We start from the raw sequence: 55,718 nt of genomic DNA, 5'->3' as shown, positions 1-55,718 counted from the left end.
ATCGCCGAGCATGCAATCCCTGCGATGCAGCCCAGTCTGGTGCCGCTGGAAAGCGCGCGCGAGGCTTTCGCCTGGACTCCGGTATGAGGCCCGCCATGAGACTCGACCCCGACAAACTGATGCGGCGCCACTTCGAACCGGTGGAGCAGACCTACACCGCCAAGGACTCCATCCTGTACGCGCTGGGACTGGGCTTGGGCCGCGACCCGCTGGATGCGCGCGAACTACCCTTCGTCTACGAAGAGCGGCAATTGGCGGTGCCGACCCAGGCCGCGGTGCTAGGCTACCCCGGCTTCTGGATGAAGGAACCCAACACCGGCATAGACTGGCGCCGAGTACTGCACGCCAGCCAGTCGGTGCAGCTGCATCGTCCGCTGGCGCCAGCCGGCACCGTCATCGGACGTACGCGGATCAAGGACATCCTCGACAAGGGGCCGGACGTCGGTGCGCTTTTCTTCGTGGAACGCACGCTGGAAACGCGCGACGGCGCCCTGCTTGCCACCGTGGAACAGGCAGTGATGGCGCGCGGCAACGGCGGCTTCGGCGGCGCCAGCGGCCCATCACCGGCGCCCGCCAAGCTGCCGGAAAGCACGCCCGAACACGTCTGCGACCTGCCCACGCTGACATCCCAGGCCCTGCTCTACCGCCTGTCCGGCGACCTGAATCCGCTGCATGCGGACCCCGAGGTCGCGCGCGCGGGCGGTTTCGAGCGGCCCATCCTGCATGGCCTCTGCTCCTACGGCATCGCCTGCCACGGGCTGCTGCGCATGCTGTGCGACTACGAGCCGGCCAGACTCAAGCGCATCGACGTGCGCTTCAGCGCGCCGGTCTATCCCGGCGAGACCATCCGCGTCGAGGCCTGGGGCGCCAGCGGCGAAGTCCGCTTCCGCGCTACGGCGCTGGAACGCCAGAAAGTGGTGCTGAACAACGGTCTGGCCATCATCGACGCGGCGCACGGAGCAGGCGCATGAGAGGCATACTTTCCTTCGGCGCCTACATTCCGCGCCTGCGCCTGCAGCGCGAGGCGATCGTGCGCAGCCATTCCTGGTACGACACCTCGCTGGCGGCACATCGCGCCGGCGAGCGTTCCATGTGCGGCTACGACGAGGATGCCATCACCATGGCAGTGGAAGCCGCGCGCGACTGCCTGCAGGGGTTCGATAGCCCCGCCGTGAACGACCTGCTGCTGGCCTCGACCTCGTTGCCCTACGCCAGCCGGTTGAACGCCAGCATCGTGGCGCAGGCCTTGAATCTGGCCGAGGACATCGGCGCCATCGACGTCGCGTCCTCGCAGCGCGGTGCAACCTCCGCCTTGATGCAGGCGCTGCGCGGGGGCGCTGGACGCAGCGCGCTGGTCGTGGCGAGCGACCGCCGCAAGGCCAAAGTGGCCAGCGCGCAGGAGCTGCTGTACGGCGATGCCGCGGGCGCGGTGCTGGTGGGCGATGGCGAGGCCATCGCCGAACCCCTGGCGCTGGAAAGCCGCAGCATCGACATGGCCGACCACTATCGCGGCGTCGGCGCGGCCACCGACACCTATTGGGAAGAGCGCTGGATACGCGAGGAAGGACACAGCGCGCAGATTCCGCAGGCCATCTCGGCGGCGCTGCGCCAGGCCCGGCTGGACCCTGGCCAGGTGGATACCCTGTGCGTGGCGCTGCCGCAAAAGGGCGCGGCGCAGCGGATCGCCAAGCTCGCCGGCATCCCGCCCGACCGCGCGCATGACACGCTGGCGGCCACGGTGGGCAACGCTGGCTGCGCCCATCCGCTGCTGATGCTGGCACATGCTCTGGGTGCGGCCGCCCCGGGGCAAGTGCTGGTGTTGGTCGCATTCGGCCAGGGAGTGGACGTGCTGGTCTTGCGCACCACCCCGGCCCTGGCCGCCCTGCCTGGCCGGCTGGGCGCGCAAGGCTGGCTGGCGCGCGGCAAGGCCGAGGACAACTACATGAAGTTCCTGGTTTTCAACGACCAGCTTGCGCTGGAACGCGGCATGCGCGCCGACAACGACAAGCTTACGCCGCTCTCCGTCGAATACCGCAACCGCAAGGCGGTGCACGGCTTCGTCGGCGGGCGTTGCCGCGCTTGCGGCACGGCCCAGTGGCCGCGCGCCGACATCTGCGTCAATCCCGCCTGCGGCGCCAGCGGCACGCAAGAGGACCTGCCGTTCGCCGACACCCCGGCCAGGATCATGAGCTACACGGCGGACCGCCTGGCCTATACCCCCGATCCGCCTGCCTGCTACGGCATGGTTCAGTTCGAAGGCGGAGGCCGCCTGATGATGGACTACGCCGACATGGACGAAGACGAGCTCGCTGTCGGCGTTGCGCTGCGCATGAGCTTTCGGATCAAGGCGTACGACGCCGCGCGCGGCTACACCCGCTATTTCTGGAAGGCGACCGTCGCCAACCCTAAGGAGAACAGGCATGGCAACGGGAATTCGTGACAAGGTGGTGATCCTGGGGATGGGCTGCTCGCACTTTGGCGAGCGCTGGGATCGCAGCGCTGAGAACCTCGCGGTGGAGGCCTTCGGCGAATGCCTGCTGGATGCCGGGATCGGCAAGGAACAGATCCAGGCGGCATGGCTGGGCACCGGCATCGAAACGCAGCACCTGGGCAGCGGCGGCGTACCGCTGGGCGTTGCCCTGAGATTGCCCAACATCCCCGTCTCGCGAGTGGAGAATTTCTGCGCGTCCGGGTCGGAAGCGCTGCGCGGCGCCGCCTATGCGGTGGCCTCCGGCGCCTGCGACTTTGCGCTCGCCTTCGGTGTGGAGAAGCTTAAGGACACCGGCTACGGCGGCCTGCCCCAACGTCCGCGCGGTCCGCTCAACGACATCGTGTGGCCCAACATCAGCGCGCCCGGCTCGTTCGCGCAGTTGGCCAGCGCCTACCGCGCCAAGCATGGCGTCGATGCGCGCGACCTGAAGCGCGCCATCGCCCATATCTCGGTGAAAAGCCACGCCAACGCCGGCCGCAATCCCAAGGCCCATCTCCGCAATCCGATCAGCATGGAGGACGCGATCAACGCGCCGATGATCGCCGAGCCGCTGGGCCTGTACGACTGCTGCGGCGTTTCGGACGGCGCTGCTTGCGCGATATTGACCACGCCTGACATCGCGCGCGCCCTGGGCAAGCGCGACCTGGTGGCAATCAAGGCGCTCCAGCTGGCGGTATCCAGCGGCAGCGAAGCCGGGCACGACAGCTGGGACGGCAGCTACTTCCAGACCACCCGGGTCGCGTCGGCCCGCGCCTATGAAGAGGCCGGCATAGGACGGCCGCGCCAGCAGATCGACCTGCTGGAAGTGCACGACTGCTTTTCCATCACTGAACTGGTGACGATGGAGGACATGCACATCTCGGCTGAAGGGCGCGGCGCCCATGACGTGCTGGACGGATTCTATGACGCGGACGGCACGATTCCCTGCCAGATCGACGGCGGCCTCAAGTGCTTTGGCCATCCCATCGGCGCGACCGGACTGCGCATGGCCTACGAGATGTATCTGCAGATGCTGGGCCGCGCCGGCGCCCGCCAGCGCGCCGACGATCCCGCCCTGGGTGTGATCCACAACCTGGGCGGCTTTCCCTGGCAGAACGTGTGCAGCGTCTCCGTGCTGGGCAAGTACGGCGCCTGACCGGCGCACATCGGACAAGAAAGGAGAAACAACGTGTTGATGGACGAATACCAATCCCCCTGGCGCACGCCAGAGATCGAACAGTTCCAGCAAACTGCCCGCCGCTACTGGAGCGCCGAACTGCTACCGCGCCTGCCGGCCTGGGAGGCGCAGGGCTACGTCGATCGCGAGGTCTGGAATCAGCTCGGCGCGATGGGCTTCCTGCTGGCTGATCTTCCTTCGGAGCATGGCGGTGGCGACGGCGATTACGCCCATCTGGCGGCGCTGATCGAAGTCAGCGCGGAATGCGGCTTCGGCCCTGGTTTCGGCCCGCACTACATCGTCGGCCACTACCTGCACCACTACGGCAACGAGGAGCAGAAGCGGCGCTGGCTGCCGGGCATGGCCAGCGGCGACATCGTCGCGTCCATCGGCATGACCGAACCCGGCGCCGGCTCCGACCTGCAAGGCATCAAGACCCGCGCGCGGCGCGATGGCGACAGCTATGTGGTCAATGGCTCCAAGACCTTCAACACCAACGGCCATCATGCGGACCTGGTGATGCTGGCCGTAAAGACCGACGCCACCCTGGGCGCCAAGGGCGTGTCGCTGCTGATGGTGGAAACCGGCGGGCTGGCGGGGTTTCGCCGCGGTGAGCCGTTGGACAAGATCGGACTCAAGGCGCAGGATACCGTGGAACTCTTCTTCGATGAGGCCAGGGTTCCCGCCGCCAACCTGCTGGGCGCCGGGGAAGGCCAGGGATTCGCCCAGATGATGGCGCAGCTGCCCTATGAGCGCCTGCTGATCGGCATACGCGCCGTCGCCAGCATCGAACGGGCCTTGCGCCTGACGCTGGAACACGTGCATCAGCGCCAGGCCTTCGGCCAGCCCCTGTTCAAGCTGCAAAACACCCGTTTCGAGTTCGCCGAGATGAAGACGGAGGCCGCGCTGGCGCGGGTATTCATCGATCAGTGCATCGCCTGGCAGCAACAAGGGAGACTGGACGCCGCTACCGCCGCCATGGCGAAATGGTGGGGCACGCAGAAGGAGTGCGAGACGGTCGACCGCTGCCTGCAGCTCTTCGGCGGCTATGGATTCATGCGTGAATACCCCATCGCGCGCATGTACGTGGATTCTCGCGGCCAGAAAATCTATGGCGGGGCCAATGAGGTGATGAAGGAGATCATCGCCCGCCAACTGGCGCCGCGATGATGACAGGACGCGACGCCAAGACAGGCCCCCTGGCCGGGCTGAAGGTGCTGGACATCGCCACCGTCCTCGCTGGCCCCTTCGCCGCCACGCTGCTCGCCGACTACGGCGCCGACGTGCTCAAGCTGGAACTGCCGCGCAAGGGCGACGGCATGCGCGCCTTTCCGCCGTTCAAGGATGGCAGAAGCATATGGTGGAAGACCGCCCAGCGCGGCAAGCGCTTTGCCACGCTGGACTTGCGCACGCCGGAAGGCGCCGACATTTTCAAGCAGCTTGTGCCGCAGTTCGATGTGCTGATCGAGAACTTCCGGCCCGGCACGCTCGACCGCTGGGGCCTGACCAAGGAAGTGCTGTGGTCGCTGAAGCCCAACCTGGTGATCCTGCGCGTCACGGGCTTCGGCCAGTCCGGCCCTTACTCGGAGCGGCCCGGTTTCGCACGGATCTTCGAGGCCATGGGCGGGCTGACCACCGTCACCGGGCATGCCGAGGACGAGCCCATGCACGCCGGCGTGCCGCTCGGCGACTCGATAGGTGGACTGTTCGGCGCCATCGGCATCCTCACGGCTCTATGGCCCCGCGCCCGCGACCCTGCCCGGCCCGGCGAAGAGATCGACCTTGCGCTGACGGAGTGCATCACCCGGCTGCTGGACTTCATGCCCGGGGTCTACCAGCAGCTTGGTACCGTGCCCGCCCGGAACGGCAACCGCAGCCCCTACTCCGCACCTTCCGCGGTTTACCGGACGCGAGACAACCATTGGGTATCCATGGCCGGCTCGATCGACTCCATGTTCGCCAACAACTGCCAGGCCATCGGCCGGCCGGACCTGGCGCTGGATCCCCGCTACGCCAACAACGCCAGCCGGGTCCTGCATGAACAGGAGTTGAACCGCGTCTTCATCGATTGGTGCGCCGGACACGATCTGGACCAGGTGCTCGCGGCCTTCGAACAGGCCAACGGCACGCTGGCGCCGATCTACACCATCGAACAGGTGGTCAAGGATCCCCACGTGGTGGCGCGGCGTTCCATCGTTGACGTCCCGGACCGCGACTTCGGCATGCTGCAGATGCCCAACGTCGTGCCGCGCTTCGCCCGCGATCCGACGGAGCCCAGCCATGCTGGCGCCGAACTGGGGCAAGACAATGAAACGGTCTATGGCGAGCTGCTGGGATTGCCGCCAGACAGCATCGCCCGGCTGCGCGCGGCCGGCGTGATCTGAGCGCTCGATATGCACAAGGGAGACCAGCAATGCACCATGCCATCCGCTTGATCGCGTTCATGGCCGTCGCGATCGCGGCGCTCAACCCCGAGCCCGCCTGCGCCGCCGACCCCTACCCAGACCAGCCGGTGCGGTTGATCGTGCCCTACCCCGCGGGCGGCGCCGTCGATGGCGCCGCCCGCATCCTGGCCGAGCGCTTGAGCGTCCTGTGGAATCAGGCCGTGATCGTCGAGAACCGCCCCGGCGCCTCCGGCCGCATCGGCCTGGCGGCGGCGGCCAAGAGTCCGCCCAGCAACACCCTGGTCGCGGCGACCAATTCGACCCTCAACGAACAGCTAAGCCGCGGCCAGGATGGCGCTGCGCCGGCGGCAGCGGACCTGGTGCCCGTGTCCACCCTTTTCACCACACCGGTCGCGCTACTGGTCAACCGGCAAGCGGTTCCGGCGGATAGCCTCGCACAGTATGTCGAGCTGGCTCGCACCAAGCCCGGTGCCGTGAGCTTCGGCTCCAGCGGCGAAGGCACGAGCACGCATTTCTTCGGCGAACTGCTCAAGCGCGAAATGGACATCGACATCACCCACATACCCTTTGCGGGAGAAGGCCCCAATCTGAGCGGCCTGCTAGGGGGACACGTAGGCAGCGCCTTCCTGAGCGCATCCGGCGCCACCAAGGCGGCCCAGACGGGCAAGACCCGCGTGCTGGCCGTCACCACGCCGGCGGGCTCGCCCCTGCTGCCCGGCGTGCCCAGCTTCGACCAGTTGGGCATCGCCGGCCTGAACCGGGATACCTGGGTTGGGCTCTACGCGCCGCCCGGCACCCCTCAGGCCGTGGCCGACCGCATCACGACAGATGTGGCAACCGTGCTTTCAACGAGCGACGTGCGCGAGCGCTATGCGCAACTGGGACTGATCGCTGAAGGCGGCACGTCAAGGGATCTCGCCGCAAGGATGGACGACGATCGCCAATATTGGACGCGGGTCGTGCAACAGACGGGGATCACCCTGAGATAGGCTAGCCAGCCGCCCCTTCTTGCATCAGCCGCTTGCGCCAGGGGTGCGGGCCGAGAATGGCCAGGAGCGGCCCGCCGGCCCCTGAGCTGCCGGACACGCCGAGCTAGGCCGCCGTCTTGCCCTCCTCCTGCAGCTGCCGCCACAGGATCTTGCCCGTGCTGGACTTAGGCAAAACCTCCACGAACTCCACGATGCGCGGCGCCTTGTAGGCAGCCATGCGCGTCCGCGCCCAGGCGATCACCTCTTCTTCGCGCACGCTGCCGCGCGCCTCGTCGCGCAACACCAGCAGAGCCTTCACCGTTTCGCCGCGGCAGGCATCCGGCACTCCGATCACGCAGGCCTCGTGGACTGCCGGATGCTCGTACAGCGCGTTCTCGACCTCCGCCGGCCAGACCTTGTAGCCGGATGCGTTGATCATGCGCTTCAGGCGATCGGTCACGTAGAAATAGCCGTCTTCGTCCACGCGGCCCAAATCGCCAGTGCGGAAATAGCGCTGCCCGTCCAGCATGAAAAAGGCTTCCTCATCGGCCTGCGGATTGTTCCAGTACCCCAGCATGACCTGCGCGCCGCGCGTGACGAGTTCGCCGGTGTCGCCCTGGGGCAGTTCAACCAGCGTGGCCGGATCCACGATCCGCGTGTCCACGCCGAAGGTGGGGACGCCTATGCATTGGCGCTTGTTGCGGTCCAGCGGATTGCAGTGCAGGAACGAGGCGGTTTCCGTCAGCCCATAGGCCTCGTTGTAGGTGATGCCGTAGCGGCTGGCCAACATGGCAGCGACCGCCTCGGGCATGGGGGCTCCGCCGCCGCATAGCTGCGCCAGGCTGGACAGGTCCAGCTTTTCGATGCCGGGTTGCGCGAAGAAATCCACGACCATCGCGGGCGGCGCGGCCCAGACGCTGACGCGATGACGCGCCATCAGCCTCCCGGCCACTTCGCGGTCCCAGCGCGGCAGTACCACCACCGTGGCGCCCAGCAGGATTGGCGTATTCATGCAGCTCTGCATGCCCAACAGATGGAACATCGGCGCCACGCCCATGATGACCGCTTCGGAGGTGAGGCCGCGCCATAGCTGCGAACCGGCCAGGGATGCATTCATGGTGCCGTGGGTATGGCGGCAGCCCTTGGGCCGCCCGGTGGTGCCCGAGGTATAAGGCAGCAGGCAGAGGTCCTTCGACCCGGCCCGGTGCGGCAACGGCTGTACGTTGACCGCCAGCGCGCCGTACCAGGGCACGCCGCCGCGCACATCGGGTGCGCGCCTGGGCGCGGCGACCCATTCGGGCGCATCAGGAGCCGGTCCCTGCAAATAATCCGAATAGGTGTGGACGATGACACGCTCCAGGCGTCCGTCAGCGGCGAAGCCGTCCAGCCGCGCGCACAGTTCCTGGGCCGCGAAGGCCACGCGGGCACCGCTGTCCGCCAGGTAATGCGCCAATTCGTCCGGCGTGCTCATGGCATTGACCGGCACCACCACCGCCTCGGCGCGCAGGATCGCGTAGTACGCGATGACAAACTGCGGACAGTTCTGGCTCAGCAACAGGACGCGGTCGCCTGCCTTCACGCCCGCGCTGTGCTGCAGGTAGCCGGCCATGGCGTCGACCTCGCGCTTGAGCCGCGCGTAGTCCAGCACGGTGTCGTAGAACACGATGGCGGCCTTGCCCGGATAGCGCGTGGCGGACGCCTCCAGGTTGAAGTACAGGCTGGACTGCGGCGGGCTGATCTCCTTCGGCAGCCCCTTGGGCCAGTACCGATAATGCGCTTGGTGCATCTTGTCTCCTCATCGTTGTTCTGACTGTCCGCCATGCGCCTCAGGCGGTCATGGCGCGCGCGATGATTTCCTTCATGATCTCGTTGGAGCCGCCGTAGATCTTGCCGACCCGCGCATCCGCGTACAGCCTGGCTATCGGGTATTCAAGCATGTAGCCGTAGCCGCCGTGCAATTGCAGGCATTCGTCGATCACCTGGCAGTTCATCTGCGTGGTCCACCACTTGGCCATGGCCGCCGTGGACAGGTCCAGCGTGCCCGCCAGCTGGCGCTCGATGCAATCGTCGACGAAACGCGCCGCAATGGTGGCGACTGTCTCGCACTCGGCCAGCTTGAAGCGCGTGTTCTGGAGTTCGATGAGCGCCTGGCCGAAGACCTGCCGGGTGCTCGCGTAGGCCAGGGTTTCCTCGATGGCGCGACGCATGGTGGCCACGGCGCCCACCGCGATCAGCAGCCGTTCGCGCGGCAGCTGCTGCATGAGCTGGGCGAAGCCACGGCCCTCGACGCCACCCAGCAGGCAGTCCTCGCCCACGCGCGCGCCATCGAAGAACAGCTCCGCCGTGTCCAGGCTTTTCTGACCCAGCTTCTCCAGCAACCGCCCGCGCCTGAAGCCCGGCAGGTCCTGCGTTTCCACCATGATCAGCGACACGCCCCTGGCCCCCGCCTGGGGATCGGTCTTGGCGACCACGCAGACCAGGTCCGCGTGCAAGCCGTTGGTGATGAAGGTCTTGGAGCCATTGAGGACATACTGCTCGCCCTGCTTGACGGCGGTGGTGCGCACGCTCTTCAGGTCGGACCCGGCTCCCGGCTCACTCATGGCGATGGCGCCCACCAGTTCGCCCGTGGCCATGCGTGGCAGCCACCGCCGCTTCTGCTCTTCCGTGCCGTAGTTCAGTATGTAATGCGCCAGGATGGCGCTGTGCACGTTGTTGCTGAAGCCGTGCACCATGGCGCGCGCCTGCTCCGCCGCCACGATGGCCTCGTGCGCGAAGTTGCCTCCGCCCCCGCCATAGGCCTCGGGCATGCTCACGCACAGCAGGCCCAACCGGCCCGCCTTGTTCCAGACCTCGCGGTCCGCGTGCTGCTGCTTGCGCCAGCGCTCTTCGTCGGGCACGAACTCCTTTTCGAAGAGGCGGCGCGTCGAATCCTGGAACAGCGTCAGGTCCGCATCCATCCAGCCTTGCCGTGGCGTGTCCATAGCGCTCCCCCCTTTTCAAGGACGGCCGCCGCCGACGACCAGGACCTGGCCGCTGACGTAGTTGGACTCGGGCAGGCAGAAAAGGTACACCGCACCTGCGGCTTCCGCCGGCGTGCCGGCGCGGCCGATGGGGATCAGGCTTTCGGCGTTCTTCAGCACTTGCGGATTGACGCCCACCTTGATCTGCCGGCCTTCGATATCCAGCGTGGCATCACCGTCGGCCGGCGCTTCGGTCAGGCGCGTCTTGATCAGCCCGAAGGCCACGCTATTGACGTTTACCTTGTAGCGGCCCCATTCCTTGGCCAACGCGCGCGTCAGCCCGTTGATGCCGGCCTTGGCGGCCGAGTAGTTGGCCTGGCCGGCATTGCCCATGACTCCGGAAGTCGACGAGATGTTCACGACCTTGCGGAACACTTCCCTGCCCTGTTCCGCTTCGGCCTTGGCCGCGACCCGGATGAAGCTGGAGGCCGCCCGCAGGATGCGGAACGGCGCGGAAAGGTGCACCGCCAGGATCGCGTCCCATTGTTCGTCTGTCATCTTCTGGATCACGTTGTCCCAGGTGTAGCCGGCATTGTTGACGATGATGTCCAGGCCGCCATAGGTGTCCACGGCGGTGCCGACGAAACGTTCGGCAAATCCCGCTTCGATCACGCTGCCCGCGCAGGCCTGCGCCTGGCCGCCCGCCTTGCGGATCAGCGCCACGGTTTCTTCCGCAGGCCCCGCGTCCAGATCGTTCACCACCACGTTGGCGCCTTCGCGCGCCAGCTTCAGCGCAATCTCCTGCCCGATGCCGCGTCCCGCGCCCGAAACCAGCGCGACCTTGCCTTCCAATGTACCCATCGTTCTCTCCTTTCCTGGGCTACTGAATTGCCAGCACTGCCACGCCGCTCAGGCGCAGTTCGCCGGTCTGGCTGCGCGCATGCAGCTCCACCCGCAAGCGGGTTTCTCCCTGCGCTTCAAAGCGTTCCACCACGCTGCCGGAACAGCGGACCTCGTCACCCACGTGCGTGATCGCCACGAAGCGCACGGCGTACTCGCGCAACGCCGATTGCGGCGCCCAGTTCGTCAGCAGCCGGGCCAGATAGGCAGCCGACAACATGCCGTGGGCGAAGACGTCGTCCATGCCGGCGGCTCGCGCGAAATCCAGGTCCACGTGTATCGGGTTGTGGTCGCCCGAGGCGCCGCAATACAGCGCCAGCCCCAATCGGCTGATCGGCCCCGCGGTAAAACCGGGCAGCTCGTCGCCGGCCCTGGCGTCATGATTCATGGCCGCAGTCATTCCTGTCTCCTAGGCGTTGCGCACGACGGTCGTCGCGCGCAGTTCGGCGACCAGGCGCCCCGCGGCGTCGGTCACCCGGGTTTCGCGCACGACGAACTCCAGTGCGCCGCCCTTCTTGGCGTAGATGTCGGCGATGCGCGGTTCAAAGCGCAATTCGTCGCCGGCATGCGCCATGGCGTGGTAGACGAATCCCTGTTCGCCGTGCAGCACCCGCGCTATGTCTATGCCCAGCAATTCACGCATGGCTGCGGGCCGGGGGCTGTCCATTTCCAGGCAGAAGAAGAAGGTCGGCGGCACCGGCAGTCCCCGGTAGCCGGCCGCTCGCGCGGCGGCTTCGTCGGTGTAGACCGGGTCGTCCTGGCCGGTGGCCTTCGCAAAGAAGCGCAGGCGGCCTGCCTCCACGGTCGCGTTGAACGCCGGCAAGGCGGCGCCGATATGGCTGGTATCGAGCATTGCGTTCTCCTCAGGCCGCCTGGTACAGCGTCACCACGCAGGCGCCGCCCAATCCCAGGTTGTGCTGCAGCGCCAGCCTGGCGCCTTCGACCTGGCGCAAGTCCGCCTGGCCTCGCAGTTGCCACACCAGCTCGGTGCACTGCGCCAAGCCGGTTGCGCCCAGCGGATGGCCCTTGGACAGCAAGCCGCCGGATGGATTGGTCACGACCTTGCCGCCGTAGGTGTTGTCGCCTTCCAGGATGAACTTCTCGGCGCTGCCCTCGGGCGTCAGGCGCAGGCCTTCGTAGGTGATCAGCTCGTTGGCGGTGAAGCAGTCGTGCAGCTCGACCACGTCCACGTCGTCAGGGCCGATACCGGCGGCCTCATAGACTTGGTCGGCTGCGGCCCGCGTCATGTCAAAGCCCACCACTTTGCGCATGTCGCCGGCGCCGAAGGTGGACGGCGTGTCCGTCGTCATGGCCTGCGCGGCAATGCTGACGGCGGGCGCCAGGCCGTGGCCGCGCGCGAACTCGTCCGAACACAGGATGGCGGCCGCCGCGCCGCAGGTCGGCGGGCAGCATTGCAGGCGCGTCAGCGGATCGAAGATCATGGGCGCGGACAGCACCTCGTCCAGCGTGACCGGCTGGCGGAACACGGCGTAAGGATTGCGCGCGGCATGCTGGCGCGCCTTGACCGCGATGCGGGCGAAGACGTCGGCGCCGATGCCGTGCTCCTTCATGTAGTCGCGGCCCGCGCCGCCGAAGAACTGGGCGGCGCGCGGCTTGGCCGTGTCATAGCCCTGCATTTCGCTCATCGCCAGGACGAAGTCCTGCAGTGGCGACGGGCGGTCCTCGTACACGCCTTTCAGCGCGCCAGGCACCATCTGTTCGAAGCCCACCGCCAGGGCGCACTCCACCGCCCCGCTTTCCACCGCCTGCCGCGCCAGGAACAGGGCCGACGAACCGCTTGCGCAATTGTTGTTGACGTTGAACACCGGAATGCCGCTCAGCCCCACGCCGTAGACCACCGCCTGGCCAGCGGTCGAATCGCCGTAGACATAGCCGGCGTAGGCCTGCTGGACCGCGTCGTATTGCAGCCCCGCGTCCCGCAGGGCCTGGCGCACGGCGCTCGCGCCCATCACGGTATATGCCTCGCTGGCGCCGGGCTTGCTGAAAGGAATCATGCCGACCCCTGCCACCCATACTTTCCGATTCATGTCTGACTCTCCTGATGAGCGGGCGCGGCGACGGCCGCGCGCCTGGATTCATGGTCTTGTCTCAGCACGGACTTCAGCACCTTGCCGGCGGCCGACATGGGCAATTCGCTGAGGAACTCGTAGGTCTTGGGACATTTGTAGGCGGCAAGCTGCAGGCGGCAATGCCTGTCCAGGGCGTCGGCGTCGGCGGCCATGCCTGGGTGCGGCACGATTACCGCGTGCACAGCCTCGCCCCAGCGCGCGTGCGCCACGCCGATGACCGCGCAGCGCGCCACCAGCGCGTGGCGGGCCAGCACGCCTTCCACTTCAGCGCCGTAAACGTTTTCGCCGCCACTGACGATCATGTCCTTGAGGCGGTCGACGATGTACAGGTATCCATCCTCGTCCTGGCGGGCTGCGTCGCCCGTCAGCAACCAGTCCCCGTCGAACGTGCGACGCGTTTCTTCAGGCCGGTTCCAGTAACCCTGCATCACCATGGGCCCGCGCACCGACAGCTCGCCAACGGCGCCGGGCGCCGCCTCGCTGCCATCGGGCGCGAGAATGCGCGTCTCCACGCCTACCGCAGGCCGTCCCGCCGATTCGGTGCGCGCGCCGCCCTGGCGCACGTCTGCATTGATAGCGACGGTGGCGGCGGTTTCGGTCATGCCGTAGGCATGCACGAACTCTGCTTGCGGAAAGGCCGCCAGCGCCCGGTCAAGCAACGCCCGGGAAATCGGCGAGGCGCCCCAGATCACGCGCCGCACGCCGTCCAGCCGGTACTGCCCGAATCCGGGTTCGTCCAGCAGCATCTGGATCATGCTGGGCACCAGCAGCACTTCGGTTACGCCGTCGTCCTGCAGGGCCTGCAACACCGCGCGGGGCTGGAAGCCGCGCTGGACCGCCACCGATGCGCCCGCGACAAACTGTCCGATCAATCGACCCAATCCGGCAACATGGAATAGCGGCGCGACCAGCAGGGTGCGGCTGTCGGGCGGCGTGGGGACCGTAGCCATCCTGGCCACCGCAGCGCTCCAGAGGTTCGCGTGCGTCAGCACGGCGCCCTTGGGCGCGCCGGTCGTGCCGCCGGTAAAGAGGATCGCGGCCAGCGCGTCGCCGCCCGCACGGACATCGTCCAGCGGCGCGGCCGCGGCGGCGTGCGCTTCCAGCACGTCGGCGGACAGCGGCTGCGTGCTGGCAGGAACGTCCACATCGGCCATGCGCGGGGCCATGGTCTCGTCCACCAACAGCAGGCGCGGACTGCAGTCGGCCAGTGCCTGCGCAAGCTCTGGGCAGCTCCAGCGCGTGTTCAAAGGCAGCACGGCCGCCCCCAGCCACCAGCACGCCAGGATCCACGACACATAGTCCGCGCCGTTGGCGCCCCAGAACGCTACGCGATCGCCCGGCAGCACGCCATGGCCGCGCAGCACGGCGGCCTTGCGCGCGGTCCAATCGATCAGCGCCGCGTAGGTCCAGCGCCGTGCGTCTTCGCACAGCGCGATCTTGCCGGGGTGCAGCCGGCCTGCACGATGCAGGCCTTGTGTCAGATACATGGTGCTCGTCTCCTGCGGCGCCGTGCTCCTTGCGCGGAACAGCGTGCGTTCGTCCTCGAGCCCCTAGCTTCCTCCTTGGGGCCGGATCGCGGCAATGGCCGCAGGCGTCAAACCGATAGGCGAAAAGTGTCAGCGGCTTGCCGGCCTTCGGGGCCGCAGACCAGGCGGTTGCGGCGGTATTCTCCCGGCGACACGCCGGTCCATTTCTTGAAGGCGCGGTGGAAGGTGCTGGGTTCGGAAAAGCCCAGACGCTCGGCGATGTCCATCAGGGATAGATCGTGGCGGCCCAGGTATTCGACTGCGGCATCGCGCCGCAAGTCATCCTTCAGGGCCTGGAAGCCCTGCCCCTCTTCACGCAAGTGCCGCCGCAGCGTCTGCGGCGTCATCGCCAGTTGCGCGCTGACCTGGATCAGCGACGGCAACTCCCTGGACAGATCGTTGCGCAACAGGCGGCGGATGCGATCGGTCAGGGTGGTGCGGTCCTGGTACTTCACCAACAGGTCGAACGGCGCATTGGCCAGAAACGGCTTGAGCGTCTGTTCGTTCTGCACCACCGGCAAGGCCAGCCAGCGCGACTCCAGCCACAGGCCCGTCACCGGCTGGCCATAGCGCACCGGCGCGTAGAACAGCCTGTGCGCATCGGCGCTGCGTGCGCCGCTGCTGTAGTCCACGCCCAGGATGGGAATGCGCCGCGCCGCCAGCCAGTTGGCCACGCCCAGCGTGAAGAATAGAAAGGAGCGTTCGCCATACCAGCGCGCACAGCTGCTGGGCGCGCGCGAGTCGAGCACGATGCGCGCCCGCTCGCCACTCACGCACAAGCGGGCGGTGAAATCCCGCAGCACGCCGTGGTAGTAGCGGAACGCCACGCGCAGCGCCTGCCCCACCGTGTCTTCCCGCAGCGCGAGCCGGCAGGCATGGTCGAACGCCCCCATGGGAACCGGATGCTGGCCCATGCCCAGGAAGTCGTCCCGGGTGGCTCGGCGCAGCGTCCGCATGATCTGTGCGAGCTGCGCCTGCGATACCCGCGCCATCGGCGCCTGCAGCAGGGACGGCGGCACGCCGGCGCGTGTCAGGACCCGGTCCACGTCCACGCCTCGGCTGCGCGCGCCTTGCAGGATCTGGGCGATATGTCCCACGGCGATGGTGTGATGGGTCATGAGGATATCCAGCGGCCGGCGTACGCCGATGGATCGATGGTAGCCAAAGCCTGCGCGCACAGGAATGGCCGGCGTGAGCATTCTCGCCAAGCGCAATCAGCGAATCCGCCATTGGTCAGCCGGAAAGCCGCGCCTAGACTGGCCCGAACCCCGAATGGGCATGCCACTTCGTATTTACGGGAGTCCCTCTTTGGATACACCGAACACCGCCCCGCTCGCGGGCGTCAGGATCCTGGATCTGTCGCGGCTGCTGCCCGGCCCGTTGGGCGCGCAATACCTGGCCGACCTGGGTGCCGACGTCATCAAGATCGAGGATACGCAGGCGGGCGATTATGCGCCGCCGCCCCTGCGCGCCATCTGCAACCGCAACAAGCGCGGGTTGCGGCTGGATCTCAAGCATCCCGAGGGACAGGCGGCGCTGGCCGCGCTGGCGCGCGGCGCGGACGTGGTGATCGAGAGTTTCCGTCCAGGCGTGGCCGCGCGGCTGCAGGCCGACTACGCCACCCTGACGCGCCACAATCCCCGGCTGGTCTACTGCAGCATCACGGGCTACGGACAGGACGGTCCGCAGCGCGACGCCGCCGGCCACGACCTGAACTATGCGGCCTGCGCCGGGGTCGCCGACCAGATGGGCTGCGGGCCCGATCTGCCGGCGCTGTCGAACCTGCCCGTGGCCGACATACTTGGAGGTTCGCTTACGGCGGTAATGGGCATCCTGGCCGCGCTGTACGACGCCCAGCGCAGCGGGCGCGGACGGTACATCGATATCGCCATTGCCGACGGCCTGCTGGCCGGCGCCGTCGTGCCGCTGGCCACGCTCAATGCCCGCGGCGACACGCGGCCGGCGGGCGCGGATACCCTGTCCGGCGGGCTGGCCTGCTATGGCCAGTACCGCGCTGCGGACGGGCGCTATCTGGCAGTCGCCGCGCTGGAGCTGAAATTCTGGCAAACGCTGTGCCGGCGGCTGGATCGCCCCGATCTGGCGCCGCTGCACCGCGACGGCGACGCGACGCAGCAGGAGCGCGTGCGCCGCGAATTGCAGCAGATCTTCGGATCCCGGCCGCTGGCGCATTGGCTGGAACTGTTTGAAGGCGCCGACTGCTGCGTGTCGCCCGTGCTCAAGCTGGCGGAGGGCCTGACGCATCCGCAGTTCGTCGCCCGCGGCATGCCGCTGCAGACCGAGCATCCGGTCTATGGCCGTAACACCCATGTGGCCAGCCCGGTGAAGATGTCGGGCTTCCAGTTCGCCATACATCGCCAGGCTCCGCTGCCGGGCGAACACACCGATCAGATCCTGCGCGAGGCCGGCTACAGCGAGCCGGACGTCGCCAGCCTGATCGGGCGCGGCATTGCGCTGTAGGCACATACGGCCAGCCCCGCCCGCCACCCAAGCGACCATAACCAGGACGGAGACAATCATGAAAGATCCACATCGCAGCCTTCCCTCGCCCCTGCGCCGCAGCCTGCTCAAGCTGGGTGCGGCCTTGCCCGCCACGCTGGCCTTGCCGCGTCAGGCCAGCGCCTCGGGCTTTCCGGCCCGCCCCGTCACGCTCATCGTGCCGTTTCCGGCGGGCGGCGCGACGGACACCCAGATGCGCGCGCTGGCGATCGCTGCCTCGCGCGAACTGGGCCAGACGGTCGTGATTGCCAACCGGCCGGGCGCAGGCGGCACGCTGGGCCCGGCGGCCATGGCGCAGACCGCCGCACCCGACGGCTATACCGTGTCGGTGGTGGTAGGCACGCTGTTCCGCTACCCCTTTCTGCAGCAGGTCAACTACGACCCGCTCAGGGACTTCACCTACGTCGCCTGCATGACCGCCTACTCGTACGCCATCGTGGTGCGCGAGGACGCGCCCTGGCGCACGCTGGACGAGATGATCGCCGACGCGCGCGCCCATCCCGACAAGATCAGCTACGGCGGCACCGGCACCGGCGGCTCGGGGCGCATCGCGATCGAGCGCCTGTCGCGGCTGACGAACACGCGCTTCAATTTCATCCCCTACAAGGGCGCGGCCGAAGAGACCACCGCGCTGCTGGGCGGCCATATCCAGATGATCTCGGATGCGGGCTGGGGGCCGATGATAGACACCGGCAAGGCGCGCTTGCTCGCGGTGTTGGGTGAAACCCGCGCCAAGCGCGTGCCCGACGTGCCCACGCTGACGGAACTGGGCTATCCCATCGTCGCGGCCAATCCAGTCGGCATCGCCGGACCGAAGGGCATGGATCCCGAGGTCACGCGCATTTTGCAGCAGGCATTCCACCGCGCGTCCCGCGATCCGGAATACAACCGCGCGCTGGAAACCGCCGACCAGCCGCACATGCTGATGGACAGCGCCGCCTACACCGACTTCGCGGTCCGGCAGGTCGCGGAAGAAAAGAGATTCGTGGCCGAACTGGGCCTGAAGACGTAGCCGCGACCTCAGCCCGCAGGGTTCAGCATGCAGTCGCGCAGGCGCAGCACCGATGCGCAGGACGTGTCGCGATGTGTCACCAGCGACAGGGACAGCGCATCGTGCGCGTCGGCGTCGTTAAGCGGCACGAAGGCCACGTGCGGGGTGGAATACGCGCGCGTCACGCCCGGCACCAGCGCCAGGCCCATGCCGCTGGCGACCAGACTGATCAGCGTCTGCACCTGTATCGCCTCCTGGCTGATGCGCGGCGAGAATCCCGCCTTCAGGCATAGCGCCTGCGCCACGCCGTGCAAACCCGGCACCTTCAGGGGCGAATACAGCACGAAGTTCTCGGCGCGGGCACGCTCCAGGCTGACCGGCCCGCCCGCGGCCAACGGATGCCCTGCCGGCACGGCCAGGATGAGATCGTCGCGCTCCACCACCCAGGAATCCAGCGCTGCGTCTTCCGCCAGCGGACCGCGCACCAGGCCCGCATCGATATCGTTGGCGCGCAGCATTGCGACCAGGCCGACCGTGCTGTCCTCGCGCAGGTCCAGCTGCACGTCCGGATACTGCGCCCGGAAGGCCGGCAGGCAGCGCGGCAGCAGCATGTAGGTGGCAGAACCCACAAACCCCAGCCGCAGCGTGCCCCACTCGCCCAACGCAACGCGGCGGGCCGCCTGGCGCGCCTGGTCGGCGTGGAACAGCGCACGGCGCGCGTCCGCCATCAATGCCTGTCCCGCCGGCGTCGGCGTCACGCCCTTGGGGCCGCGCACCAGCAGCGGCGCGCCCACCGCGTGTTCCAGTTTCTGGATCGAGACCGACAGCGCCGGTTGCGCAATGTGCAGCGTGTCCGCGGCCCGCCGATAGCTGCCCAACTCCGCGATGGTGACGAACTGCCGGAGCTGCCGCAAATCGATAGCCATAACAAATTCCATATCGCCCAATACCTACGCCATATTAGACGCGTATGCCGACGGCCGATAGGATTTCCGCCATGACAGCCACTCCCCTATCCCAAGCCAGCGCATTGGGCGGCGTGCGCATCCTGGACCTGACGTCCGTGGTGTTCGGCCCCTATGCCTCGCAGATACTCGCCGACTACGGCGCCGACGTGATCAAGGTGGAATCGCCTGCGGGCGATTCGACGCGGCATACCGGCCCCGCCCAGGAACCCGGGCTGGCCGCCATCTTCCTGGGCCTGAACCGCAACAAGCGCAGCATCGTGCTGGACCTGAAGCAGGCCGCGGCGCGCCAGGCGCTGTTGACGATGGCGGACCAGGCCGACGTGCTGATGCACAGCATGCGCCCCGCCAAGATGGCCGCGCTGGGACTGGATCCGGACACGCTATGCGCGCGCAACCCGCGCCTGGTCTACGCCGGCCTGTACGGCTTCGGCGCGGGCGGCGCCTACGACGGCCAGCCCGCCTATGACGACATCATCCAGGGGCTGTCGGGCCTGGCCGACCTGGTGGACCGCCAGACCGGCGCACCGCGCTACCTGCCCACCGTGGCCGCCGACAAGACTTGCGGACTGATCGCGGCGCACGCCATCCTGGCCGCGCTGTTCCAGCGCGAGCGCACCGGCGCGGGCCAGCAGCTGGAAGTGCCCATGTTCGAAAGCATGGCGTCCTACGCGCTGGTCGAGCACTACTACGGCAGGCACCTGGTCGACGAGCCCGGCGAGGCCGGTTATCCGCGCGTGCTCACGCCCTGGCGCAAGCCCTGCAAGACCGCCGACGGCCATGTCTGCCTGATGCCCTACACCGACGCCCATTGGCACGACTTCTTCATCGCCGCGGACCGCCCCGATCTGGCGCAGGACGCGCGCTTTACCGACATCGCGTCGCGCACGCGGCACATCGAAACGCTATACGAACTGCAGGCCGGCATCGTGGCCGGGCGCGATACCGCCTACTGGCTGGCGCTGTGCGCGCGCCTGGAAATCCCCGCCGCGCCCATCAACCGCCTGCAGGACCTGGAGGCCGACCCGCACCTGCAAAGCGTGGACTTCTTCGCGCCGCTCGACAGCGCCTCCGGCAGCCGCTACCGCTTTCCCCGCAACCCGGTGCGTCTGCAGCATTCCCATGTGCCGCCCGCGATGCCGCCGCGCCTGGGCGAACACACGCTGGACGTGCTGCGCCAGGCCGGCCTGGACGAAGCCCAGATCGCGGGGCTTCTGGAATCCGGCGCAGCCCGCGACGCGCATCCCTCAACCCCGAACAACCGCAAGGACTCCGCATGACCGCAGACCGCAACGCCGCCGACATCAAGCAGCTTGGCCAGGGCTATTACTGGCAGGACCTGGCCGTGGGCCAGCGCTTTCAGACCTTCCGCCGCACGGTGACCGAGACCGACATCGTCAACTTCATCAGCGTGACCGGCATGCTGGAGACGATCTTCATCGACGCCACGTATGCCCACGGCGCGATCCAGGGACGCCCCGCCCCCGGCGGCCTGACCTACGGCCTGATCGAGGGGCTGATCATGCAGGGCATGGTGCAAGGCACCGGGCTGGCGCTATTGGAAGTCCACAAGAAAATGCTGGCGCCCGTGGTCGCGGGCGACACCATCTGGGCGGAGATCGAAGTCACGAGCATACGTCCCACCTCGCAGCACAACCGGGCGGTGGTCGCCTCGGTCATCGAAGTACGCAACCAGCACGGCAAGCCGGTAATGGCCTACACGGCCACGCGCATGCTGGCCGGCAGGCCCTGAACCATCATCAGGCGATCAAGCGCCCCCCGTAGAGGGCGCTGGCGCCGGGACGCGATCCGCGTCACAAGAACAGCACAAGGAGACAAGCAATGAAGAAAGCACTGCTGGCAGGCAGCCTCGCCATTCTCGCGCTGGGCGCCGCCGCCAGCGCCCACGCAGCCTGGCCCGAACGCCCCATCACCATGGTGGTGCCCTTCCCGCCTGGCGGGCCGACCGACCTGGTCGCCCGGGTGCTGGCCAAGCAGCTGACTGACCAGCTGGGCCAGACCGTCGTGGTCGAGAACAAGGGCGGCGCCAACGGCAACATCGGCATGCAGTACGCGGCTGCCGCCAAGCCCGATGGCTACACCGTGCTGTACAACACCTCCTCCATCGCGCTCAGCCCCAATCTGTACCGGTCGCTGGCCTTCGATCCGGTCAAGGACTTCGCGCCGGTGTCGTCCACGGCGGTGATCCCGCTGGTGCTGCTGGTGCATCCGTCCGTGCCGGCGCCGGACACCCGGACCTTCGTGCAGTATGCGCGCGAGCATCCCGGCAAGCTGTCGTATGGGTCGGCCGGCGCCGGCAACGTCACGCACCTGGGCGCCTTGTTGCTGTTGCGCTCGCTCGAAATCGACGCGGTGCACGTCCCCTATCGCGGCAGCGCCCCGGCCATGACGGATCTGGTCGGCGGGCAGGTGCAGCTCATGACCAATACGCTGAACGATTCGCTGGGCTTCATCCGCGAAGGCAAGCTGCGCGCGCTGGCCGTGACCAGCGGCGCGCGCAGCGAGCAATTGCCCGACGTGCCGACGGTGGCGGAAACGGTGGCGCCCGGATTCGAGATGGGCGCCTGGCAAGGCGTGGTGGTGCCGGCGGGCACGCCCGCGCCGGTCATCGACAAGCTGAACGCTGAAATCCGGCGCGCGCTGCAATCGCCTGAAATGACCAGGCAGCTCAAGGCGCAAGGCGCGCAGGCGCTGGGATCCACGCCGCAGGAATATGCCGCCTACATCAAGAGCGAAATCGCGCGGTGGGGAGAGGTGGTGAAGGCCGCCAACGTGAAGCTGGACTGACGGTTGCTGAAGGCAGATGCAAAAACGCCCGCGAATCGCGGGCGCTTCTGTCTGAGCTGCCAGGCGGACGGCAAAGCTCAGCGGCCGTTGGCCTTGGCCGTGATGCCGTTGGCCGCGCCCATGTCGGTATTTGGCACGTCGCGCAGCAGCACGCGCACGTCCTGGCCCGAGATGCCGATGCTGGCGCACACCGCCTGGTTCAGCGCCGCGATCAGCGCGGCCTTCTTGGCTTCGTCGCGGCCGGAGATCAGCGCGACGTCGACGCGCGCCATGGCCTTGCCGATTTCGCCGCCCACGATCACATGCGCCGCCGGCACTTCCTGAAGCACGATGCGCACGCTGGGCAGCGGCGCCGCGATGCTCTCGACAACGGCGTTGGATGCGGCCTGCAGCAACGCGGCCTTCTGGGCGGCCGTGTGGCCTTCCATGATCTGGACATTCAAAATAGGCATGACTGATTCCGATGTTCCGAAAAAGGAGAAACCGGCCCAGGCGGCCGGCAAACCATCATATCCGGATCAGGACCGCGCTGACGGCCGCGCGGCCTCGATCCGGATTAGGGTTTCTCCCTGTCAGGCCGCCTGGTCGCGGCGCTCGGGTTCGGACTGCTCCTGCGCGTCGACGGCAGCGGCGGCTTCCGCCGCAGGCGCGGTTTCGGCCAGGGCCGGCGTCACCAGCTCCACCACCTTTTTGCGCGACAGCATGCCGATGAACTCATCGTCTTCGCCGGTCACCGCGACCGGCTGGTCGCTGTGCACCAGCTGGGCCAGCACCTCGCCCAGGCCAGCGGTGGCGGGCACGGAAGCCAGATCCTCGACGTAGCGGGAAATGTCGCGCGCGCCTTCCTCGATGGCGCGCGTGGCGGCCTCGGCGGTCAGCACGCCGGCCAGCCGCTTGCCGTCCAGCACCGGCGCGTACTCGTAGCTCAGGGCGCGCATGCGGTCCATGGCATGGGCGGGACGCGAACGCATGGTCAGGGTCAGGCGCGCCGGATTCACGGCGTGCGTGGCGTTGAGCACCTTGGTGCGGTTCACGTCCTGCAGGAAGGACTGCACGTAGTCATTGGCCGGATTCAGCAGAATGTCTTCCGGCGTGCCTTCCTGCACCAGTTCGCCGTCCTTGAGGATGGCGATGCGGTTGCCCAGGCGCAGGGCTTCGTCCAGGTCATGGGTGATGAAGACGATGGTCTTGTTCAGCTTGGCCTGCAACTGCAACAACTGGTCCTGCATCTCGCGCCGGATCAGCGGATCCAGCGCCGAGAAGGCTTCGTCCATCAACAGGATTTCGGCGTCGGTGGCCAACGCCCGGGCCAGGCCGACACGCTGCTGCATGCCGCCCGACAATTGGTGCGGGTACTGGTTCTCGAAGCCCGACAGGCCCACCTGGTCCAGCCACTCGCGGGCGCGCTTTTCGCGTTCGGCGCGGCCGACGCCCTGCACGGTCAGGCCGTAGGCGGCGTTGTCCAGCACGGTGCGGTGCGGGAACAGGCCAAAGCGCTGGAACACCATGCTCATCTTCTTTTGACGGAAGACTTCCAGGTCGCGCTTGTTCAGGCTGACCACGTCCACGCCGTCGACCAGGATGTGGCCGGCGCTGGGTTCGATCAGGCGGTTGAAGTGGCGGATCAGCGTGGACTTGCCGGAACCCGACAGGCCCATGATGACGTAGATGCTGCCTTCTTCGATCGACAGGCTGATGTCGCGCAGGCCCAGCGTGTGGCCGCTTTCGGCCAGCAGCTGTTCCTTGCTCATGCCGCCCTGGGCGGCTTCCAGCCATTTCTTCGGGTGCGGCCCGAAGACCTTGTAGATGTTCTTGACCTCGATCTTGCTCATCGCTGGCCTCCCATGCGCATGCGCTGTCCATACGATTGCGTGATCCGGTCGAACAGCACGGCCAGCACCACGATACCCAAGCCCGCCAGCAGGCCGCGGCCCACTTCCAGGCGGTTGATGCCCAGCAGCACTTCATAGCCCAGGCCGCGCGCGCCGATCATCGAGGCGATCACCACCATCGACAGCGCCATCATCGTGGTCTGGTTGATGCCGGCCATGATGTTGGGCAAGGCCAGCGGCAACTGCACGCCGAACAGCTGCTGGCGCGGATTGGCGCCGAAGGCGCGCGAGGCTTCCAGCACTTCGCGATCGACCAGGCGGATGCCCAGGTCGGTCAGGCGGATCAGCGGCGGCACGGCATAGATCACGGTGGCGATGATGGCCGGGATCTTGCCCAGGCCGAACAGCATGACCACGGGAATCAGGTACACGAAGCTGGGCATGGTCTGCATCACGTCCAGCACTGGCAGCATGATGGAGCGCAGCCAATTGACCCGCGCCATCAGCACGCCCAGCGGGATGCCGATGATCACCGACAGGCCGGCCGCCATGATCATGAGCGCCAGCGTCTGCATGCCGGCGTCCCACAGGCCCAGCACGCCGATCACGCACAGCAGCGCGCCCATCGCCAGGCTCAGGCCGATGCGGCGGCTGACGCCCCAGGCGATCGCGATCGTCACCGCGACCACCGCCCACCAGGGCGAATTGCGCAGCAGCTGCTCCAGCCACACCAGGGCATGCAGCACGGGCTGGGACAGAGTCTCCAGCGTGTCGGCATAGTTGGTGACCAAGTGATCGACAAAGCCGTCGATCGCCCCCCGGACCTGCCGGGCGGGAATAATTTCAGGAAACATTCGTTCTACTCCATTCTGGCGCACTCACCGCCCGGACCGCGACCGCATGCCCAGGAATCGGGCAATGCGGCGCAAGCTTGCGGCTTCCAGCTAGAAAACGGCCGGCCATCCCGGCAGCGCCAGCGCATCTCGGTCCGGGCGCGAGCGCCCGGCCGGCGGCCATCCTGGCCAAGAAATCCGGCCCCGTGAAGGGCCGGAGCGCACCGCGACGGCGCGCAGCCAGGAACATGGCGGGTTACAGCGCGCTTTGGACGCGCCCGGCGACGTCGGCGGGGACCCACTTGGTCCAGACGTCGGGTTTGTTCTTCAGGAACCACTTGGCCACGGCGTTGGCTTCGTCGCCGGACTCTTCCATGTGGGCCAGGGTTTCGTTGATCACCGGCAGCGGCACCGAGACCTTGGACAGGAATTCGGTGAGCTTGGGCGCTTCCTCGGAGAACTTGGTGTTCACCGCCGTGAAGACGGGATTGTCGGGATAGGCGCTGGGTTCGGGCTTGGCGCACTTGGGCGACGTCAGGCACTTGTGCTTTTCGGCGTCGTAGGGCGGCATGTCCAGCTTGACCAGGTCCATGGAACCCACCAGCGGCGTGGGCGACCAGTAGTAGAAGACCACGTTCTGCTTGCGCTTGTAGGCCGACATCAGGGCCGCCTTCTGCGCCGCGCCCGTGCCGGGCGAATACAGGGTGTAGCTGTCGTCCAGTTTCAGGGCGTGGAACAGGTTGTTGCTGGTGATCTCGCAGCCCCAGCCTGCCGGGCAGCCGTAGAAACGGCCCTTGCCGGGCTCTTCCGGATCCTTGAACTTGTCCTTGAACTTCGGCAGGTCGGCGGCGGACTTCAATTCGGGCAGGCGCTCCGCCGTGTAACGCGGGATGTACCAGCCCTCGGCGCCCATGTAGAGATCGCCGATGCGCTTGACCTTGCCGGTCTTCTCGGCGCGGTCCCAGGGGTCGGCGACGCTGTTCAGCCAGATCTCGGTATTGATATCCAGGTCGCCGCGCTCCAGCGCAGCCAGGGCGGGCAGGGTTTCGGTCGGCAAGGTCTCGGTCTTGCAACCGTAGCCCTTTTCCATGATGAAACGTTCGACGTCGACCAGGACCAGATTGGATTCCCAGTTCATCGCGCCGAAATTGACCGGGCGCTTGATTTCGCACTGGACGGCGTCGGCGGCTTGGGCCGCACCGGCAAAGGCGAAGAACACAGCCGCGGCGGCCAGGGTCTTGACAGGGGTAAAACGCATTGGCTTTTGCCTCCATAGGTTCAGGGACACACGCCAGGCTTGGGCCCGGAGGTGCCATGGAGCTAAGGGGGTTGTGCGGAAGACGGGCAGAACCGCCAATACAAACCGACACTAGCAACAAGACGGTCCGCGAGGGTGCGGCATCTTGCAAGACAGGAGCTTCAAAAACGCAGTTTTTGAAAACCCACAGAAAGTGAACAAACTGAACGAAGAAGCCAGCATCTTAAACGAAATTGATGCTCAGCCCAACCCCACCCTGGAATGAATCAGATACATTTCCGGAAAAAACGGTCCGGGATTACCCGCAATCGCAAGGAGTGAAACAGCAGCTTTCCCTAGGGGATTTTGATTCAGACGCAAAGATACATTCAGTAAATAATAAATTCATATCCATACGCTTTAGCGGTTTCGAATCGGCCGGAAATCGCGCTTCCGGCCAGTGGGCGGACGCGTTTCGGCCCACTTCCCGGTGTCAAACCCATTGAAACCGGCCATCCTGCGGACACCCGCTGACCGCTACTCGTTCTTGGCGTACATGTAGTCCCGGCGCCAGGGGTAGGCGAGGTCCGGCGGATTGTCCAGCTCATCGGCGCGTCCTGTCGCCGGATGCTGGCCCAGAATCTGGTGCAGCGCGATCCAGCCGTGCTCGAACGCCATGGCGCAGCCGGCCAGGTACAGCCGGTAGGCGCGCAGCGAACGCTCGCCCTGCTCGCCGCCCAGGATGCGCGCCGCTTCAGGCAGGCGCGCCTCCAGCGCATCGCTCCAGGCCCACAGGGTGCGCGCGTAATGCGGCCGCAGGTTTTCCACGTCCACCTCTTCCAGCCCGCCGTTGGTCAGGGTTTCCATCACCACGCTGACGTGGGTCAATTCGCCGCCCGGGAAGATGTACTTCTCGATGAATTCGCCCATGCCGTTGCCCAGCTCGGCGTTGTAGACGCCGGCCGCGGTAATGCCATGGTTCATGATCAGTCCGCCCGGCTTGAGCAGGCGGCGCAGCTTGGCGAAGTAGCCCTCGAGCTGGGCGCGGCCCACGTGCTCGAACATGCCGACCGACGCGATCTTGTCGTAGGGCGCGGATTCGTCCAGTTTGCGGTAGTCCAGCAGTTCCATGCGGACCCGGCCTGCGAGCCCCTTCTCCTGGATCAGCTTGCTGACATGGGCATGCTGGTTGCGCGACAGCGTGATGCCGGTGGCGTCCACGCCGTAATTCTCGGCAGCCCACAGCAGCAGGCCGCCCCACCCCGCCCCCACATCCAGGAACCGCTCGCCTGCGCACAGGCGCAGCTTGCGGCAGATGTGGTCCAGCTTGGCCTCCTGGGCCTGGGCCAGCGTCATGCCCGGTTCACGGTAGTAGGCGCAGGAATAGACCCGTCGCGGATCCAGCCAGAGCGCGTAGAAATCATCGGACAGGTCGTAGTGGAATTCGATCTGCTTGGCGTCGCGTTCGACCGAATGGCGCCAGACCGACACCACCTTGCGCACCAGCTCGGTCAGCCAGCCGCCGCGCGCCGCGTCCACCGGCGAGCCCGGCAGCAGCGCCGACGCCGCGGCCATCACATCGCGCATATTGCCTTCGATGTCGATGCGGCCTTCCACGTAATCCTGCCCCAGCACGCCCACTGCGCCTTCGGCCAGGTGCGCCAGCGCAGTCTTGTCGTGCGTGACGAAACGAACGCGGGGTTCGGGCGGCCCCAGCACGGCGCCGTCGGGCAGAACCAGCTGGACCGGGACCGGCAGGGCCTGGAGTTTGCGTTCCACAACAGACAACAAAGGATTCACGACTTCTCCTCTGGAATACGTACGGACCGCAATGACTTTATCGGAAAAAACTTGCAATTTGCTTGTAAGGTTGCCCGTGATACAGTCGTTTACTTGGCCCAAACCGTGCAACAAACCGCATCCGGGCCCTGTCACTGCGCTACCCCGCAATCCACATGCCCCCATCACAGTCTTTTCGCAGCGGCCTGCCTGGCTGGCTGATACTCATGGGCGCGCTGACCGCAATCGGTCCGTTCGCCATCGATATGTACCTGCCCGCGTTCCCCACGATCGCGGCGAACCTGGGCGTGTCGCGCGGCGACGTCGAACGCACTTTGGCCGCCTACCTGATCGGCCTGGCGATGGCGCAGGTGTTCTATGGCCCGATGGCCGACCGCTACGGGCGCAAGCCGCCGCTGCTGGTGGGGCTGACGCTGTTCATGATCGCTTCGCTGGGCTGTGCGCTGTCGGGGTCGGTGGAAGCGCTGACCGGCTGGCGCGTGGTGCAGGCCATGGGCGGGGCCGCCGGCATTGTGATCCCGCGCGCGGTCATCCGCGACCACTACGAAACCCATGAAGCCGCGCGCGCCATGTCGCTGCTGATGCTCATCATGGGCCTGGCCCCCATTCTCGCGCCCCTGGCGGGCGGCCAACTGCTTGCCATCACCTCGTGGCGCAGCCTGTTCTGGGTCATGCTGGCCGGCGGCGCGATGTTGATGGCTGCCGTGATCCTGATCATGAAGGAATCGCTGGCGCCTGAACGCGTGGTGCCCCTGCGCTGGGAAACCATCCTGCGCAACTACCGCGACCTGTTCGCGCATCGCGGCTTCATGGCGCACAGCCTGGCCGGCGGTTTCGGCCAGGCCGGCATGTTCGCCTACATCATCGGCTCGCCGCGCGTCTTCATCGAACTCTACGGCGTGCCGCCCCAGTACTACGGCCTGCTGTTCGGCACCAACGCGCTCTCGCTCATCGTCTGCTCGCAGATCAGCGCGCGCCTGCTGCGCACCTACACGCCGCGCCAGTTGCAGCGCCGCGCCCTCACCTCGCTGGCCTGCGCCAGCCTGGCGGCGGTCGCGCTGACGCTGGGCGGCTGGATGACCCTGCCCCTTCTGATGCTGTGCCTGATCTGCTACATGGGCAGCCAGGGCTTCGTGAATCCCAACTCGGCGGCGCTGGCGCTGGCGGACCAGGGCAAGCGGCTGGGCGCGGCTTCCGCGCTGTTGGGGACGCTGCAATTGTCCTGCGGCGCGCTGGCCGGTTTCGCCGTCAGCGCCTGGCAGACCGACAGCGCCCTGCCCCTGACGACCACGCTGGCGGCCTGCGCCTGCCTGTCCTGGATCTCGGGCCGCGTGGCGCAATCGCACACCAAGTAGCCTGGCCGCTTGATTTATTTAGGCTTTTCGTATTAGAATCTAAGTCTTCACATGAAGTTTCCCGTGCCGGACTACTATGCTTTGTAGTTCAGCACTCTGACCCCAACCGCGCAACGTCTGGCGATTTTCTTAGGAAATCCCAGAGATTCTTCCAAGAATTCCGCGGGTGGCAGGCAGCGGGTATAAGCACTGGGGCGGACCAGACGGGCTTTAACAGCCACTCCGATCCCCCCTCATCCACTAAGACTGGGTGGCCGGCAAAGGCAGCGCAAGCGCCTCTACAGCCCGGCGGCTGAAACCCTGTCTACCCCCCAAGCGATGCGCGACAAAAGAACGACCTAAAGAGGTGCATCCATGGCACGCGTATGCCAAGTGACCGGCAAAGGCCCGATGGTGGGCAACAATGTTTCGCACGCGAACAACAAGACCAAGCGTCGCTTCCTGCCCAACCTGCAATCGCGCCGGTTCTGGGTTGAAAGCGAAAACCGCTGGGTCCGCCTGCGTGTTTCGGCCAAGGCCATCCGCACGATCGACAAGAACGGCATCGACGCCGTGCTGGCCGAAATGCGTGCCCGCGGCGAACTGGCTTAATCAGCCTCCCCGCCAATCTACATACTAGGAGCACGACATGGCCAAAGGTATCCGCGAAAAGATCAAGCTCGAGTCGACTGCCGGCACGGGTCATTTCTACACGACCACCAAGAACAAGCGCAACATGCCCGAGAAGATGCTGATCAAGAAATTTGATCCGGTCGCTCGCAAGCACGTTGACTACAAGGAAACCAAGCTGAAGTAATTCAGCCGGTTTTCCCGCAAGTCGAAAAGGCCCTGCACCGCAGGGCCTTTTTTCATTTCTGGCGAGCGCCGCATGGGGCGCCTTGTCTATTGCCCCGGGGCGAAGGCCCATGTTCCAATTGGGCCGCTGTCATCCGCCGCGCCTGCTGGCGCCAGATTCCCTCTCCACGCGATACCTGACATGTTCCGTCCCTGCCTTACCCTGCTGCGCCGCGCCGTGGCGCCGGCACTCCTGGCCCTGGCGCTGGCTCCCGCCGCCTCGGCCAAGGACAAGGAGCCACCCATCCGCATCGGCGAGATCAACAGCTACAAGGCGATACCCGCCTTTCTTGGCCCCTATAAAAAGGGCTGGCAGCTGGCGCTGGAAGAGGTCAACGCCGGCGGAGGCGTGCTGGGCAGGAAGCTGGAAGTGATCTCGCGCGACGACAACGGCAACCCCGGCGATTCGGTGCGCGCGGCCCAGGAATTGCTGGCCCGCGAAAAGGTCGAGCTGCTGTTCGGCGGATTCCTTTCCAATACCGGCCTGGCGCTGACGGATTTCGCCAAACAGCAGCAGGTGTTCTTCCTGGCGGCCGAGCCTCTCACCGACAAGATCACCTGGCAGGACGGCAACCGCTACACCTACCGTCTGCGCCCCTCAACCTGGATGCACGTGGCGGCGCTGGCCCCCAAGGCGCTGGCCTTGCGCAAGAAGCGCTGGGCCATCGTCTACCCCAACTACGAGTATGGGCAGTCCGCGGTGGCCACCTTCAAGGCCATGATGACCTCGTTCCAGTCCGACGTGGAGTTCGTCGCGGAGCAGGCCGTGCCGCTGGGCAAGGTCGATGCCGGCGCCGTGGTGCAGGCCCTGGCCGACGCCAAGCCCGACGCGATCTTCAACGTGCTGTTCGCCGCCGACCTGACGCGCTTCGTGCGCGAGGGCAATACCCGCGGCCTGTTCGAGAACCGCGCCGTGGTGTCGGTGCTGTCTGGCGAACCCGAATACCTGGAACCGCTGGGCGCCGACACGCCCACCGGCTGGATCGTCACGGGCTACCCCTGGTACGCCATCGACACCCCGGCCAACACCACGTTCGTCGAAGCCTACAAGAAGCGCTACAACGAAACGCCCAAGGTCGGCTCGGTCGTGGGCTACGCGTCCCTCATGTCCATCGCCCAGGGCCTGAAGGCTGCGGGCGAAGTGGACACCGAAAAACTGGTCGACGCGTTTGCCGGCCTGAAGGTGGACACGCCCTATGGCCCCATCCAATACCGCAAGATCGACCACCAGTCGACCATGGGCGTGTACGTGGGCGTGACCGCGGTGGAAGACGGCAAGGGCATCATGAAGGACTTCGCCTATATCGACGGCGCACGCCTGCAGCCGCCTGACGAGCAAGTGCGCAAGATGCGTCCGGCGCACTGATGAGCCTGTCAGGGCTGCTGCTGCAGCTGCTCAATGGGCTGGCGGACGCCAGCGCGCTGTTCCTGGTCGCCGCCGGCCTGTCGCTGATCTTCGGCGTCACGCGCGTGGTGAACTTCGCCCACGGCTCGTTCTACATGCTGGGCGTCTACCTGGCCTGGACCTTCACCAACTACTTCGGCGACGGCGCCGGCTATTGGGCCGGGCTGCTTCTGGCGGCGCTGGCCACGGGCCTTATCGGCGCGGCCGCCGAATGGCTGGTGCTGCGGCGCCTGTACCAGGCGCCTGAACTGTTCCAGCTGCTGGCGACCTTTGCACTGGTGCTCATCATCGGCGATGCCGCGCTGGCCATCTGGGGGCCGGAAGACCTGTTTGCAGCGCGCGCGCCCGGCCTGTCTGGCGCCGTGCAGATCCTGGGCCGGCGCTATCCCGAATACGACCTGCTGCTGATCGCCGCCGGCCCCGTGGTACTGGGCCTGCTTTGGCTGCTGCTGATACGTACGCGCTGGGGCCGGCTGCTGCGGGCCGCGGCGGAAAATCGCAAGATGCTGGCCGCGCTGGGCGTGAATCAAGCCTGGCTGTTCACCTCGGCATTCACGCTGGGCGCGTTCCTGGCCGGCCTGGGCGGCGCGCTGGCCGCGCCGCGGGTACCCGCCACCCTGGGCCTGGACCTGGAGATCATCGCCAGCGCGTTCGTGGTGGTGGTGGTGGGCGGCCTGGGTTCGATTCCCGGCGCCTTCCTCGCCGCCTTGTTGATCTGCTCGGTCAAGGCATTGTTCGTGTTCCTGGGACAGGTGCAGATCGGCCCCTGGCTCTTCAATCTGTCCAAGCTCACGCTGCTGGCGGAATTCGCCGTGATGGCCGTGGTGCTGGTCGTGCGGCCCTGGGGTCTGCTGGGCAAACCGCCCGAGCCGGCATCCCACACCGCCGCCCCGGAGCGCCCCATCGCGCCGGCCGGCCGCGGCCTGCGGCTGGCCTATGGCGCGCTGTTGGCGCTCCTGGTACTGGCGCCGGTGGCGGCCGCTCACAGCCCCTATCTGGGCATCCTGCTGACCGAAATCCTGATCGCCGCGCTGTTTGCCGCCAGCCTGCATTTCCTCACCGGGCTGGCCGGCATGACCTCGTTTGGCCATGCCGCCTGGTTCGGCCTGGGCGCCTACGGCGCCGCGCTGCTCCTGAAGCTGGCGGCCGTGCCGATGGAAGCGGCGCTGCTGCTCGGCCCCTTCGCCGCGGCGCTCGGCGCCCTGCTGTTCGGCTGGTTCTGCGTGCGCCTGTCGGGCGTGTACCTGGCGATGCTGACCCTGGCGGTGGCGCAGATCCTCTGGGCGCTGGCCTATCAATGGGATGACGTGACGGGCGGCAGCAACGGCCTGATCGGGTTGTGGCCATCGGCCTGGCTCGCCCAGGGCCCCTGGTTCTATTACCTGACGCTGGCGCTGTGCGTCGCCGGCATCGCCTGGCTGCGCCGCCTGGCGTTCTCGCCGCTGGGCTATGCGCTGCGCGGCGTGCGCGATTCGGCCCTGCGCGCCGAGGCGCTGGGCATGGACACGCGGCGCGTGCAATGGGCGGGCTTCGTGGCCGCGTCTTTCGCCGCCGGCCTGGCGGGCTCGCTCTACGCATTTTCCAAGGGCAGCATCGCGCCCGACACGCTGGCCGTGAGCCGCTCCGTGGACGGACTGGTCATGGTGCTGCTGGGCGGGTTGCAGACGCTGGCCGGCCCGCTCGTTGGCGCTGCGTCCTACACCTGGCTGCAGGATGCCGCCGCGCGCAGCACCGAGTACTGGCACGCGGTGCTGGGGCTGGCCATCCTGGCCCTGGTCATGGCGTTTCCCGAGGGGCTGGCCGGCGCTGCCTCGCGCCTGGCCGCAAGCTGGAACAGGAGGCGCGCATGAACACCGCCCCCCTGCTGCGAGTCCGGGACCTGCGCAAATCATTCGGCGGCATCGACGCGCTGGCCGGCGTGTCCTTCACGCTGGAAGCGGGCCGGATGCTGGCGCTGATCGGCCCCAACGGCGCCGGCAAGTCCACCTGTTTCAACGCGCTGGGTGGCCAGCTGCGGCCCGACTCGGGCTCCGTCCTGCTGGACGGCCGCGAACTGGTAGGCCTGTCGGCAGGCAAGATCTGCCGGTTGGGCGTGGGACGCACCTTCCAGACCGCGGCCACCTTCCGCTCCATGACGGTGCGCGAGAACGTGCAGACTGCGCTGCTGTCGCGCGACCGGCTGCTGCTGAATCCGTGGCGCCGGGCCACCCGGCACGCGGCCGAGGAGGCCATGTCGCTGCTGTCCCAGGTGCAGATGGCGGACAAGGCGCAGGAGCATTGCGGCACGCTGGCCTACGGCGACGTCAAGCGGGTGGAGCTGGCGATGGCGCTGGCGCACCAGCCGCGCCTCTTGCTGATGGACGAACCCACGGCGGGCATGGCCACCAATGAACGCCATGCGCTGATGCGGCTGACGCGCACGCTGGCGGACACCCAGCGCATTGCGGTCCTGTTCACCGAGCACAGCCTGGATGTTGTGTTCAAGCACGCCGATCGCATCGCGGTGCTGGTGCGCGGCAGCCTGCTGGCCGAGGGCGAACCCGCAACGATCGCGGCCGACGAGCGGGTCCGCGCAGCCTATCTGGGCACGGAAGCGCCGCAGCCGGCCTGAGCCGGCCGCGCACGCGGCCTCAGTCGTTCCTCAGCCCGTTGGGCTGGCATTCCCAGAAGATCTTGGCCTGGCATCCCTCGCAAATGCCGCGGTCCAGCTTGGCGTAGATCGTATGCAGCGCGGTCGCCTTGTCGGGAAAGATATGGTCCTCGCCCAGCCGCTGCAGGAAACCCGTGCGACGCCACATGTCCAGCACTTCCGGCCGCGGGCGGTGAAAGTACAGATCGCCGCCCATGGCCCGCCTGGCGGCCAGTTCGTCTTCCCAGACCTGCGCGCCCGCCATGTCGATGAAATTCATGCTCTTGGCCATCACCAGCAGATGGCGCGGCGCGCCGGGCGCCGCGCGCAGCTCATGCAGGCGCTGCGCCACGTGCGTGGCAGCGCCGAAATAGACCGACCCTTCCATGCGCAGCAGCTTCAGTTGCGGGCACTCCGGCAAGGCATCCGGCGCGTGCTCCAACACCACGAAGCGCCGCTCCAAGCCGCGCGAGTCGAAGCCCATGGTGCGCATCGCCGGCCGCGAGGTGCGGTGCAGGTAGACCATCAGCGACAACACCGTGCCCAGCAGGATCGCCACTTCCATGCGTATGGTGATGGTGGCAGCCAGCGTGGCGGCGGCGATGATCGCTTCGCCGCGCTGGGTGCGGATCAGTTGCCGCCAGCGCGGAATGTCGAACAGGGTCCAGGCCACCAGCAGCAGCAGCCCGGAAATCGCCGCGTGCGGAATCATGGCCAAAAGCGGCGCGGACAGGGCCACCAGCGCCACCAGCAGCAAGGCCGAGAACACGGACGCCAGCGGCGTCTTGGCGCCAGCCTCGTAGTTGGGAATGGACCTGTTGAGCGACCCGCAAGACAGGTAGCAGGAGAAAAAGCCGCCCACGATATTGGACAGCCCCTGCCCCACGAATTCGCGGTTGGCGTCGATGCGCTGGCCCGAACGCGTGGCCACGGCCTTGGCGATGGAGATGGATTGCGCCAGCGCCACGATGGTCAGCGCGAAGGCCACGCTCAGCAGTTCGGGCAAGGCGCGCCAATCGACGCTGGGAATATGGAAAGGCGGCCAAGGTTGGGCCAGCGCACCCAGCACTGACACCGGCGCGCCTTCGGTCAGCGCGTTGAAGCCCGCGGCCGCCAGCGCGCCCGCCGCCAGGCCCGCCAACATGTAGGGCTTGCGCTTGTCCAGACGCCGCACCAGCAGCGCCACGGCCAGGGTGGTCAGGGTCACCAGCAAGGCGCCCCAGTGCACCTGCGCCAGATTCGCGGCCAGGCTGGCCAGCAAGGCGCCCGCGCCGTGCGCGTCCGGCGACGGCATGCCCAGCGCGTCCTTCAGCGCATGCACGGCGATCAGCAGCGCCGCGCCGCTGGTGAAACCGAACAGTGCCGACGGCGAGATGAAGTGCGCCAGCGAGCCCAGCCTGAGCGTGCCCACCAGCCATTGCATCAGCCCGACCAGCACGGTCACGGCCAGCGCCAGCTGGATGTAGCCCTGGCTGCCGGCCACCGCCAGCGGCGTCAACACCGCATAGAGCGCCAACGAGTTGGCATTGGTCGGGCCCGACATGACATGGCGGCTGGACCCGAAGAGCGCCGCGACGATACAGGGAACGATGGCGGAATACAGGCCGTACTCGGGCGGCAGGCCCGCCAGCATGGCGAACGCCACGCCCTGCGGCAACACCAGCAAGGCGCCCAGCAAGCCCGCCGTCGCATCCGCGCGCAAGGTCCGCGCATTGACCTCGTCCACCCACGAGCCGAACAACCGGCGCGCGACGCTCATCCCCCCCTGCATCATTCTTTCTTGTCCCTCGGCATCTGCTTTCTGATTGGTTCCGCCTGCGGCGCACAGGGCGGGCGGCGGGTCGTCTAGCGTAATCGCTAGCGCCCCTCGCGCGCAACGCGTCCCGCTTACTTGAGGTAACGGCGCTCCAGCTCCCGCATATGGGCATCGCCCTGCAGCGCGATGATTTCCTTGACCGCCGGCAGCGCCGCATCCACCTGATGGATGCCGCCATCGCTGCGGATGCGGGCGAACACGTCCCGCATCGCCCCCACCGCGGCGCGGATGGCGTGATTGCCATAGATGACCAGGCCGACCTTGCCCAGCGCCTGGATATCGGCTTCGCGCAGTTGCGGATAGGCGGTGGGCACCAGCACCAGCGGCGCGCGGCCTTGCCATGCCGCGACGAACGACAGGATCTCGTCGGGCGTGTTCTGCTTGGAATGGATCAGGATGGCGTCCGCGCCCGCAGCTTCATACGCGCGCGCCCGGACCAAGGCCTCCTGCTCGCCGGCGCCCGCGATCAGCGCCTCGGTCCGGGCGATCACGCAGAAATCCGCATCGCGGCGGGCGCTGCAGGCGGCTTCGATCTTGCCCTGGAACTCCTCGATCCGCACCAGCTCCTGCCTGCCGGACGCGCGCAGACTCGTGTCCTTGGGAAAGGTCTTGTCTTCCATCACCACCGCCGACACGCCTGCGGCTTCATACTGCGGCACCATGTAGGAGACATTGATGGCATTGCCGAATCCGGTGTCGATGTCGGCAATCACGGGCACGTCCACCGCGGCGGCGATCGCCCGCATCATGTCCAGGTGCTGCGAGGGCGAGAGTATGCTGGCATCGGGCACGGCGTAGCTGGCCGACAGCTCGAAGCCGCTGCCCCAGATGGCGTCGAACCCGGCATCGGCCGCCAGCCTGGCGGACAGCGGGTTGTGCGCCGACATGGCGTGCATCAAGACGGGATCCTGCAATTTCTGGCGGAAACGGGCGTTTCTGGTCATGGCGGACACGTAGGCAAAAACCCGGCGCGCCGCGCGCCGGCTGCGGCCATCGTAGCGCCAATCCCCGCCTTGCCCGAAACGTCAGCCGGCCTCGCCGCCGCGTCGCGCCTTCATGGCCTGCCCGATCCCGGCCAGCGTATCGTCCGGGATCAGCCGCGCCGCCATCGGCAGCAGCTCGCTTTCCTCACGCTGGATATGCGCGGCGTAGGCATCGGTGAAATCCTGCACCTGGCTGGCGGGCAGCTCGGCCTGGCGGCCCGCCGCGATCTCGGCGAGCGCCTGGCGCAAGGGCTCCCAGCGCCGCGCCAACTGCCGGTGCTCGGCCATCAGGCCGTCCACCAGCGCATGCAGACAGACGGCGTCAGAGCCGGCCATGGATTCGATCAAGGCCGGAAACAGGTCCTCTTCCTCGTCCTCGTGATGGTGTGCGGCCGCGGTATCGAAGTAGCGCATGACGCTGGCCGCCGCGGTTTGAGCCGCGGCGTCGCTGCCATGCACCGGCAGGTGCGCGGCAAGACGCCCCAAGGTCGCGCACTGGCGGGAAATGCGGCCATGGCAGGCCGACAGCAAAGCCAAGGGATCATCCGCGCCCGGCGCCGGGGCCGGGCCTCCAGGAAAGCTCACCGCCATCGCACACCTCCGTTATCCGGCGTGGCCACGCCACCACAAGCGGATGGAATCCCACGCGCGTCCCGCGAATCCGGCCTCGGCCACCGGTTCCAGTGCCACCACCGGAAACTGCATGGCGGGCTTGCCGTCCACCAGCACACGCACCTCGCCCACTGCGGACTGGGCCGCGATCGGCGCAATCAGCGGATCCTGCGGTGTCCAGACCGGTTCGACCTTGGCGCCCGCAGGCACCGTCACGTAGGCATCGCGCGCGAATCCGGCCTTCAGGCTGTCCTGCTCGCCCTTCCATACCTCGGGCGTGGCGACCGCCTGGCCGCGCGCGTACAGCTTGATGGTATTGAACCCCTGAAAGCCCCACTCCAGCAACTCGCGGCTTTCCTGCGTGCGCAGCTTGTCCGACGCCGTGCCCACCACCACCGTGATCAGGCGGCGCTGGTCAGCGCCATTAGGACGCTGCGCGGTGGCGACGATGCAATAGCCGGCCGATTCGGTATGCCCGGTCTTCAGCCCGTCCACGCTGGGATCCAGCCACAGCAGGCGGTTGCGGTTCGGCTGCGTGATCTTGTTGTAGGTGAACTGCTTGGCCGAATCGTAGGTCCTGTAGAGCTGGGGATAATCGCGAATGAAACGCGTGGCCAGCATGGACAGGTCGCTGGCGGTGGAGTAGGTCCCCGGATCGGGCAAGCCGTGCGGGCTGGCGAAATGCGTGGCGTGCAGGCCGAGCCTGGCGGCGGTGTCGTTCATCCGCGCCACGAAGGCCTCGACGCTGCCCGACACGGCTTCGGCCAGCGCGATGGCCGCGTCGTTGCCCGACTGGATCATCAGGCCGCGCAGCAGATCGTCCACCGACACCTTCGAGCCCGGCTCCAGGAACATCTTCGAGCTGCCCGCCGGCACCTTCCAGGCGCGGGTCGACACCGTGACCATTTGCGCCGCGGACAGCTCTTTCTTGCTGAGCGCCTCGAACACGACGTAGGCCGTCATGATCTTGGTCAGGGATGCGGGCTCGATCCGGGTCGTCGCCGCATGCGACGCGATCACCTGTCCGCTGGTCTCGTCCAGCAAGAGCCAGGCCTTGGCCGACAGGGCCGGCGCGGGCACCGTCTGCGCCACGGCGCCCGACATGCACGCGGCCGCGACGATCAGGCTCGCCGCCAACTTCTTCATCAACATATGACTGCTTCGCTTCCATGCTTGGTTTTTCCCGCGCGGGTCTCGCGCAGGGCACGCAATTGGAACACGCCCGGCGCAGTTGGTTCAGTGCCGCAGGCATCTGAAAAGATGCGCGATGAATGTCACGACATCTTGCTGGAGCCCTTCTACAAAGCACTTTCTGTGTCGAAAACAACAAACAAGGGCCAAAAACCCGCTAGAAAACCGCATTAATCGCCACTCTTCCGCTATCATCGGCCGCGTAGCGTCAAACGCCGATACCCGGCGCGCGCTGCTCCATGACCTCAACATACGGATTTTGACCATGGCCACGAAAGCAAAAGCTCCTGCCAAGAAAGTCACCAAGCCCGCCGCCAAGGCGCCCGCAAAGAAGGCAACTGCTGCCAAACCCGCTGTGAAGCCCGCTGCAAAGCCGGCCGTCAAGAAGGTCGTCGCCGCCAAGAAGGTCGCTGCTGCCCCCAAGGCCATCAAGGCCGCCCTGAACAAGACCCAGCTGATCGCCTACATCGTTGAGCAATCGGGCGTTGAAGCCAAGTCGGTCAAGGCCGTCCTGGCCAGCCTGGAAACCTCGGTGCTGGGCTCCGTGGACAAGAAGGGCGCTGGCGAATTCACGCTGCCCGGCCTGTTCAAGGTTGCCGTGCAGAAGGTTCCGGCCAAGGCCAAGCGCTTCGGCAAGGATCCGTTCACCGGTGAAGAGCGCTGGTTCCCCGCCAAGCCGGCTTCGGTCAAGGTGAAGGTTCGCCCGCTCAAGAAGCTGAAGGACGCCGCGCAGTAATTCGCGCGTAGTTCCGGTCAAGCCGGAAGGGCCCGCCTCGCAAGAGGCGGGCCCTTCTTTTTTGCCGCGGCCGGCCTGCACGACGCATAGGTCGGCTTTTTCCAATTTATCTTCATGTTAAGATACTTCACGTAAAAACAAATCCCATGCACCCATGAATGACCTCGTCGATCTGGTGATCTCCCAATGGACCGCCGAATGTCCCGCCCAGGACTTCGCCGCCATGTCCGTCGTCACCCGTGTGTTCCGTCTGAACGCGCTGGCCGCGCGCAACGTGAACCGCAGCTTCCGCAACTACGACCTGCACCAGGGCGAATTCGACGTGCTGGCCACGCTGTACCGCAGCGGCTCGCCCTACGCGCTGAATCCGCAGAAGCTGGTGGAGGCCCTGCTGTTGACCTCCGGCGCCATGACCAACCGGCTCGACCGCCTGGAGCAGGCCGGCCTGCTCACGCGCAGCCCCAATCCGGAAGACCGGCGCGGCGTCATCGTGTCGCTCACGGCCGAAGGCTTGCGCACCATCAAGCTGGTGCTGAAGGACTACCTGAAGGACCTCAATGAACTGCTTGAACCGCTGTCCGCAGCCGAGCGCAAGCAACTGGCCGGCCTCCTCAGGAAGCTGCTGATCAAGCAGGACCAGGAAACGCCTGGCGGCATCGGCGCCTGAGCCGAGCCCTCTTCCGCAGCCATCATCCCCGATCCCGATCCATGACTTCCGCTACCCAGTCCTCCCAGACGCCGGTCCTGACCGCGCCCATCCTCCTGTTGATGTCGGTCGCGACCGGCCTCGCCGTCGCCAGCAACTATTACGCGCAGCCGCTGCTGCATACGATCAGCGAGCAATTCTCGCTGTCCAGCGCCACGGCGGGCAGCATCGTCACCACCGCGCAGCTGAGCTATGCGGTGGGCCTGATGCTGCTCGTGCCCCTGGGCGACATGTTCGAGCGCCGCAGCCTGATCGTGCTGATGAACCTGCTGTCCTCGGGCGGTCTGCTGATTTCCGCCTTCGCCCCCAATATCGGCGTGCTGATCCTGGGCACGGCGCTGACGGGCATGCTGTCCGTGGTGGCCCAGATCCTGGTGCCTTTCGCCGCGACGCTGGCCGCCCCGCATGAGCGGGGCAAGGCCGTGGGCACCGTCATGAGCGGACTGCTGCTGGGCATCCTGCTGGCCCGCACCGTCGCCGGCGCGCTCGCCGACGTAGGCAGCTGGCGCACCGTGTACTGGGTGGCGGCCATCCTGATGCTGATCATGTCAGCGGCCCTGTGGCGCCTGCTGCCGCGCCACCAGAGTCCGGCCGGGCTGAGCTACCCGCGCCTGCTAGGCTCCATCCTGCGCATGTTCGTCGAGGAACCGCTGTTCCGCGCCCGCTCGCTGCTGGGCGGCCTGCTGTTCGCCGCCTTCAGCATGCTGTGGACGCCGCTGACCTTCCTGCTGGCCAGCCCTCCCTATCAATACAGCAACACCACCATCGGCCTGTTCGGCCTGGCGGGCGCCGCCGGCGCCTACGCCGCCAACCGCTTCGGCCGCCTGGCCGACCGCGGCCTGGGCAACCTCGCCACCCGCGTCGGACTGCTGTTGCTGCTGGGCTCCTGGGGACTGATCGCCTTCGGCCAGGTGTCGGTGCTGGCCCTGCTGGTGGGCATCCTGGTGCAGGATCTCGCGATCCAGGGCGTGCACGTCACCAACAGCAGCGCCCTCTACCGCCTGCGCCCCGAAGCGCGCAGCCGGCTGACGGCCGGCTACATGACCAGCTACTTCATCGGCGGCGCATCCGGTTCGCTGGTATCGTCCTGGCTGTACGCCCATTTTGGCTGGCCCGGCGTGGTCACGGCGGGCGCCGTCCTCGGGGTGATTACGCTGGCTTATGGCGCCCTGGCGCCCAGCGCGCGCATCCCCGAAACGGCTCCGTCCCCTGCCCGCGCCTAGCACCTCCTATAATCAGGGGTTTTGGCCGCCTCCGCGCCCGCGCGGCGAGGCGGCTCACCCTTTTTTTGCCATCGTGCACGAGCCCATGCAGGAACGTTACCTCCCCAATACCGTCGAAGCAGCCGCCCACCAAGACTGGCAGGCGCGCGACGTCTACCTGGTCCACGAACACGCCAAGAACGCCGACGGCTCCGAAAAGCCGAAGTTCTACGCCTGCTCCATGCTGCCCTACCCCAGCGGCAAGCTGCACATGGGCCACGTGCGCAACTACACCATCAACGACATGATGGCCCGTCAGCTGCGCATGCGCGGCTACAACGTTCTGATGCCCATGGGCTGGGACGCCTTCGGCATGCCGGCGGAAAACGCCGCCATCAAGTCCAAGGTGCCGCCGGCGAAGTGGACGTACGACAACATCGCCTACATGAAGAAGCAGATGAAGGCGATGGGCCTGGCGATCGACTGGTCGCGCGAAATGTGCGCCTGCGATCCCCAGTACTACAAGTGGAACCAGTGGCTGTTCCTCAAGATGCTGGAAAAGGGCGTCGCCTACCGCAAGACCCAGGTCGTCAACTGGGACCCCGTGGACCAGACCGTGCTGGCCAATGAACAGGTCATCGACGGCCGCGGCTGGCGCTCGGGCGCGCTGGTCGAAAAGCGCGAGATCCCCGGCTACTACCTGCGCATCACCGATTACGCCGACGAACTGCTGGGCGCCGTCCAGAACGACCTGCCCGGCTGGCCCGAGCGCGTGCGCCTGATGCAGGAAAACTGGATCGGCAAGTCCGAGGGCCTGCGCTTCGCTTTCCCGCACAAGATCGCCGGCCAGGACGGCCAGCTGATCCAGGACGGCAAGCTGTACGTCTTCACCACCCGCGCCGACACCATCATGGGCGTGACCTTCTGCGCCGTGGCGCCGGAACACCCCCTGGCCACGCAGGCCGCGCTCTCCAATCCGCAACTGGCCGCGTTCATCGAACAATGCAAGCTGGGCGGCACGACCGAGGCCGAAATGGCCACGCGCGAAAAGGAAGGCATGCCCACGGGCCTGTACGTCACGCACCCGGTCACGGGCGCCGAAGTTCAGGTCTGGGTGGGCAACTACGTGCTCATGACCTACGGCGACGGCGCCGTGATGGGCGTGCCGGCGCATGACGAGCGTGATTTCGCCTTCGCCAAGAAATATGACCTGCCCATCGTGCAGGTCGTGGACGTGGCCGGCAAGGAATACTCCACCAATGCCTGGCAGGAGTGGTACGGCGACAAGCAAGCCGGACGCACCATCAATTCGGGCAAGTACGACGGCCTCTCCCACAAGGAAGCGGTCGACGCCATCGCCGTCGACCTGGGCGCGCAAGGCCTGGGCGAAAAGCAGACCACCTGGCGCCTGCGCGACTGGGGCATCTCGCGCCAGCGCTATTGGGGCACCCCCATCCCCATCATCCACTGCGCGGATTGCGGCCCGGTCCCGGTTCCGGAAAAAGACCTGCCGGTGGTCCTGCCCGACGACCTCATCCCGGACGGCAGCGGCAATCCGCTGGCCAAGAACGAGGCGTTCCTGTCCTGCTCCTGCCCCAAGTGCGGCAAGCCGGCGCGCCGTGAAACGGACACGATGGACACCTTCGTGGACTCGTCCTGGTACTTCATGCGCTACACCTCGCCGGGCAACGATAACGCCATGGTCGACGCGCGCAACGACTACTGGATGCCGATGGACCAGTACATCGGCGGCATCGAACACGCGGTGCTCCACCTGCTGTACGCCCGCTTCTGGACCAAGGTCATGCGCGACATGGGCTTGCTCAACTTCGACGAGCCCTTCACCAAGCTGCTGTGCCAGGGCATGGTGCTGAACCATATCTACTCGCGCAAGACGCCGCAGGGCGGCATCGAGTACTTCTGGCCGGAAGACGTCGAAAACGTCTACGACGACCGCGGCGCCATCGTCGGCGCCAAGCTGAAGTCGGACGGCTCCGCCATCACCTACGGCGGCGTAGGCACGATGTCCAAGTCGAAGAACAACGGCGTCGACCCGCAATCGCTGATCGACACGCTGGGCGCGGACACGGCCCGCCTGTTCGTCATGTTCGCCAGCCCGCCGGAACAGACCCTCGAATGGTCGGACTCTGGGGTCGAAGGCTCCAACCGCTTCCTGCGCCGCCTCTGGTCCATCAGCTACGGCCAGCGCGAGGCCATCGCGCGCGGCCTGGCCCATGGCGCTGACTGGGCGCAGGCGCCGGCCCCGGTCAAGGATCTGCGCCGCGAGGTCTACGGCCTGCTCAAGCAAGCCGACTACGACTACCAGCGCATCCAGTACAACACCGTCGTGTCGGCGTGCATGAAGATGCTCAACGCCATCGACGACGCCAAGCTGCCCGAAGGCGCAGCCGCGGACGCCGCCTACGCCGAAACGCTGGGCGTGCTGCTGCGCGTGCTGTATCCCGTGGTGCCGCACATCACCTGGCACCTGTGGCGCGACCTGGGCTACGCCCACGAGCTGGGCGACCTGCTCGACGCGCCTTGGCCGCACGTGGACGAGGCGGCGCTGGTCGCCGACGAGATCGAGCTGATGCTCCAGGTCAACGGCAAGCTGCGCGGCTCCATCCGCGTGGCCGCCAAGGCCGCCAAGGAAGACATCGAAAAGCTCGCGGCATCCCAGGAAGAGGTCGCCCGCTTCCTGGAAGGCCGTCCGCCCAAGCGCGTCATCGTGGTTCCGGGCAAACTGGTCAACGTCGTAGGCTGATGAGGTCAAGCATGCACTTCGCCGGGCAACAAACGCACTCCCCCCGCCAGTCCTGGCTGCTGCGCGGCGCCTGCCTGGCGCTGTTCATGCTGCTCTCCGCTTGCGGCTTCGCCTTGCGTGGCGTCACGCCGATGCCGTTCGATACGCTGTATGTCGGCATTTCCGACACCACGCAGTTCGGCGCCGACGTGCGCCGCGCGCTGCGCGCGGCCTCGCCGAACACCAAGCTCGTGTCGACCCCCAAGGAGGCGCAAGCCATCCTGCAGCAGGTCGCCGACACTCGCACCCTGCGAGAGGTGTCGCTGAACGCCCAGGGCCGTGTCGAGGAATACGAACTCGGCATCAACTACACGTTCCGCCTCATCGATGCCAAGGGCCGCGCCCTGATCCCGGACACCACGCTGTCGATCTACCGCGAAATGCCCTATGACGACCAGGTGGTGCAAGCCAAGCAAGGCCAGATCGAAACGTTGTACCGGGCCATGCAGCGCGACCTGGTGTCCCGCCTGCTGCGCCGCATGACCGCGCCGGAAGTGCGCCATGCATTCGAGAATGCCGAAGAGCGCGCGGAAGACGGCGAGACCCCGCTGTACGACCCGACCACGCCGGAACAAAAGCGCACGCCCGCGCCGTGGCAGACGCCGTCCACCACCGATCCGGCCATCCTGCGTTAAATGGCACAGCCCCTGGACGCGGATCGCCTGGCCGAGCACCTGCAGCGGCCAGGCAACCGCCTGGCCCCGCTCTACACGGTGTCCGGCGACGAACCCCTGCTCGTGACCGAGGCCGTGGACGCGCTGCGCGCCGCGGCCCGTAACGCGGGCTACACCGACCGCCTGTCCATGGTCATGGACGCGCGCAGCGACTGGAGCTCGGTCACCGCCGCCACGCAAAGCGTGTCGCTGTTCGGCGACCGCCGCATCCTTGAAATCAAGATCCCGACGGGCAAGCCTGGCAAGTCCGGCGCCGACACCCTGGCCAAGCTGGCCGAACAGGCCGAGAAGCAGGCGGATCCGGACACGCTCGTGCTGATCGCCCTGCCGCGCCTGGACAAGGCCACCCGCGAAAGCCGCTGGGTGCAGGCCTTGAGCCGCGGCGGCATGATGGTCGACATCGCCAACATCGAACGGGGCCGCCTGCCCGCCTGGGTCGGCATGCGGCTGGCGCGCCAGAACCAGCGCGCCGACGGCGCCACCCTGCAATGGATGGCCGACAAGGTGGAAGGCAATCTGCTGGCCGCCCACCAGGAAATCCAGAAGCTGGGCCTGCTCTACCCCGAAGGCCAGCTGGCCGCGGAGGACGTGGAGCGAGCGGTGCTGAACGTTGCGCGCTATGACGTCTTCGGCCTGCGCGACGCCATGCTCGCCGGCGACACCGGCCGCACCATCCGCATGATCGACGGCCTGCGCGCCGAAGGCGAAGCGCTGCCGCTGGTGCTATGGGCGGTCGGCGAGGAAATCCGCCTGCTGGCCCGCATCGCCGAAGCGCGCGCCCTGGGCCAGGACGTCAACGGCCTGATGCGCCGCCTGCGCATTTTCGGCGCGCACGAGCGGCTGGCGTTGCAGGCGCTGAACCGGGTGCAGCCGAACGTGTGGCCGGCCGCCGTGCAGCATGCACATGAGGTCGATCGCCTGATCAAGGGCCTGTCGGTGCCAGGACGCCTGTCCGATCCCTGGGAAGAAATGACGCGGCTCGCGCTGCGTGTCGCCGCCGCTGGCGGACGACCGTGAAGGCGGCATAGCCGCCGCCTTCGCCTCCCGCGCCAGCCCATGCGCTGGCATTCGCCCGGCCTCGCGGCCGGATATACACTGAATCTCCAGGTGGCGTCCGCGCCGCCCCATCCTCATGATCGACGCTGCCATGTCCACGTCCTCCATCGAACAAGCCATGCTCACCCTGGGCGAAAACGCCCGCCGCGCCTCGCGCGCCATGATGCGCGCCACCGGCGCCGCCAAGAACCAGGCGCTGCTCGCCATGGCCGACGCCCTGGCCGCCAGCCACGACGAACTCAAGGCCGCCAACGAAAAAGACCTGGCCGCGGCGCGCAGCAACGGCCTGGAGCCGGCGCTGCTGGACCGCCTGACCCTGTCGGACAAGACACTGGCGCACATGGCCGAGGGCCTGCGCCAGATCGCCGCCCTGCCTGATCCCATCGGCAGCATCACCGCCACCAGCGTACGCCCCAACGGCATGCGCGTGGCGCAGATGCGCGTGCCGCTGGGCGTGATCGGCATCATCTACGAATCCCGCCCCAACGTGACCATCGACGCGGCCGCGCTGTGCCTGAAGTCCGGCAACGCCGCCATCCTGCGCGGCGGTAGCGAAGCCCTGCATTCCAACATCGCGCTGGGCCGCATCGTGCAGACCGGCCTGGCCGCCGCGGGGCTGCCGCAGGACGCGGTGCAGGTCGTCGCCACGGCCGACCGCGCCGCCGTCGGCAAGCTCATCACCATGACCGAGCACATCGACGTCATCGTGCCGCGCGGCGGCAAGGGGCTGATCGCCCGCCTGTCGCAAGAGGCGCGCGTGCCGCTCATCAAGCACCTGGACGGCAACTGCCACGTCTATATCGACGCGGCGGCCGATCCGGACAAGGCGCACGCCATCGCCTTCAATGCCAAGACCTACCGCTACGGCATCTGCGGCGCCATGGAAACGCTGCTGGTCGACGCGGTCGCCGCCGTTTCCATCCTGCCCAGCCTGGCCGCGGCCCTCACCGAGCACGGCGTCGAATTGCGCGGCTGCCCCCGCACGCTGGCCTTGCTGCCCCACGCCAAACCGGCCACGGAAGAAGACTGGGCCACGGAGTACCTGGGTCCCATCCTGGCGGTGCGCATCGTCGACACGCTGGACGACGCCATCGAGCACATCGCGCGCTGGGGCTCGGGCCATACCGACGCCATCGTCACAGAGGACCTGTCCGCCGCACAGCGCTTCCAGCGCGAGGTCGACTCCAGCTCCGTGTACGTCAACCTGCCGACCTGCTTTGCGGACGGTTTCGAATACGGCCTGGGCGCCGAGATCGGCATCTCGACGAACCGCCTGCACGCGCGCGGCCCGGTCGGCCTGGAAGGACTGACCACGCTGAAGTGGGTGCTCAGCGGCGAAGGCCAGGTGCGCGGCTGATCCCGAGCCTCCGACTGCACGCAGACTGACGCGGCCCTGAACACGGGGCCGCGGCAAGCCTTCTACAATACGGCCAGCAGTTTTCCGCAGGCATTCTTTTCATCCGAACGCGGCGCGCCGCGTCTTCCTGAGATCCCCATGTACTCACCCGCGATGGCCATGGCCTTCAGCCTCTTCCTGCTGTGCTTCATCACATGCACGCTCAGCGGCGTCGTGCTGTTCTTCAAGAGCAAGCAGATCAACGCCAAATTGAAGCACCCGTACCTGCAGCACCGTCAATTCAATCAGTATCCGCTTGCGATCCAGGCATCCATCACGCTGGATTACTTTTTCCGCCTGATGTTTCCCGGCACGCGCTTCTGGCTGATCGGCAACGCCAACGACCTGCTCTCCCACGTCGATCCGAAGAAGACGCCGCTATCGCTGAAATGGCCGATCGTCGGCTTCTGGGGCTCGTGCTGGCTCGGCCTGATCGCCATGATCGTGCTCTGGATCATGCTGTTCCTGGGAGCTTGAACCCATGCAGATCAGAATCGAAGACTATCCCGGCAGCCTCGAGGCGGCCCGCTATCTGGTCGCCGCGCGCGAGTCCGGCATCGCCGGCCCGCGCCTGCCCGCCGACTGCCGTCCCCAATCGCTGAACCAGGCCTTCGCCGTGCAGCAACGCACCGCGCAGCTGCTGCTCGAGAAGCATCAGGACGACATCGGCGCCTGGAAGAGCGCCTTGCCCACGCCCGAGAAAAGCGTGGTCGCGCCGATCTACGCCTCGACCATCGCGTACGCCGAAGCCGGCCCTGTTGCGGCCCGGACCCAGACCGTGCGCATCGAACCCGAGATCGCGTTCGAAATTGCCCGGGATCTGCCCGCACGCCCCGAGCCCTACACCGAGTCCGAAGTGGACGCGGCCATCGGCGGCGCGCGCCTGGCCTTGGAAGTACTGGGCTGCCGTTATGCGGCTCCGGAACATGCCAGCCTGCCGGAACTCCTGGCCGACCATATGTTCAACCAGGGGCTGGTACTGGGTCCGCGCATCGCATCCCCGCACGATGCCCCCGGCGCCTTGAGCATCACGCTGTCCGTGGACGGGGTTGAAACCGAGCAGCACGCGGGCATCCACCCGAACGATCGTCCCAAGGCCGGGCTCTACTGGCTGGCCAATTTCCTGCGCGAACAAGGTCTGGGACTACGCGCCGGCCAGCACGTCATCACCGGCTCCTATGCCGGCTTCCTGGACGTGCCCGCCAACCGCGATCTCGAACTCGCCTACGGCGACCTCGGCGTCCTGCGCCTGCACTTCAGCAAGCCCTAGCCCGCCCGGCCGCACACCGAACTTCCGTCCCCTGCCCGCCTGGTCCGCTCTTGCGGACTAGCGGGCCGCGGGCTGCGCGATCTCGATGGGCGCTGCGCCCGCCTCGATGATTTCTCCCACATCCAGACACAGGTCCTCGCGGTAGCGTCCCGCCAGCACCTGCACGCCCACCGGGCTCGCGCCTGCCTCGCTCATCGCGCTGCCCATCGCCACCGACAGGCCTGGCAAACCCATGAACGGCACGCCGATCTGCGTCATCTGCGCGCGCCAGACGCGCGCGTAGGCGGCATCGCCTTGCAGATCGAGCTTGTCAGGGAACGGCAGCTCGGCCGACACGGGCAGCAACAGCACGGGATACTCGGCGAAGAACAACTCCCACAGGCGCGTCAGCGTAGCGCGCCGCGTCAGCGTGGCGGAAAAACTCGCAAGGTCGGCCCCCGCCGCCTTGTCGCGCTGGCCAGCCAGCGCTACCAGAGCTCCGCGATCGCCTTCTTTTTCCGCGGCTGCCACCATGGCGTCGTAGCCATCGGCCAGCCACATGCGGATCTGCAGGTCCGCCGCCTCCTGCATCGGCGGCACGGCATCCAGCGTATCCACCGTCCAGCCTGCCTCGCTGAGCCGGCGGGCGGCTTCCTGCAAGGCCTTGACCACGGCGGGCTGGGTGTCCATGCCGTCCGGATTCAGGCACAGCGCGGCCCGGCGCGGCGTCTCGGCCCCGACCAGGGGAGCGGGCACCCACCAAGGATCGCGCACATCCCGCGCCGCCAGCGCGGCCAGGCCCAGTCTTAGATCTGCGATGCTGCGCCCCAGCGGGCCGGACACCGCGGTCAACTGTCCCCCGATCGAGCGTTCCGGCAGCGCCGCGTTGTACGCCGCCACGCGCCCCAGCGACGGCCGCAGGCCATGCACGCCGCAGGCATAGGCCGGATAGCGGATGGAGCCGGCGATATCCGTGCCATGCGCCAGATGGCCGATGCCAGCCGCCACCGCGGCAGCCGCGCCGCCCGACGAGCCGCCGGGCGTCAGCGCCGGATTGCGCGGGTTCAAGGTATCGCCATGCAGCGCATTGCCGGTGAACCAGCGCAAGGAAAACGCGGGCGTGTTGGTGCGGCCCAGGATCACGGCGCCCGCGCGCAACAGATTGTCCACGACCGGGCTGTTCTCCGCCGCGATCACATCCTTCTGCAGGTTCACGCCATTGGTCGTGGCGTAACCCGCCTGGTCCACGTTGATTTTCACGGTAACGGGCACGCCGGCCAACGGCCCCGGGTCTTCGCCGCGCGCAAGCATCGCATCCACTTGCGCCGCTTGTGCCAGCACATCGTCCGGGCGGTGGTCCACCACGGCATTGATCGCGGGATTGACGGCATCCAGCCGGTCCAGCGCGCTTTGCGCGGCCTCGCGGGCGGACACCTCGCGCTTGCGGATGCGGGCGGCAAGCTCAACTGCGGACAAACGCCAAAGATCGGACACGCGCGACTCCTGAATCATGGTTGCATGGAAGATCAGGCAAACCTTAGCGCCTGCCGCGCCTGCCCACAAGCCGCCGCCGGCCCGGAACGCTACTCGTCCTCCTCGAAGACCTCGACTATCGCGTCGGCAACGGCGCGCACGCGCGCCGTGCGGTTCAGGTCGCCGTGCATCACCAACCACAAATCGTAGGGTTCGCTGCGCGTCGGCCAGATACGTACCAGCTCGGGATACCCCGGCGCCATGTGCGTGGGCACCTCGCCGATGCCCAGCCCGGCCGCGACCGCCTCGAGGATCATCAGGCCGGAGTTCAGCTCCACGCCGATGCGGCCGTTGCCCGTGGGCTCGCCGCAAAACGTGTCGGACCAGCCCGGCAGCACCGCTTGCTGGTACGTCACCAGCGTGTGCCCCGCGAACGCAGTGCCCGGCCGCGGCTCGCCATGCGCAGCCAGGTAGGCGCGCGAAGCGTACAGCCCGACCTCCTTGCGCGTCAGGTGCCGGTGTATCAAATCGGGGTTGTCCGGCTTGATGTTCCGTATCGCCAGGTCCGCCTCGCGGCGCGTCAGGTTGCTGATCTGGATGGCCGTGGACAGCACCACGCGGATGTCGGGGTGCTGGGCATGCACGCGCCGCACCGCTTCCATGATGTAGTAGCTGGCCACGGTTTCCGAGGTCGCCACGCGCACCACGCCGGACAGGCGATGATCCAGCCCCTGCATCTGGCGCTGCAATTGGTCCGCCGCCTGCTCCATGCGCTCCGCGGCCGCGAACGCCAGTTCGCCGGCCGCCGTGGGCACGTATCCACCCGGCGTGCGCAGGAACAGCCGCGCGTCCAGCGAGGACTCCAGCGCCGCCAGCCTGCGCCCGGCGGTTGCCTGGTCGATCTGCAGCAGCGCGGCGGCGCCCCGCAGGGTTCCCACCCGGTAGATGGCCAGGAAGATCCTGGCGTTGTCCCAGTCCATCGCGTTCGCCCTAAGGATGCATTTTTGCATCACTATAAAGCAATTATTCGGCTTTTTTGCATCAAAGCAGAGGTCTAAGCTTCAGTCCTCGACAGCCTCGCCACACCATCAGCCATGAGTTCCGCCTGCCCCAACCTCACCGCGCCCTCGCTGGCCGCCAAACCCGCCGCGGCCGGCCTGCTGCCGCTAGTCACGCTGGCCATCGGCTTCGTCATGGCGATGCTGGACGTCACCGTCGTCAACGTCGCCCTGCCCAGCATCGCAGTGCAGTTCACCGTTCCCCTGACGGATCTGGTCTGGATCGTGGACGGCTACACCCTCACTTTCGCGGCGCTGCTGTTGGTGGCAGGAGCGCTGGCCGACCGGTATGGCGCCAAGACGATCTACCTGGCCGGTTTGGGCGTCTTTACCCTGGCGTCCCTGCTCTGCGGCCTGGCGCCCAACGCGGACATGCTGATCCTGGCCCGCATGCTGCAGGGGCTGGGCGCGGCCCTGTTCATGCCGAGTTCCCTCAGCCTGCTGACCCATGCCTACGACGACGATCAGGTGCGCAACCGCATGCTGGCCGCCTGGTCCGCGATCGTGGCGGTGGCAGGCGCTGCCGGCCCGCTCCTGGGCGGCGTGCTGATCCACCAATTTGGCTGGCGCGGGATCTTCCTCATCAATATCCCGCTGGGATTGGCCGGATTGTGGCTGGCGCGACGCCGCATCCAGGCGGTTGCGCGCCGCCCGCGCGCCCTCAATCCGCTGAGCCACCTGCTGGGCGTGATCGCCTTGTCCTCGCTGTGCTTCGTGCTGATCCAGGGCAACGCCTACGGCTGGTCCTCCAACCTCATACTGGGCACGGTGGTCCTCTGCGCGGCCGCCGCCCTGCTGCTGGTGCGGCGCGAGCGCCGCCATGCCGACCCCATCATCCCGCGCGCCCTGTTCGCCACCGCGCACTTCGCGGCAGCCAACGGCGTCGGCTTTCTGATCAATCTGGCAGCCTACGGCCAGCTCTTCCTGCTCAGCCTGTTCCTGCAGCATGCACGCGGCGCGGACGCATTGGAGACCGGCCTGCAGCTGGTGCCCATGCTGGCCGTGTTCTCCTTGGGCAATCTGTTGTCCAGCCGGGTATCGGCGCGCTGGAACGTGCCAGCGGCGCTGCTGGGCGGGGTATCGTTGGCCGCTGCCATGAGCGCCGCGGGAATCGTCATGTTCTCGCAGGACATGGCCTACTGGCCGTTCGCCGTCATCGTCGCAGTGGCCAATCTGGGCGTGGGCGTCGCCGTTCCCGCCATGACCAGCGTGGTCATGCAGGTCTCGGGCAAGAGCCACGCCAACAGCGCCGCCGCCGCCCTGAATGCCAACCGCCAATCCGGCGCGCTGGTAGGCGTCGCGCTGATGGGCACCATCCTGCATTTGCTGCCGCAATGGAGCGCCAGCCTGCCCGCGGCCTATATCGTCATCACCTCAGGCTATCTGCTCGCTGCCGTGCTTGCGTGGCGCTATCTGCAACGCGCGCGCAATGCCTGAACGCGGGCAAGGCTGCAGTCTTCACAGGCCATGAAGGCCGCAGCGCTCAAACGTTCGCGGCGGGGAGTATCGCCACGCCGCGCCCCGCGAAAAATTCGTCGAAGACAGCCAGCGGCAATTCGACATCGGCCTGCGTGCCGGGCTCTCCCGAAGGATTGTGGAAGGTCACCGAGTCCGGCGTTGCGCGAGTCACCAGCACCAGGTGCCCGCCCTTCCTGGGCGGTTGCCGCTCGGGCCAGCGTATCCAGGGATGCACCGACGCCATGAAATAGGCGGCTTGGGACATCAATCCAGGCAGTTCGTCCGCGCGCAGATCGACATGCACGCGCGCCGCCAGGCCGAATGCCTCGTCCACGTAGCGCACGAACGGCGCGTAGATCATGCCCTTGATCTGTTCGCCTTCCACCGTATAGGCGCCGTAAGCCAAGCTGCCCCGCGCCAGCTCCAACGTCGGATACTGCCGCCCGTCGCGGGCCGCCAGCACCATCTTCAGGCAGGCCATGCCGCAGACGTGGCTGGCCCAGCGCGCGTACTCATCCACGTCGCGCGCGCCCGAGCCGCGCCAGGCCGGGTCATCGGCCAGGGCCAGCGTGCCCTGGATGATTTCGCTGGCCCGATGCGCCGACTCCCACTGGCAAAAATACGGCACGGCGGATCGGGAGGCTGGCGTCGCGTTCATGCAGGACTCCTGGATTCTGGAGGTCAAAGGGAGCCGCTATCTTGCCCGCGCGGCATGCGCGTGGCAACGGGCCGGCGTTTGCTTCACAATGCTCCTATCCGTGCTCACAGGAGACCCGCATGTCCAGCCCTGCCACGTCCAACCCGCCCGCCATCCGCCGCGTCGCCATCGTCGGCGCCGGCACCATAGGCGCCAGTTGGGCTGCGTTGTTCCTCGCCCGCGGCCTTGAGGTCGTCGTCAGCGATCCCGCCGCCGACGCCGAAACGCTGACGCGCGCCCGCGTACAGGCAGCATGGCCCGTGCTGGCGGAACTTGGACACGTGCTGCCCGGCGCCTCCGCTGATGCGCTGCGCTTCGAGCCTGACCTGGAGGCCGCGCTGGCCGGCGCGGACTTCGTGCAGGAAAACGCGCCCGAGCGCGAAGACTTCAAGACTGCCCTCTTTGCGCGCATGGACGCCGTGCTGCCGCCGCAGGTCATCGTCGCGTCCAGCTCCTCCGGCCTCATCATGAGCCGCCTGCAATCGCAGTGCCGCCATGCCTCGCGCTTTGTCATCGGGCATCCGTTCAATCCGCCGCACCTGATTCCGCTGGTCGAAGTGGTCGGCGGCGAACAAACCTCGGCCGACACCATCGATCGTTGCATCGCCTTCTACCGCAGCCTGGGCAAGTACCCCATCCGCTTGAACAAGGAAGTCCCCGGCCACATCGCCAACCGGCTGCAGGCTGCGCTATGGCGCGAAGCCATACACCTGGCGGCCGAAAACGTCGCCAGCGTGGCCGATATCGACGCCGCCGTGTCGCAAGGCCCGGGCCTGCGCTGGGCGCTGTTCGGCCCGCACATGACCTTCAACCTGGGCGGCGGCGCGGGCGGGCTGGCCAATTTCATGGACCACTTGCTGGGCCCAGTCCAGACCTGGTGGGACGATCTCGGCGCGCCGGAAGTCACCCCCGAACTGCAACAGCGCCTGATCGCGGGCGTCAACGCCGAAGCAGGCGAGCGCAGCATCGCCGACCTGGTCCAGGAGCGCGATGCGCAACTCACCGCACTGCTGAAAGCACTGCAGCGCTGAAACGGCGGCGGCCCGCAGCGGGCCGGAATGCGCCATATCCCTCAATACCGGCAGGCCACTGCGCCTGCCCTCTGCCATAGCAGGATTGCTCCATATGATTTCCGTAACACATGACAGCGCCCTTTCCCGCTACACCGCCACCGTCGATGGCGTCCTGTGCGTGCTCGATTACCAGTTGCAAGGCAGCACCATGGCAATCACGCACACCGGCGTGCCCAGCCAGGTGGGCGGACGCGGCATCGCCGCTGCGCTGACCAAATATGCGCTGGACGACGCCCGCGCCCGGGGTTGGAAAGTGCGGCCCTTGTGCTCCTACGCCGACGCCTACATTCGCCGCCACCCTGAGTACAGCGATCTGCTGGCCTGAACCCTGTCGGCATTTCGCACCGTGACCAAGCAATCCAAGCTCCCTTCCACAGCCTGTCCCTGCGGCGGTCCCAAGCCCTATTCCGAATGCTGCGGGCGCTGGCACGAAGGCCCGCAAGCCATGCAAGCGCCCACCGCCGAGGCGCTGATGCGCTCGCGCTACAGCGCCTTCGTGCTGGACAAGCTGCCCTATCTGTTGGCGACCTGGCACCCCAGCACCCGTCCCAGCGCGCTCGAGCCCAATCCGCCCGACCTGAAATGGCTGGGTCTGGCGATCAAGCAGACACGCAGCCAAGACCCCGAGCACGCCACGGTGGAATTCGTCGCCCGCAGCCGCCAGGCCGGCCGCGCCCACCGCCTGCACGAACTCAGCCGCTTCGTGCGCGAAGACGGCCAGTGGTTCTATGTGGATGGCGACCTGTACTGATCCTGGTCCGGCAGTTCCGCACCAGGCCTAACAAACCCAGACATCAGAAAAGGCAGACATGAACCAGGATCCTCGCCACGCCGAAGCGCTATTTCACGCAGAACCTGTCGCGGCACTGCGCGCCGACCTTGCGCTCGCATTACGGGCCGCGGCCGCGCATGGTCTGGGCGAAGGCGTCTGCAATCACTTCAGCGTGGCCCTGCCCGGCGACTCGGAGCATTTCCTCCTCAATCCCCGCGGATTGATGTGGCATGAGGTGCAAGCGGACGACATCGTGCTGATCGATGCCCAAGGCAACAAGCTCGCCGGCCGGCATGCAGTCGAGCCCACGGCCATGTTCATCCATGCCGCCATCCACCGCATCGCCGGCAAGGCCTGTGTGCTGCACACGCACATGCCCTACGCCACGGCCTTGACCCTTACCTCGGATCGCGCGCTCGACACCACGCTGTCGCAAAACGCCATGCGCTTTCACGGCCGCCTGGCAATCGACCAACACTACAACGGCCTGGCGCTGGACGTCAGCGAAGGCGAACGCATCGCCCATGCGATGCAGGGCGCAGACGTGGTCTTCCTCGGCAACCATGGCGTCGTAGTCTGCGGGGAAAGACTGGACTATGCCTATGACGACCTGTTCTTCCTGGAGCGCGCCTGTACCGCCCAGGTGCTTGCGCAATCGACGGGACGCCCGCTGCTGCCGGTCAACCCTGACCTGGCGGCCAAGGTGGCCGCACAGGTCCAAGGCGAACGCCTGCAATCCGAACTGTTCTTCGCCGCTTTGCGACGCCAACTGCCTTAGCCGCTCTTGAGCGGCTTTACCGCTTTGGCTCAAAAGCTTTTACCTGAGCGCCGCAAAAACAAAACCCCTCGCAGGATATTCCTGCGAGGGGTTTTTCATTGGAATTGCGGCTGGTGGTATCGCACGAAAGATCCCGAGCGCAATACATTCGGTCGCCACAAAGACAAAACCCCACAGGGGTTACCTGTGGGGTTCTGCGGAATAAAAGCTTGACGATGACCTACTTTCACAGACGTCCGTCCACTATCATCGGCGCAAAGTCGTTTCACTGTCCTGTTCGGGA

General features: G+C 67.0%; 53 protein-coding genes (1 of these 53 running past the window's edge). 32 read left to right on the top strand and 21 right to left on the bottom strand.

The features are described from left to right. The 7 genes in view from IB268_RS29475 to IB268_RS29445 are tightly spaced (at most 39 nt apart) and all read left to right on the top strand, a layout consistent with a single transcriptional unit that may run on beyond the window. Positions 1-87, top strand: partial view of an SDR family NAD(P)-dependent oxidoreductase gene (locus tag IB268_RS29475; RefSeq protein ID WP_192355219.1) — the 3' portion only. It extends 831 nt beyond the left edge of the window; 87 of the gene's 918 nt are visible here — the last part of the coding sequence; its start codon lies beyond the left edge, outside the window; the stop codon is at positions 85-87. A gap of 8 nt (positions 88-95) precedes the next feature. Further along, complete coding sequence (locus IB268_RS29470) at positions 96-971, top strand: MaoC family dehydratase (RefSeq protein ID WP_192355218.1); 876 nt, start codon at positions 96-98, stop codon at positions 969-971. Next, entirely contained in the window at positions 968-2,440 is a 1,473-nt protein-coding gene (locus IB268_RS29465) for a 3-oxoacyl-[acyl-carrier-protein] synthase III C-terminal domain-containing protein (RefSeq protein ID WP_175214243.1), read from the top strand. The genes IB268_RS29470 and IB268_RS29465 overlap by 4 nt, the downstream gene beginning before the upstream one ends. Next, on the top strand, positions 2,421-3,626 hold the full coding sequence (locus tag IB268_RS29460) for an acetyl-CoA acetyltransferase (RefSeq protein WP_192355217.1): 1,206 nt from the start codon (positions 2,421-2,423) through the stop codon (positions 3,624-3,626). Before IB268_RS29465 ends, IB268_RS29460 begins: the two co-directional genes overlap by 20 nt. 39 nt (positions 3,627-3,665) lie before the next feature. Then, entirely contained in the window at positions 3,666-4,817 is a 1,152-nt protein-coding gene (locus IB268_RS29455) for an acyl-CoA dehydrogenase family protein (protein WP_192355246.1), read from the top strand. Continuing rightward, positions 4,814-6,031, top strand: a complete 1,218-nt coding sequence (locus IB268_RS29450; RefSeq protein ID WP_225589080.1) for a CaiB/BaiF CoA-transferase family protein — start codon at positions 4,814-4,816, stop codon at positions 6,029-6,031. Before IB268_RS29455 ends, IB268_RS29450 begins: the two co-directional genes overlap by 4 nt. Before the next feature lie 29 nt (positions 6,032-6,060). Further along, on the top strand, positions 6,061-7,041 hold the full coding sequence (locus IB268_RS29445; protein WP_192355216.1) for a tripartite tricarboxylate transporter substrate binding protein: 981 nt from the start codon (positions 6,061-6,063) through the stop codon (positions 7,039-7,041). Positions 7,042-7,144: 103 nt separating this feature from the next. Here IB268_RS29445 and IB268_RS29440 read toward each other — a convergent pair whose 3' ends face one another. The 8 genes from IB268_RS29440 to IB268_RS29405 all read right to left on the bottom strand — a co-directional run bounded on the left by IB268_RS29440 (position 7,145) and on the right by IB268_RS29405 (position 15,614). Beyond that, on the bottom strand, positions 7,145-8,806 hold the full coding sequence (locus tag IB268_RS29440; RefSeq protein ID WP_125471087.1) for a long-chain fatty acid--CoA ligase: 1,662 nt from the start codon (positions 8,804-8,806) through the stop codon (positions 7,145-7,147). A gap of 40 nt (positions 8,807-8,846) precedes the next feature. Then, entirely contained in the window at positions 8,847-10,001 is a 1,155-nt protein-coding gene (locus IB268_RS29435) for an acyl-CoA dehydrogenase family protein (protein WP_175182076.1), read from the bottom strand. A gap of 15 nt (positions 10,002-10,016) precedes the next feature. Next, entirely contained in the window at positions 10,017-10,841 is an 825-nt protein-coding gene (locus IB268_RS29430) for an SDR family NAD(P)-dependent oxidoreductase (protein WP_054451226.1), read from the bottom strand. A gap of 19 nt (positions 10,842-10,860) precedes the next feature. Then, complete coding sequence (locus IB268_RS29425) at positions 10,861-11,280, bottom strand: MaoC family dehydratase (RefSeq protein WP_054451225.1); 420 nt, start codon at positions 11,278-11,280, stop codon at positions 10,861-10,863. 9 nt (positions 11,281-11,289) lie between these two features. After that, positions 11,290-11,733 (bottom strand): MaoC family dehydratase N-terminal domain-containing protein, encoded by a 444-nt coding sequence (locus IB268_RS29420; RefSeq protein ID WP_175161815.1) that lies wholly within the window; start codon positions 11,731-11,733, stop codon positions 11,290-11,292. Positions 11,734-11,743: 10 nt separating this feature from the next. Further along, a complete protein-coding gene (locus tag IB268_RS29415; protein WP_192355215.1) occupies positions 11,744-12,928 on the bottom strand; it encodes a lipid-transfer protein in 1,185 nt (394 codons plus the stop codon). After that, positions 12,925-14,457 carry a class I adenylate-forming enzyme family protein gene (locus IB268_RS29410; RefSeq protein WP_192355214.1) on the bottom strand — a complete coding sequence of 511 codons (1,533 nt, stop codon included), beginning with the start codon at positions 14,455-14,457 and terminating at the stop codon, positions 12,925-12,927. Before IB268_RS29410 ends, IB268_RS29415 begins: the two co-directional genes overlap by 4 nt. 107 nt (positions 14,458-14,564) lie before the next feature. Then, a complete protein-coding gene (locus IB268_RS29405; RefSeq protein WP_119451015.1) occupies positions 14,565-15,614 on the bottom strand; it encodes an AraC family transcriptional regulator in 1,050 nt (349 codons plus the stop codon). A gap of 160 nt (positions 15,615-15,774) precedes the next feature. Between IB268_RS29405 and IB268_RS29400 the strand changes: the two genes are divergently transcribed. Both IB268_RS29400 and IB268_RS29395 read left to right on the top strand, forming a co-directional pair. Next, positions 15,775-16,974, top strand: coding sequence for a CaiB/BaiF CoA-transferase family protein (locus IB268_RS29400; RefSeq protein WP_192355213.1), 1,200 nt, complete (start codon positions 15,775-15,777; stop codon positions 16,972-16,974). Between the two features lie 58 nt (positions 16,975-17,032). Beyond that, positions 17,033-18,025 (top strand): tripartite tricarboxylate transporter substrate binding protein, encoded by a 993-nt coding sequence (locus tag IB268_RS29395; protein ID WP_192353515.1) that lies wholly within the window; start codon positions 17,033-17,035, stop codon positions 18,023-18,025. Positions 18,026-18,033: 8 nt separating this feature from the next. Here IB268_RS29395 and IB268_RS29390 read toward each other — a convergent pair whose 3' ends face one another. Further along, positions 18,034-18,930 carry a LysR family transcriptional regulator gene (locus tag IB268_RS29390; RefSeq protein ID WP_225589079.1) on the bottom strand — a complete coding sequence of 299 codons (897 nt, stop codon included), beginning with the start codon at positions 18,928-18,930 and terminating at the stop codon, positions 18,034-18,036. A 71-nt stretch (positions 18,931-19,001) separates the two neighbouring features. Here IB268_RS29390 and IB268_RS29385 point away from each other — a divergent pair, with 71 nt between their 5' ends. The 3 genes from IB268_RS29385 (at position 19,002) to IB268_RS29375 (ending at position 21,777) form a co-directional block, all read left to right on the top strand. Further along, positions 19,002-20,249: a CaiB/BaiF CoA-transferase family protein gene (locus IB268_RS29385; RefSeq protein ID WP_192355212.1), complete on the top strand. Its 1,248-nt coding sequence runs from the start codon at positions 19,002-19,004 to the stop codon at positions 20,247-20,249. Then, positions 20,246-20,722 carry a MaoC family dehydratase gene (locus IB268_RS29380; protein ID WP_192355211.1) on the top strand — a complete coding sequence of 159 codons (477 nt, stop codon included), beginning with the start codon at positions 20,246-20,248 and terminating at the stop codon, positions 20,720-20,722. The genes IB268_RS29385 and IB268_RS29380 overlap by 4 nt, the downstream gene beginning before the upstream one ends. A gap of 89 nt (positions 20,723-20,811) precedes the next feature. Beyond that, complete coding sequence (locus IB268_RS29375) at positions 20,812-21,777, top strand: tripartite tricarboxylate transporter substrate binding protein (RefSeq protein ID WP_125471078.1); 966 nt, start codon at positions 20,812-20,814, stop codon at positions 21,775-21,777. Positions 21,778-21,854: 77 nt separating this feature from the next. Here the strand turns inward: IB268_RS29375 and IB268_RS29370 are convergent, their stop codons facing one another. From IB268_RS29370 to IB268_RS29350, 5 genes are all read right to left on the bottom strand, one after another. Beyond that, a complete protein-coding gene (locus IB268_RS29370) occupies positions 21,855-22,229 on the bottom strand; it encodes a tautomerase family protein (RefSeq protein ID WP_054451217.1) in 375 nt (124 codons plus the stop codon). Between the two features lie 120 nt (positions 22,230-22,349). Then, complete coding sequence (locus IB268_RS29365) at positions 22,350-23,609, bottom strand: glycine betaine/L-proline ABC transporter ATP-binding protein (RefSeq protein WP_054451216.1); 1,260 nt, start codon at positions 23,607-23,609, stop codon at positions 22,350-22,352. After that, positions 23,606-24,463, bottom strand: coding sequence for a proline/glycine betaine ABC transporter permease (locus IB268_RS29360; RefSeq protein ID WP_054451215.1), 858 nt, complete (start codon positions 24,461-24,463; stop codon positions 23,606-23,608). The genes IB268_RS29365 and IB268_RS29360 overlap by 4 nt, the downstream gene beginning before the upstream one ends. 235 nt (positions 24,464-24,698) lie before the next feature. After that, the gene (locus IB268_RS29355) at positions 24,699-25,700 is read right to left on the bottom strand and encodes an ABC transporter substrate-binding protein (protein ID WP_054451214.1); all 1,002 of its coding nucleotides are present in this window, start codon (positions 25,698-25,700) and stop codon (positions 24,699-24,701) included. Positions 25,701-26,216: 516 nt separating this feature from the next. Next, positions 26,217-27,479 carry a class I SAM-dependent methyltransferase gene (locus tag IB268_RS29350; protein ID WP_175182080.1) on the bottom strand — a complete coding sequence of 421 codons (1,263 nt, stop codon included), beginning with the start codon at positions 27,477-27,479 and terminating at the stop codon, positions 26,217-26,219. Between the two features lie 206 nt (positions 27,480-27,685). Between IB268_RS29350 and IB268_RS29345 the strand changes: the two genes are divergently transcribed. From IB268_RS29345 to IB268_RS29320, 6 genes are all read left to right on the top strand, one after another. Continuing rightward, positions 27,686-28,834: a Bcr/CflA family multidrug efflux MFS transporter gene (locus IB268_RS29345; protein WP_054451213.1), complete on the top strand. Its 1,149-nt coding sequence runs from the start codon at positions 27,686-27,688 to the stop codon at positions 28,832-28,834. A 354-nt stretch (positions 28,835-29,188) separates the two neighbouring features. Further along, positions 29,189-29,425, top strand: a complete 237-nt coding sequence (gene rpmB / locus IB268_RS29340; RefSeq protein WP_006385639.1) for a 50S ribosomal protein L28 — start codon at positions 29,189-29,191, stop codon at positions 29,423-29,425. A 37-nt stretch (positions 29,426-29,462) separates the two neighbouring features. Further along, the gene (rpmG, locus tag IB268_RS29335) at positions 29,463-29,630 is read left to right on the top strand and encodes a 50S ribosomal protein L33 (RefSeq protein ID WP_003810296.1); all 168 of its coding nucleotides are present in this window, start codon (positions 29,463-29,465) and stop codon (positions 29,628-29,630) included. A 180-nt stretch (positions 29,631-29,810) separates the two neighbouring features. Next, positions 29,811-31,034: an ABC transporter substrate-binding protein gene (locus tag IB268_RS29330; RefSeq protein ID WP_054451212.1), complete on the top strand. Its 1,224-nt coding sequence runs from the start codon at positions 29,811-29,813 to the stop codon at positions 31,032-31,034. After that, positions 31,034-32,923 (top strand): ABC transporter permease, encoded by a 1,890-nt coding sequence (locus IB268_RS29325; RefSeq protein WP_192355210.1) that lies wholly within the window; start codon positions 31,034-31,036, stop codon positions 32,921-32,923. The genes IB268_RS29330 and IB268_RS29325 overlap by 1 nt, the downstream gene beginning before the upstream one ends. Beyond that, on the top strand, positions 32,920-33,684 hold the full coding sequence (locus IB268_RS29320; protein ID WP_054451210.1) for an ABC transporter ATP-binding protein: 765 nt from the start codon (positions 32,920-32,922) through the stop codon (positions 33,682-33,684). The genes IB268_RS29325 and IB268_RS29320 overlap by 4 nt, the downstream gene beginning before the upstream one ends. A gap of 19 nt (positions 33,685-33,703) precedes the next feature. Here the strand turns inward: IB268_RS29320 and IB268_RS29315 are convergent, their stop codons facing one another. From IB268_RS29315 to IB268_RS29300, 4 genes are all read right to left on the bottom strand, one after another. Further along, on the bottom strand, positions 33,704-35,461 hold the full coding sequence (locus tag IB268_RS29315; RefSeq protein ID WP_054451209.1) for a SulP family inorganic anion transporter: 1,758 nt from the start codon (positions 35,459-35,461) through the stop codon (positions 33,704-33,706). A 128-nt stretch (positions 35,462-35,589) separates the two neighbouring features. Further along, positions 35,590-36,462, bottom strand: a complete 873-nt coding sequence (locus IB268_RS29310) for a phosphonopyruvate hydrolase (RefSeq protein ID WP_192355209.1) — start codon at positions 36,460-36,462, stop codon at positions 35,590-35,592. A gap of 81 nt (positions 36,463-36,543) precedes the next feature. Then, a complete protein-coding gene (locus tag IB268_RS29305) occupies positions 36,544-37,092 on the bottom strand; it encodes a hemerythrin domain-containing protein (protein ID WP_054451207.1) in 549 nt (182 codons plus the stop codon). A gap of 12 nt (positions 37,093-37,104) precedes the next feature. Further along, positions 37,105-38,265 (bottom strand): D-alanyl-D-alanine carboxypeptidase family protein, encoded by a 1,161-nt coding sequence (locus IB268_RS29300; RefSeq protein WP_082400716.1) that lies wholly within the window; start codon positions 38,263-38,265, stop codon positions 37,105-37,107. 304 nt (positions 38,266-38,569) lie between these two features. Here IB268_RS29300 and IB268_RS29295 point away from each other — a divergent pair, with 304 nt between their 5' ends. From IB268_RS29295 to IB268_RS29255, 9 genes are all read left to right on the top strand, one after another. Beyond that, complete coding sequence (locus IB268_RS29295; protein WP_054451206.1) at positions 38,570-39,040, top strand: HU family DNA-binding protein; 471 nt, start codon at positions 38,570-38,572, stop codon at positions 39,038-39,040. Positions 39,041-39,194: 154 nt separating this feature from the next. Then, a complete protein-coding gene (locus IB268_RS29290; RefSeq protein WP_054451205.1) occupies positions 39,195-39,707 on the top strand; it encodes a MarR family winged helix-turn-helix transcriptional regulator in 513 nt (170 codons plus the stop codon). Positions 39,708-39,748: 41 nt separating this feature from the next. Next, positions 39,749-40,969 carry an MFS transporter gene (locus IB268_RS29285; RefSeq protein ID WP_054451204.1) on the top strand — a complete coding sequence of 407 codons (1,221 nt, stop codon included), beginning with the start codon at positions 39,749-39,751 and terminating at the stop codon, positions 40,967-40,969. A gap of 85 nt (positions 40,970-41,054) precedes the next feature. Beyond that, complete coding sequence (leuS, locus tag IB268_RS29280; RefSeq protein ID WP_054451203.1) at positions 41,055-43,712, top strand: leucine--tRNA ligase; 2,658 nt, start codon at positions 41,055-41,057, stop codon at positions 43,710-43,712. A gap of 11 nt (positions 43,713-43,723) precedes the next feature. Further along, positions 43,724-44,386: an LPS assembly lipoprotein LptE gene (lptE, locus tag IB268_RS29275; protein WP_054451202.1), complete on the top strand. Its 663-nt coding sequence runs from the start codon at positions 43,724-43,726 to the stop codon at positions 44,384-44,386. After that, entirely contained in the window at positions 44,387-45,442 is a 1,056-nt protein-coding gene (gene holA / locus IB268_RS29270; RefSeq protein ID WP_054451201.1) for a DNA polymerase III subunit delta, read from the top strand. 115 nt (positions 45,443-45,557) lie between these two features. After that, a complete protein-coding gene (locus tag IB268_RS29265; RefSeq protein WP_059371744.1) occupies positions 45,558-46,838 on the top strand; it encodes a glutamate-5-semialdehyde dehydrogenase in 1,281 nt (426 codons plus the stop codon). A 138-nt stretch (positions 46,839-46,976) separates the two neighbouring features. Then, complete coding sequence (locus IB268_RS29260; RefSeq protein WP_192355208.1) at positions 46,977-47,354, top strand: hypothetical protein; 378 nt, start codon at positions 46,977-46,979, stop codon at positions 47,352-47,354. Positions 47,355-47,358: 4 nt separating this feature from the next. Further along, positions 47,359-48,147 carry a 2-keto-4-pentenoate hydratase gene (locus IB268_RS29255; RefSeq protein ID WP_175182086.1) on the top strand — a complete coding sequence of 263 codons (789 nt, stop codon included), beginning with the start codon at positions 47,359-47,361 and terminating at the stop codon, positions 48,145-48,147. Positions 48,148-48,204: 57 nt separating this feature from the next. Here IB268_RS29255 and IB268_RS29250 read toward each other — a convergent pair whose 3' ends face one another. Beyond that, positions 48,205-49,620: an amidase family protein gene (locus IB268_RS29250; protein WP_175161785.1), complete on the bottom strand. Its 1,416-nt coding sequence runs from the start codon at positions 49,618-49,620 to the stop codon at positions 48,205-48,207. 89 nt (positions 49,621-49,709) lie between these two features. After that, positions 49,710-50,579, bottom strand: coding sequence for a LysR family transcriptional regulator (locus tag IB268_RS29245; RefSeq protein ID WP_175161783.1), 870 nt, complete (start codon positions 50,577-50,579; stop codon positions 49,710-49,712). A 114-nt stretch (positions 50,580-50,693) separates the two neighbouring features. On the opposite strand from IB268_RS29245, the gene IB268_RS29240 reads away from it, so the two are divergent. Then, positions 50,694-52,094 carry an MFS transporter gene (locus tag IB268_RS29240; protein WP_192355207.1) on the top strand — a complete coding sequence of 467 codons (1,401 nt, stop codon included), beginning with the start codon at positions 50,694-50,696 and terminating at the stop codon, positions 52,092-52,094. Between the two features lie 46 nt (positions 52,095-52,140). Here the strand turns inward: IB268_RS29240 and IB268_RS29235 are convergent, their stop codons facing one another. Next, positions 52,141-52,773, bottom strand: coding sequence for a hypothetical protein (locus tag IB268_RS29235; protein WP_054451195.1), 633 nt, complete (start codon positions 52,771-52,773; stop codon positions 52,141-52,143). 119 nt (positions 52,774-52,892) lie between these two features. Here IB268_RS29235 and IB268_RS29230 point away from each other — a divergent pair, with 119 nt between their 5' ends. The 4 genes from IB268_RS29230 to IB268_RS29215 all read left to right on the top strand — a co-directional run bounded on the left by IB268_RS29230 (position 52,893) and on the right by IB268_RS29215 (position 55,435). After that, positions 52,893-53,843, top strand: coding sequence for a 3-hydroxyacyl-CoA dehydrogenase NAD-binding domain-containing protein (locus tag IB268_RS29230; protein WP_054451194.1), 951 nt, complete (start codon positions 52,893-52,895; stop codon positions 53,841-53,843). A gap of 94 nt (positions 53,844-53,937) precedes the next feature. After that, positions 53,938-54,210 carry a GNAT family N-acetyltransferase gene (locus IB268_RS29225; protein WP_054451193.1) on the top strand — a complete coding sequence of 91 codons (273 nt, stop codon included), beginning with the start codon at positions 53,938-53,940 and terminating at the stop codon, positions 54,208-54,210. A 21-nt stretch (positions 54,211-54,231) separates the two neighbouring features. Continuing rightward, complete coding sequence (locus tag IB268_RS29220) at positions 54,232-54,636, top strand: YchJ family protein (protein WP_054451192.1); 405 nt, start codon at positions 54,232-54,234, stop codon at positions 54,634-54,636. A gap of 58 nt (positions 54,637-54,694) precedes the next feature. Next, on the top strand, positions 54,695-55,435 hold the full coding sequence (locus IB268_RS29215; protein ID WP_054451191.1) for an aldolase: 741 nt from the start codon (positions 54,695-54,697) through the stop codon (positions 55,433-55,435). The last annotated feature ends 283 nt before the right edge of the window (positions 55,436-55,718 follow it).

This window comes from Achromobacter sp. ACM01 (assembly GCF_014851745.1).
GTDB classification, from domain to species: Bacteria; Pseudomonadota; Gammaproteobacteria; order Burkholderiales; family Burkholderiaceae_B; genus Achromobacter; species Achromobacter aegrifaciens.
The sequence above is the reverse complement of the archived record's forward strand: the minus strand, read 5'-3'. Positions and strand labels throughout refer to the sequence as shown.

What these genes read in the sequence shown, in the direction of transcription:
- IB268_RS29470 (WP_192355218.1), top strand. Translation starts at nt 96, where the DNA reads ATGAGACTCGACCCCGACAAACTGATGCGGCGCCACTTCGAACCGGTG.
- IB268_RS29465 (WP_175214243.1), top strand. Translation starts at nt 968, where the DNA reads ATGAGAGGCATACTTTCCTTCGGCGCCTACATTCCGCGCCTGCGCCTG.
- IB268_RS29460 (WP_192355217.1), top strand. Translation starts at nt 2,421, where the DNA reads ATGGCAACGGGAATTCGTGACAAGGTGGTGATCCTGGGGATGGGCTGC.
- IB268_RS29455 (WP_192355246.1), top strand. Translation starts at nt 3,666, where the DNA reads ATGGACGAATACCAATCCCCCTGGCGCACGCCAGAGATCGAACAGTTC.
- IB268_RS29450 (WP_225589080.1), top strand. Translation starts at nt 4,814, where the DNA reads ATGATGACAGGACGCGACGCCAAGACAGGCCCCCTGGCCGGGCTGAAG.
- IB268_RS29445 (WP_192355216.1), top strand. Translation starts at nt 6,061, where the DNA reads ATGCACCATGCCATCCGCTTGATCGCGTTCATGGCCGTCGCGATCGCG.
- IB268_RS29440 (WP_125471087.1), bottom strand. Translation starts at nt 8,806, where the DNA reads ATGCACCAAGCGCATTATCGGTACTGGCCCAAGGGGCTGCCGAAGGAG.
- IB268_RS29435 (WP_175182076.1), bottom strand. Translation starts at nt 10,001, where the DNA reads ATGGACACGCCACGGCAAGGCTGGATGGATGCGGACCTGACGCTGTTC.
- IB268_RS29430 (WP_054451226.1), bottom strand. Translation starts at nt 10,841, where the DNA reads ATGGGTACATTGGAAGGCAAGGTCGCGCTGGTTTCGGGCGCGGGACGC.
- IB268_RS29425 (WP_054451225.1), bottom strand. Translation starts at nt 11,280, where the DNA reads ATGACTGCGGCCATGAATCATGACGCCAGGGCCGGCGACGAGCTGCCC.
- IB268_RS29420 (WP_175161815.1), bottom strand. Translation starts at nt 11,733, where the DNA reads ATGCTCGATACCAGCCATATCGGCGCCGCCTTGCCGGCGTTCAACGCG.
- IB268_RS29415 (WP_192355215.1), bottom strand. Translation starts at nt 12,928, where the DNA reads ATGAATCGGAAAGTATGGGTGGCAGGGGTCGGCATGATTCCTTTCAGC.
- IB268_RS29410 (WP_192355214.1), bottom strand. Translation starts at nt 14,457, where the DNA reads ATGTATCTGACACAAGGCCTGCATCGTGCAGGCCGGCTGCACCCCGGC.
- IB268_RS29405 (WP_119451015.1), bottom strand. Translation starts at nt 15,614, where the DNA reads ATGACCCATCACACCATCGCCGTGGGACATATCGCCCAGATCCTGCAA.
- IB268_RS29400 (WP_192355213.1), top strand. Translation starts at nt 15,775, where the DNA reads ATGCCACTTCGTATTTACGGGAGTCCCTCTTTGGATACACCGAACACC.
- IB268_RS29395 (WP_192353515.1), top strand. Translation starts at nt 17,033, where the DNA reads ATGAAAGATCCACATCGCAGCCTTCCCTCGCCCCTGCGCCGCAGCCTG.
- IB268_RS29390 (WP_225589079.1), bottom strand. Translation starts at nt 18,930, where the DNA reads ATGGCTATCGATTTGCGGCAGCTCCGGCAGTTCGTCACCATCGCGGAG.
- IB268_RS29385 (WP_192355212.1), top strand. Translation starts at nt 19,002, where the DNA reads ATGACAGCCACTCCCCTATCCCAAGCCAGCGCATTGGGCGGCGTGCGC.
- IB268_RS29380 (WP_192355211.1), top strand. Translation starts at nt 20,246, where the DNA reads ATGACCGCAGACCGCAACGCCGCCGACATCAAGCAGCTTGGCCAGGGC.
- IB268_RS29375 (WP_125471078.1), top strand. Translation starts at nt 20,812, where the DNA reads ATGAAGAAAGCACTGCTGGCAGGCAGCCTCGCCATTCTCGCGCTGGGC.
- IB268_RS29370 (WP_054451217.1), bottom strand. Translation starts at nt 22,229, where the DNA reads ATGCCTATTTTGAATGTCCAGATCATGGAAGGCCACACGGCCGCCCAG.
- IB268_RS29365 (WP_054451216.1), bottom strand. Translation starts at nt 23,609, where the DNA reads ATGAGCAAGATCGAGGTCAAGAACATCTACAAGGTCTTCGGGCCGCAC.
- IB268_RS29360 (WP_054451215.1), bottom strand. Translation starts at nt 24,463, where the DNA reads ATGTTTCCTGAAATTATTCCCGCCCGGCAGGTCCGGGGGGCGATCGAC.
- IB268_RS29355 (WP_054451214.1), bottom strand. Translation starts at nt 25,700, where the DNA reads ATGCGTTTTACCCCTGTCAAGACCCTGGCCGCCGCGGCTGTGTTCTTC.
- IB268_RS29345 (WP_054451213.1), top strand. Translation starts at nt 27,686, where the DNA reads ATGGGCGCGCTGACCGCAATCGGTCCGTTCGCCATCGATATGTACCTG.
- rpmB (WP_006385639.1), top strand. Translation starts at nt 29,189, where the DNA reads ATGGCACGCGTATGCCAAGTGACCGGCAAAGGCCCGATGGTGGGCAAC.
- rpmG (WP_003810296.1), top strand. Translation starts at nt 29,463, where the DNA reads ATGGCCAAAGGTATCCGCGAAAAGATCAAGCTCGAGTCGACTGCCGGC.
- IB268_RS29330 (WP_054451212.1), top strand. Translation starts at nt 29,811, where the DNA reads ATGTTCCGTCCCTGCCTTACCCTGCTGCGCCGCGCCGTGGCGCCGGCA.
- IB268_RS29325 (WP_192355210.1), top strand. Translation starts at nt 31,034, where the DNA reads ATGAGCCTGTCAGGGCTGCTGCTGCAGCTGCTCAATGGGCTGGCGGAC.
- IB268_RS29320 (WP_054451210.1), top strand. Translation starts at nt 32,920, where the DNA reads ATGAACACCGCCCCCCTGCTGCGAGTCCGGGACCTGCGCAAATCATTC.
- IB268_RS29315 (WP_054451209.1), bottom strand. Translation starts at nt 35,461, where the DNA reads ATGAGCGTCGCGCGCCGGTTGTTCGGCTCGTGGGTGGACGAGGTCAAT.
- IB268_RS29310 (WP_192355209.1), bottom strand. Translation starts at nt 36,462, where the DNA reads ATGACCAGAAACGCCCGTTTCCGCCAGAAATTGCAGGATCCCGTCTTG.
- IB268_RS29305 (WP_054451207.1), bottom strand. Translation starts at nt 37,092, where the DNA reads ATGGCGGTGAGCTTTCCTGGAGGCCCGGCCCCGGCGCCGGGCGCGGAT.
- IB268_RS29300 (WP_082400716.1), bottom strand. Translation starts at nt 38,265, where the DNA reads ATGTTGATGAAGAAGTTGGCGGCGAGCCTGATCGTCGCGGCCGCGTGC.
- IB268_RS29295 (WP_054451206.1), top strand. Translation starts at nt 38,570, where the DNA reads ATGGCCACGAAAGCAAAAGCTCCTGCCAAGAAAGTCACCAAGCCCGCC.
- IB268_RS29290 (WP_054451205.1), top strand. Translation starts at nt 39,195, where the DNA reads ATGAATGACCTCGTCGATCTGGTGATCTCCCAATGGACCGCCGAATGT.
- IB268_RS29285 (WP_054451204.1), top strand. Translation starts at nt 39,749, where the DNA reads ATGACTTCCGCTACCCAGTCCTCCCAGACGCCGGTCCTGACCGCGCCC.
- leuS (WP_054451203.1), top strand. Translation starts at nt 41,055, where the DNA reads ATGCAGGAACGTTACCTCCCCAATACCGTCGAAGCAGCCGCCCACCAA.
- lptE (WP_054451202.1), top strand. Translation starts at nt 43,724, where the DNA reads ATGCACTTCGCCGGGCAACAAACGCACTCCCCCCGCCAGTCCTGGCTG.
- holA (WP_054451201.1), top strand. Translation starts at nt 44,387, where the DNA reads ATGGCACAGCCCCTGGACGCGGATCGCCTGGCCGAGCACCTGCAGCGG.
- IB268_RS29265 (WP_059371744.1), top strand. Translation starts at nt 45,558, where the DNA reads ATGATCGACGCTGCCATGTCCACGTCCTCCATCGAACAAGCCATGCTC.
- IB268_RS29260 (WP_192355208.1), top strand. Translation starts at nt 46,977, where the DNA reads ATGTACTCACCCGCGATGGCCATGGCCTTCAGCCTCTTCCTGCTGTGC.
- IB268_RS29255 (WP_175182086.1), top strand. Translation starts at nt 47,359, where the DNA reads ATGCAGATCAGAATCGAAGACTATCCCGGCAGCCTCGAGGCGGCCCGC.
- IB268_RS29245 (WP_175161783.1), bottom strand. Translation starts at nt 50,579, where the DNA reads ATGGACTGGGACAACGCCAGGATCTTCCTGGCCATCTACCGGGTGGGA.
- IB268_RS29240 (WP_192355207.1), top strand. Translation starts at nt 50,694, where the DNA reads ATGAGTTCCGCCTGCCCCAACCTCACCGCGCCCTCGCTGGCCGCCAAA.
- IB268_RS29235 (WP_054451195.1), bottom strand. Translation starts at nt 52,773, where the DNA reads ATGAACGCGACGCCAGCCTCCCGATCCGCCGTGCCGTATTTTTGCCAG.
- IB268_RS29230 (WP_054451194.1), top strand. Translation starts at nt 52,893, where the DNA reads ATGTCCAGCCCTGCCACGTCCAACCCGCCCGCCATCCGCCGCGTCGCC.
- IB268_RS29225 (WP_054451193.1), top strand. Translation starts at nt 53,938, where the DNA reads ATGATTTCCGTAACACATGACAGCGCCCTTTCCCGCTACACCGCCACC.
- IB268_RS29215 (WP_054451191.1), top strand. Translation starts at nt 54,695, where the DNA reads ATGAACCAGGATCCTCGCCACGCCGAAGCGCTATTTCACGCAGAACCT.